This is a genomic window from Photorhabdus sp. HUG-39 (assembly GCF_963878365.1).
In the GTDB taxonomy this organism is placed as follows: domain Bacteria; phylum Pseudomonadota; class Gammaproteobacteria; order Enterobacterales; family Enterobacteriaceae; genus Photorhabdus; species Photorhabdus kayaii.
Genome location: NZ_CAWNWY010000018.1, coordinates 1 through 57,671, shown reverse-complemented (window position 1 = coordinate 57,671; position 57,671 = coordinate 1). Strand labels below are relative to the sequence as shown.

50 protein-coding genes and 2 pseudogenes (1 of these 52 running past the window's edge) are annotated in these 57,671 nt (G+C 40.7%); 17 read left to right on the top strand and 35 right to left on the bottom strand.

Translation table 11 applies throughout. The annotated features are described in order from the left end of the window. The 7 genes from AAC155_RS13165 to tnaC all read right to left on the bottom strand — a co-directional run. Positions 1-1,271: the 5' end (the start) of a Tc toxin subunit A-related protein gene (locus tag AAC155_RS13165; protein ID WP_113042667.1), read on the bottom strand. It extends 3,145 nt beyond the left edge of the window; only the first 1,271 of its 4,416 coding nucleotides appear in the window; it begins with the start codon at positions 1,269-1,271; its stop codon lies off the left edge, out of view. 172 nt (positions 1,272-1,443) lie between these two features. Then, positions 1,444-4,332: a Tc toxin subunit A gene (locus AAC155_RS13160; protein WP_113042660.1), complete on the bottom strand. Its 2,889-nt coding sequence runs from the start codon at positions 4,330-4,332 to the stop codon at positions 1,444-1,446. Positions 4,333-4,464: 132 nt separating this feature from the next. Next, positions 4,465-6,780, bottom strand: a complete 2,316-nt coding sequence (locus AAC155_RS13155) for a hypothetical protein (RefSeq protein ID WP_113042658.1) — start codon at positions 6,778-6,780, stop codon at positions 4,465-4,467. A gap of 460 nt (positions 6,781-7,240) precedes the next feature. After that, positions 7,241-7,867, bottom strand: coding sequence for a TetR/AcrR family transcriptional regulator (locus AAC155_RS13150; RefSeq protein WP_113042657.1), 627 nt, complete (start codon positions 7,865-7,867; stop codon positions 7,241-7,243). A gap of 702 nt (positions 7,868-8,569) precedes the next feature. Continuing rightward, positions 8,570-9,814, bottom strand: coding sequence for a tryptophan permease (mtr, locus tag AAC155_RS13145; protein WP_113042655.1), 1,245 nt, complete (start codon positions 9,812-9,814; stop codon positions 8,570-8,572). A 202-nt stretch (positions 9,815-10,016) separates the two neighbouring features. Next, complete coding sequence (gene tnaA, locus AAC155_RS13140; protein ID WP_113042653.1) at positions 10,017-11,417, bottom strand: tryptophanase; 1,401 nt, start codon at positions 11,415-11,417, stop codon at positions 10,017-10,019. 122 nt (positions 11,418-11,539) lie between these two features. After that, positions 11,540-11,638, bottom strand: a complete 99-nt coding sequence (gene tnaC, locus AAC155_RS24505) for a tryptophanase leader peptide (protein WP_113042652.1) — start codon at positions 11,636-11,638, stop codon at positions 11,540-11,542. Positions 11,639-11,865: 227 nt separating this feature from the next. Here tnaC and AAC155_RS13135 point away from each other — a divergent pair, with 227 nt between their 5' ends. The 8 genes from AAC155_RS13135 to AAC155_RS13100 all read left to right on the top strand — a co-directional run bounded on the left by AAC155_RS13135 (position 11,866) and on the right by AAC155_RS13100 (position 20,839). Further along, positions 11,866-12,018: a hypothetical protein gene (locus tag AAC155_RS13135; protein ID WP_158536567.1), complete on the top strand. Its 153-nt coding sequence runs from the start codon at positions 11,866-11,868 to the stop codon at positions 12,016-12,018. A gap of 271 nt (positions 12,019-12,289) precedes the next feature. Next, positions 12,290-12,721 (top strand): bleomycin resistance protein, encoded by a 432-nt coding sequence (locus AAC155_RS13130; protein ID WP_229015825.1) that lies wholly within the window; start codon positions 12,290-12,292, stop codon positions 12,719-12,721. A gap of 1,432 nt (positions 12,722-14,153) precedes the next feature. Further along, entirely contained in the window at positions 14,154-15,494 is a 1,341-nt protein-coding gene (locus tag AAC155_RS13125; RefSeq protein WP_113042648.1) for an MATE family efflux transporter, read from the top strand. 785 nt (positions 15,495-16,279) lie between these two features. Beyond that, positions 16,280-17,065 (top strand): HisA/HisF-related TIM barrel protein, encoded by a 786-nt coding sequence (locus AAC155_RS13120; protein WP_316250773.1) that lies wholly within the window; start codon positions 16,280-16,282, stop codon positions 17,063-17,065. 2 nt (positions 17,066-17,067) lie between these two features. Further along, positions 17,068-18,252, top strand: coding sequence for a phosphoribosyltransferase (locus AAC155_RS13115; RefSeq protein ID WP_113042643.1), 1,185 nt, complete (start codon positions 17,068-17,070; stop codon positions 18,250-18,252). Positions 18,253-18,273: 21 nt separating this feature from the next. After that, positions 18,274-18,936, top strand: a complete 663-nt coding sequence (locus tag AAC155_RS13110; protein WP_113042641.1) for an HAD family hydrolase — start codon at positions 18,274-18,276, stop codon at positions 18,934-18,936. A gap of 198 nt (positions 18,937-19,134) precedes the next feature. Further along, a complete protein-coding gene (locus AAC155_RS13105) occupies positions 19,135-20,394 on the top strand; it encodes an adenylosuccinate synthase (RefSeq protein WP_113042640.1) in 1,260 nt (419 codons plus the stop codon). A gap of 16 nt (positions 20,395-20,410) precedes the next feature. Then, positions 20,411-20,839, top strand: a complete 429-nt coding sequence (locus AAC155_RS13100) for an NUDIX domain-containing protein (RefSeq protein ID WP_113042638.1) — start codon at positions 20,411-20,413, stop codon at positions 20,837-20,839. Here AAC155_RS13100 and AAC155_RS13095 read toward each other — a convergent pair. The 17 genes and pseudogenes from AAC155_RS13095 to AAC155_RS13020 form a co-directional block, all read right to left on the bottom strand. Further along, entirely contained in the window at positions 20,795-20,998 is a 204-nt protein-coding gene (locus tag AAC155_RS13095; protein ID WP_146748098.1) for a hypothetical protein, read from the bottom strand. The two genes, AAC155_RS13100 and AAC155_RS13095, sit on opposite strands and share 45 nt — an antisense overlap. 155 nt (positions 20,999-21,153) lie before the next feature. Further along, a complete protein-coding gene (locus AAC155_RS13090) occupies positions 21,154-21,459 on the bottom strand; it encodes a helix-turn-helix domain-containing protein (protein ID WP_113042620.1) in 306 nt (101 codons plus the stop codon). 29 nt (positions 21,460-21,488) lie between these two features. Beyond that, a complete protein-coding gene (locus AAC155_RS13085) occupies positions 21,489-22,304 on the bottom strand; it encodes an MrpH family fimbial adhesin (RefSeq protein ID WP_113042618.1) in 816 nt (271 codons plus the stop codon). A 26-nt stretch (positions 22,305-22,330) separates the two neighbouring features. After that, positions 22,331-22,876, bottom strand: coding sequence for a fimbrial protein (locus AAC155_RS24500; RefSeq protein WP_113042720.1), 546 nt, complete (start codon positions 22,874-22,876; stop codon positions 22,331-22,333). A gap of 60 nt (positions 22,877-22,936) precedes the next feature. Then, positions 22,937-23,269, bottom strand: a pseudogene (locus AAC155_RS24495) (fimbrial biogenesis chaperone); the annotation flags it as partial. A 402-nt stretch (positions 23,270-23,671) separates the two neighbouring features. Further along, entirely contained in the window at positions 23,672-24,460 is a 789-nt protein-coding gene (locus AAC155_RS13075; RefSeq protein ID WP_113042637.1) for an aspartyl/asparaginyl beta-hydroxylase domain-containing protein, read from the bottom strand. 12 nt (positions 24,461-24,472) lie between these two features. Then, positions 24,473-25,030, bottom strand: a complete 558-nt coding sequence (locus AAC155_RS13070) for a GNAT family N-acetyltransferase (RefSeq protein WP_113042635.1) — start codon at positions 25,028-25,030, stop codon at positions 24,473-24,475. Positions 25,031-25,053: 23 nt separating this feature from the next. Next, on the bottom strand, positions 25,054-26,388 hold the full coding sequence (locus AAC155_RS13065; RefSeq protein WP_113042634.1) for an MFS transporter: 1,335 nt from the start codon (positions 26,386-26,388) through the stop codon (positions 25,054-25,056). Between the two features lie 6 nt (positions 26,389-26,394). After that, positions 26,395-27,060 (bottom strand): TfuA-like protein, encoded by a 666-nt coding sequence (locus tag AAC155_RS13060; RefSeq protein WP_113042633.1) that lies wholly within the window; start codon positions 27,058-27,060, stop codon positions 26,395-26,397. A gap of 3 nt (positions 27,061-27,063) precedes the next feature. Next, on the bottom strand, positions 27,064-28,218 hold the full coding sequence (locus AAC155_RS13055; RefSeq protein WP_113042631.1) for a YcaO-like family protein: 1,155 nt from the start codon (positions 28,216-28,218) through the stop codon (positions 27,064-27,066). Further along, entirely contained in the window at positions 28,199-31,225 is a 3,027-nt protein-coding gene (locus AAC155_RS13050; protein WP_113042630.1) for a carbamoyltransferase C-terminal domain-containing protein, read from the bottom strand. Before AAC155_RS13050 ends, AAC155_RS13055 begins: the two co-directional genes overlap by 20 nt. A 51-nt stretch (positions 31,226-31,276) precedes the next feature. Further along, positions 31,277-32,110: a multinuclear nonheme iron-dependent oxidase gene (locus AAC155_RS13045; RefSeq protein WP_113042628.1), complete on the bottom strand. Its 834-nt coding sequence runs from the start codon at positions 32,108-32,110 to the stop codon at positions 31,277-31,279. Continuing rightward, on the bottom strand, positions 32,107-32,691 hold the full coding sequence (locus AAC155_RS13040; RefSeq protein WP_113042626.1) for a hypothetical protein: 585 nt from the start codon (positions 32,689-32,691) through the stop codon (positions 32,107-32,109). The genes AAC155_RS13045 and AAC155_RS13040 overlap by 4 nt, the downstream gene beginning before the upstream one ends. Before the next feature lies 1 nt (position 32,692). Then, complete coding sequence (locus AAC155_RS13035; protein ID WP_113042624.1) at positions 32,693-32,953, bottom strand: MoaD/ThiS family protein; 261 nt, start codon at positions 32,951-32,953, stop codon at positions 32,693-32,695. A gap of 18 nt (positions 32,954-32,971) precedes the next feature. Next, positions 32,972-34,054 carry a molybdopterin-synthase adenylyltransferase MoeB gene (gene moeB, locus AAC155_RS13030; RefSeq protein ID WP_158536566.1) on the bottom strand — a complete coding sequence of 361 codons (1,083 nt, stop codon included), beginning with the start codon at positions 34,052-34,054 and terminating at the stop codon, positions 32,972-32,974. A gap of 101 nt (positions 34,055-34,155) precedes the next feature. Beyond that, positions 34,156-34,278: a hypothetical protein gene (locus tag AAC155_RS13025; protein WP_262405148.1), complete on the bottom strand. Its 123-nt coding sequence runs from the start codon at positions 34,276-34,278 to the stop codon at positions 34,156-34,158. Between the two features lie 399 nt (positions 34,279-34,677). After that, positions 34,678-34,947, bottom strand: a pseudogene (locus AAC155_RS13020) (group II intron reverse transcriptase/maturase); the annotation flags it as partial. Between the two features lie 186 nt (positions 34,948-35,133). On the opposite strand from AAC155_RS13020, the gene AAC155_RS13015 reads away from it, so the two are divergent. Continuing rightward, positions 35,134-35,415, top strand: coding sequence for an IS1096 element passenger TnpR family protein (locus AAC155_RS13015; protein WP_316250774.1), 282 nt, complete (start codon positions 35,134-35,136; stop codon positions 35,413-35,415). Positions 35,416-35,445: 30 nt separating this feature from the next. On the opposite strand, the gene AAC155_RS13010 is transcribed toward AAC155_RS13015, so the two are convergent. The 10 genes from AAC155_RS13010 to AAC155_RS12965 all read right to left on the bottom strand — a co-directional run bounded on the left by AAC155_RS13010 (position 35,446) and on the right by AAC155_RS12965 (position 43,558). Further along, positions 35,446-35,619 carry a hypothetical protein gene (locus AAC155_RS13010; protein WP_229015646.1) on the bottom strand — a complete coding sequence of 58 codons (174 nt, stop codon included), beginning with the start codon at positions 35,617-35,619 and terminating at the stop codon, positions 35,446-35,448. Between the two features lie 530 nt (positions 35,620-36,149). Beyond that, a complete protein-coding gene (locus tag AAC155_RS13005; protein WP_113042620.1) occupies positions 36,150-36,455 on the bottom strand; it encodes a helix-turn-helix domain-containing protein in 306 nt (101 codons plus the stop codon). A gap of 29 nt (positions 36,456-36,484) precedes the next feature. Further along, the gene (locus AAC155_RS13000; RefSeq protein ID WP_113042618.1) at positions 36,485-37,300 is read right to left on the bottom strand and encodes an MrpH family fimbial adhesin; all 816 of its coding nucleotides are present in this window, start codon (positions 37,298-37,300) and stop codon (positions 36,485-36,487) included. A gap of 26 nt (positions 37,301-37,326) precedes the next feature. Then, complete coding sequence (locus AAC155_RS12995) at positions 37,327-37,872, bottom strand: fimbrial protein (protein WP_113042616.1); 546 nt, start codon at positions 37,870-37,872, stop codon at positions 37,327-37,329. Positions 37,873-37,883: 11 nt separating this feature from the next. Next, positions 37,884-38,375, bottom strand: a complete 492-nt coding sequence (locus AAC155_RS12990) for a fimbrial protein (RefSeq protein WP_113042614.1) — start codon at positions 38,373-38,375, stop codon at positions 37,884-37,886. Between the two features lie 14 nt (positions 38,376-38,389). Beyond that, positions 38,390-38,980 (bottom strand): fimbrial protein, encoded by a 591-nt coding sequence (locus tag AAC155_RS12985; RefSeq protein ID WP_113042612.1) that lies wholly within the window; start codon positions 38,978-38,980, stop codon positions 38,390-38,392. Beyond that, entirely contained in the window at positions 38,973-39,716 is a 744-nt protein-coding gene (locus AAC155_RS12980; RefSeq protein ID WP_113042610.1) for a fimbria/pilus periplasmic chaperone, read from the bottom strand. The genes AAC155_RS12985 and AAC155_RS12980 overlap by 8 nt, the downstream gene beginning before the upstream one ends. A 95-nt stretch (positions 39,717-39,811) precedes the next feature. Then, entirely contained in the window at positions 39,812-42,367 is a 2,556-nt protein-coding gene (locus tag AAC155_RS12975; protein ID WP_113042608.1) for an outer membrane usher protein, read from the bottom strand. A gap of 19 nt (positions 42,368-42,386) precedes the next feature. Next, entirely contained in the window at positions 42,387-42,935 is a 549-nt protein-coding gene (locus tag AAC155_RS12970; protein ID WP_113042606.1) for a fimbrial protein, read from the bottom strand. Between the two features lie 83 nt (positions 42,936-43,018). Continuing rightward, positions 43,019-43,558: a fimbrial protein gene (locus AAC155_RS12965; protein ID WP_113042604.1), complete on the bottom strand. Its 540-nt coding sequence runs from the start codon at positions 43,556-43,558 to the stop codon at positions 43,019-43,021. 682 nt (positions 43,559-44,240) lie between these two features. Between AAC155_RS12965 and AAC155_RS12960 the strand changes: the two genes are divergently transcribed. After that, positions 44,241-44,813, top strand: a complete 573-nt coding sequence (locus AAC155_RS12960; RefSeq protein WP_113042602.1) for a tyrosine-type DNA invertase — start codon at positions 44,241-44,243, stop codon at positions 44,811-44,813. Between the two features lie 565 nt (positions 44,814-45,378). Here the strand turns inward: AAC155_RS12960 and AAC155_RS12955 are convergent. Then, positions 45,379-46,956, bottom strand: coding sequence for a phosphoethanolamine transferase (locus AAC155_RS12955; RefSeq protein WP_113042600.1), 1,578 nt, complete (start codon positions 46,954-46,956; stop codon positions 45,379-45,381). A gap of 970 nt (positions 46,957-47,926) precedes the next feature. Here AAC155_RS12955 and AAC155_RS12950 point away from each other — a divergent pair. The 7 genes from AAC155_RS12950 to AAC155_RS12920 all read left to right on the top strand — a co-directional run bounded on the left by AAC155_RS12950 (position 47,927) and on the right by AAC155_RS12920 (position 57,522). Continuing rightward, complete coding sequence (locus tag AAC155_RS12950) at positions 47,927-48,541, top strand: plasmid pRiA4b ORF-3 family protein (RefSeq protein WP_113042598.1); 615 nt, start codon at positions 47,927-47,929, stop codon at positions 48,539-48,541. 829 nt (positions 48,542-49,370) lie between these two features. Next, positions 49,371-51,128, top strand: a complete 1,758-nt coding sequence (tssF, locus tag AAC155_RS12945) for a type VI secretion system baseplate subunit TssF (RefSeq protein WP_223121436.1) — start codon at positions 49,371-49,373, stop codon at positions 51,126-51,128. 25 nt (positions 51,129-51,153) lie between these two features. Next, entirely contained in the window at positions 51,154-53,043 is a 1,890-nt protein-coding gene (locus AAC155_RS12940) for a lipase family protein (RefSeq protein WP_113042596.1), read from the top strand. Next, on the top strand, positions 53,040-53,771 hold the full coding sequence (locus tag AAC155_RS12935) for a hypothetical protein (RefSeq protein ID WP_113042594.1): 732 nt from the start codon (positions 53,040-53,042) through the stop codon (positions 53,769-53,771). Before AAC155_RS12940 ends, AAC155_RS12935 begins: the two co-directional genes overlap by 4 nt. Positions 53,772-53,937: 166 nt before the next feature. After that, on the top strand, positions 53,938-55,917 hold the full coding sequence (locus AAC155_RS12930) for a type VI secretion system Vgr family protein (RefSeq protein WP_113042593.1): 1,980 nt from the start codon (positions 53,938-53,940) through the stop codon (positions 55,915-55,917). Beyond that, positions 55,914-56,705, top strand: a complete 792-nt coding sequence (locus AAC155_RS12925) for a DUF4123 domain-containing protein (RefSeq protein ID WP_113042591.1) — start codon at positions 55,914-55,916, stop codon at positions 56,703-56,705. The genes AAC155_RS12930 and AAC155_RS12925 overlap by 4 nt, the downstream gene beginning before the upstream one ends. Positions 56,706-57,012: 307 nt before the next feature. Next, a complete protein-coding gene (locus AAC155_RS12920) occupies positions 57,013-57,522 on the top strand; it encodes a hypothetical protein (protein WP_192880522.1) in 510 nt (169 codons plus the stop codon). The last annotated feature ends 149 nt before the right edge of the window (positions 57,523-57,671 follow it).

Sequence of the window (57,671 nt, the reverse complement as noted above, 5' to 3'; positions counted from 1 at the left end):
TTCCCAATCGACAAACTATTATTACCATGGAGACGTAGTTTTCTACTACCCATTTCAGCAAATAGTGTCATTTTCCCTGTCGCAAGCCCAGGATAACTTTTTGACTCCAGATAAATAGGCTTGTCAACTAATTTATATGCATCCCCAAAATAGGCTGACAACATATTTGATTGTGTAAGATCTTTCGTAGAATTAGATTTAATTTGTTGATAAATATAGAGATCTAATGACTTATCACCAACCAGGGGCACAGGAACTTCGTTAAATAGTAAATTACAGGAGTACGGATAATTCTTTTCTCCTGATGTATTATTTTCTGTTTTTACTGGCTTACAAATAGCAGAAATAACTAATACCGGTTCAGCTCGCAAATCCATTAATGCAATGAGTTCAAAGTCATCATTAACTTTATTCTTATCACCAGTAAAAGTACGTAATTTATTTGGAAGACTCCATTCACCATTAAATTTTCGATATATTAAATTAATACTATAATAATTTTCTTCTTTATTATTATCAGCTTCATGTGCCAACCAAACGATATGAAGACGACCATTAATAACGACTGGGCGGATCTTAATCACTTCCCCAGTAGCAGGAATACCAATTTTTTCCCATTCTTGCCAAGCTGTAGGGTTAATGACATCTTGCATATTTCGATTAGCCATATTTAGCGATCGCCAGTAATATTGACCTGGCGTAATACTCATCTTACCAATGAAATAATATTCAGCCTGAGCGGGTGCTAATTCTTTAGTCGTATTGATATAGCCACTCATTAACTCTAAGTTACTTATTTCTTCAAATTTATTTAAATAATTCAATATAACTTCTTGAACAACTTCATCACTCAATTTCCCTTTATTTAAATTATCCTCCAACTCTTTAAAATCACTTGTTTTACCATGACGTAATATAGGGCTAATATAATTCTCTGGATAATTCCATAACTGTTGAAAACCAGCCCAAATATTATATTGGCTTAAAATATCATTCCATTTTTCTACTTTATCTTCATATTGATAATCATACCCTGGTTCCATGTTAAGCATAATGCCATTAATATATTGCTGAACACTGGAAATCGCTTGTGCAACAACACTAGTATTAACCTGATTCGATACCTGATTATCAATAAGTAAATATTGATACAAATCATCCGGCGTTTTTAAATCGGGTACATTAGCTGTTTTTGAAATATTCCCCAAGTAATAACTAACCAATCCATCACGAACATTCTCAGCTAATTTTTTAGAAACAATATTTTTCATATTCTGAACCTCTATTAAAATTTTTTATTCCACCATGAAAATTATACCCTATGGATTTCAAGATGCATCGCGACGGCAAGGGAGTGAATCCCCGGGAGCATAGCAAACTATGTGACCGGGGTGAGCGAGTGCAGCCAACAAAGAGGCAACTTGAAAGATGACGGGTATATATTTACAGAGTTGCTACCATCGCTATACCAACCTGTTTATAATCCTCATAAGAGGAATGAGCATTGATATTTATCGTCGCTAATAATGAACGCATGGAAAGTGCCATTTCCTCGGACCAAACTTTAAGTCTCATCATGATATCTATTTCAGCTAATGTTTTTGCCGTATTATCTTCCTTGCCGATAATATATGAATTAGCTAATAGTACTTCATCACGCTGCCATGACAATAGTTCAGTTAATATTTTCACCCTATTAATTTTATCGTTATTTTGATTATTCGTATTGACTAGCTCCAAATAACGCAATATTTTGTCTTCCGCGTTATCTAAAGAAGCAACTAATTGCATCCAATCTCGGTAGCGACTGAAATAATAAATACCCGATAAAGAAAGTTGCGTGTTCTGGCAGCCAAACCGTTCAGGATGTTCAGAAAAATGGTTCAACATCACAGTACTCAGTCGGAAAGTTTTAATCACTGAAATATATCGCGACAAATCATACATCAGTATCAAATAATCCTGACTGATCATCTCTGGCTGTAAATTTTTATTATCAAACAGTTCAAATGACTTCAATAAAAAATCATAACTACTTGAGCCGATCCAGTTTAAAATAAATAAAGGAAATGGTTGTGATAGCTGAAATGCATTTACTAACATACTGGCCGATATTGCATTTTGTGCAGATTGAGCTTGAGTAATAATTGCAGCCCATTGTTCAGTAATAGATACTTTGACTTTATCATCAAGTAATATACTTTTTATCGCTTTATTAATTTCATCAGTAATATTAACATCAGGCTTAACTAAACCATATTTTTGATGAGATACTGCATTTAAAACAGTATGACATAGAGTTAACCAATCAATCAAATTACCATTATCATCTAATACTGGTAAGATATTTGATGATAAACTTTCCAGGGTTAAACTCTCTGAATTACGATGCAATCCAACTTGATTAATAAAGGCCACCTGCGCCGCATTGCCGGTCATAACAACTTCATTAGCTGGTAATAAGAATAGTTGAAGAGTACCAACAGATAATTTATTTATTCTTAACCATTCTGTGGTTTGCTCCATTGCAATCATAATATCCAGAATATCTGTTTGCCTATTATTTCCTGGTTGCGATAAATAAGGCATACCCGTGACCTGTTTTAATACTTTATTTCCACCTATCAACGTTAAAAGAACCACACCTTCCTGTGGTGTTAACCCCAAAATTCTCGACAGTTGCACAATACGATAAAACGCAGAAACAACAGGAAGTGAACATGTTAAACTTTTTTTACCCATCGATTCAGCAACTAATGGTGCTAATAAAGAAAAATCCTTCGCTTCAATTTTCAATCCAGCACATAACTTACTAATGATATTATTATCCTGTTTTTTTTCTGAATAAAACTCACGATCATCAATCACCAATGGTGCATCAAATAACGAAGATGAATTGAAAATCTGATCGAAGAAAGGAATAGCTGTACCCGTCGAGAAAGGAGTAATTTGATATATCAACGCGGCAAAATCATCAGGTGAAATATGATATTTTTTGCTCCAATGATGGAAAATACCTAACATACGTAAAGTATTTTCATTCATCTGTAATTGCTTATTTGCATCCCCTTCTGCCCGCATCGTGGCAGTCACCAATAAATCAATTTTATCTACCGGCAAATTAACCCATCTCCACAACCGTATCATGCGATTTAATCTATCAAAGCGTTCATGATTCACACCGGATAGCTTATTTATCTCTTGTGGCAAATGATCACTTGAGGCAAATTCACGATACAAATGTAAAAAATCACTCTCTTTTGCATTTGGCCCATTAATAAAAACAGCGCCATAACGATAAGGAGCCGCAGGTATACCTAAATTAAGCACATTCTGAGATAATCTCACGTTATTTTGTTCTAATGCCTTCCCTTTATTTGTAGATATTCCTTTTATACATAATAATTGCTCAACTTCTGCGACAGAAAGAGTTGTTTGTGTAGTGAAAGTTGATAACAATTCAAGTAAGTCTGCACTATTAACGCCATAATTATCCTGATAGAATTGGCTATTAGATGGGTTTAATGGCTCATTAATTATTTTTTGTTGGCAAATACCTAATTGATTTGCTAAAGGCGCGATAAATTCTCCATTAGCAGTATTCAGGTTGGATTTAAGAAAATAAGGATAACTCTTATCTGTCTGTTGCGTCATTTCCAAACAAAAAAGTTTTTTATTATCAAATGTTAGATTAATTTGGTTTTGCGCATGATCATAAGGGAGTTGGAATGGATAACGTACATTGGCTAAAAGATCATAACTAGATAAATTTGTCTTTCCTTGTTGTCTTAGCATAGCTTCCAAACGTTGATTTAGCATAGCATTAACCAATGACAATGTTGAAATCTCTTGATTGATACTCACTTCATCCAGCATTAAATGCGCTAAATCAGAGCGGCGCGTATCTATTTTAATGGCCTCAGCACCCGCATTGGATTCAATATCCATCGCTAATTTATAAATCTCTGCTAAATAAGCAACCGGTGAATTATTTGCTTCCGGTGCGCCATTTGGACAGTATTTCTGCCAATTATCCTGAAATAAGGATTGATATTGGGGACCTTCTTTCAATGAAACAGAAGAATAACTCCTGGCATATGTATTATGAGTGTAATGCTGCCGGCGAAATTTACGCGCTATTTGTATAGCATAGCTGTTTGCTGTATCATAAATATCTTCTGCCTGATGATTTAAATTATATTTATCTAAAAATAGATTACGGGGTATTCTTATAATATCAAAAATAGATTTATAATCTGATTCAATTATCTTATCGGTAAAGTTATATTTATTACCTAATTTCTTTAGCAACGGGCTGATATCATTATTCATAGGATCGCCTTTATTCACCGGAAATATACAGGATGGATGTTTTTTTCTAAAAAAATAGATTAGAGAACAGAGATGCAATAAATAATAAGAAATTTATTACATCATCTGGTAGTTATTAAAAGTCGTTAACTATTAACTGATTTTCGGCTCAAGTGTAATCAGAGCATATCCTGCACGATTGGGTTTATTCTTATGTGTCACTCTGAGTAAAACAATTTCTGAACAAGTAATATCACTTGGTGCAGTATAAGTCGCAGTATACTTTTTAATATCATTACCAAACTCATCTTTTATCACTTCTGGCTCACCTACCTTAATATTTCCTCTTGCCGGCATAAGGCTCCATTCACTTGGAGAAGTCAAATCATTACCGACAGAAGAGAATTCCATTACGGCATCGGGTGTTAATAACTCTTGATTATAGCTAGGATCAATCTTGAATTCAGCTATAGTACTTTTACTGATAAGCAGAATATTGACTTTATCTAAATCACCATTATCAGCAACAGCCGTCACCGTAACCATATTATATCCAGCCGGGAAAGAGGCTGGAGGCGTATATTTGCCATTTGCATCAACAACACCATAGCCAGTACCCGTTTCCACACGCCAATTCACTTTCTTATTGTTATAAACAGTAAAATTGACATTCTTATTAACATCATTTTCATTGATAACAACAAAAGAAGGACTAACCGATACTGAGGAAGGCAACAGAGTGACAACCGCTGAAGCTTTAGCGTTTGTGTTTGAATCTGTCGCAGTAATTGTCACAATTTGGCTATTTCCTTTTATCTTAGCCGGTGCCGTATAATAGCCGGTATTCGCATTAATACTCCCCAATTCCGCTGGAGTAATGGACCACTTTACTGTTGCATTGGTGTTGGTTGTAAATTTATGCTTAGTTTTCACTGGTATAGTTAATTGAAGATCTTTGATTTTAAAAGCAGTTGATGTTGGAGAAATATCACCAAATAGCACCATATCCCCAGGCACATACACTTTATCAAATTCAAGATAATTGCTTTCAGGGAAAAGAAGGTGATTAACGGCAAATAGACTAATGCTATCTAATTTAATATTTGCAACATTGGTTAATTTATTTTCAACAACACCTTTAACAATTTCTGCTGTTTTATTAATAAACTTTTCTTTAGGGAAAAAGTGTATTCCCCAACTAGGTTCATCTTGTTTGTCATATCTGGTTATCATTCTATTATTTAATTTTAATTCAATCTCATCATTAGATTTTACATGAGGCGTAATATCTATCGAGCCATCAATATAAAAATGAATTTTAGACTTGTACCAACCACCGCTTATTGGAGAATCATTAAGAATACCAACTGATTGGGTAAAATAATAAGAGTGGTCATTATTATTCGTCCCAGAAAAGACAATTTTTTCCTTGCCTGGTTTAATATGCATTCCTAAATAGGGGATCTTGGCATTCTCTAACCACATATTACTGTTATCATGATATTTCACCGTTCCCGTCCATACTTTATACCCTCCTCCTTCATATTGTACAGGTTCATTGCTCTCAGCATACCCACTTGTTATATTCAAATAGCTAGCTGAGTCATCTTTCTGGCTATCAATCTTGACCAATTCTAAATTTACACTCGTAGAACTCGGTAATAAATGTTCATATTGCGGCTTAAGAATATTCTCAAAAAGTGTCTTATTACTGATAATTAATACCGCAGAACGATTATTCGGTATCAAATAAGGGAAATTACTTGAGTTAATTGGTAATTCCCTACCGTTAGGATTATAGTTTGTTGCAATAAATAACAACACCGCCCCATGACCATAATTATCAGAACCATATAAATTAGCACCGGGTGCCGGTTGAGTTCTGATTTTAAACATTGTTGGAACCAGTCCAGCCGTATTATCCAGCTTCAAAATACCTAACTCATAAGTTACATCATTATCTTTAAGCCAATTACGGAAAAACTCCTTGACTTCTGCTGGCGCATCGTCAATAACATTGACTACTCCCAAATCTCCTTTTTTAAATTCAACAACAACTTTTCCATCATTACCAACAGAGCCTGTTGACGCACTCAAATTTACGGTTATCGTCATATAGTAATCATTATTCGGCGTAATTCTTTGATAATTCTTTACTCTACCATCATCATAAAGTTCTATTATCGTGCCAGAAATAAAATTTAATTTTACCGTTGCATGAGAATCTTCAATTGATGAATTTTCAAAGGAAATTAACGGCACTCCCAATATCAAGTTGTCAAATTTTATCTTTTTATTTCTGCTTTCCCAGAAAATAGGTGAAAAATGTGTACCTTCACTTACTTTTCTTACATATTGCTGTTCAAACAGCATATTTATTTTAGTTCTATCATAGGCAGCAACAATATCCCACCCTAGAGTCTTCGTTTTACCGTTAAAATCATCAATAATGCTATTTTCTGTGGTCATATAATCACCTATTTTAGACGTTATAAAAGATTTGTTATTAGAGGAAGCGTATTAAACAATAGCTGCCGCCATCATATTAATTTAATAATATGAAAGTCATCACGAGAATAATTTATATTTTTGCTCTATTGCCAACTTAGACATAAGTTGAATGAAAAATATATATTATTCAATTTACCCTGATAGATTAATAATCAATTAGGATATATATGATAAGCATAACATATATTAATGAAAATATAATACAGGTAAATATTAACAAAAAACATGTAATGCATAATATATAATATTAGCCATATAATTAATATTTAAATACAAAAAGCAATATACCCTATGGATTTCAAGATGCATCGCGACGGCAAGGGAACGAATCCCCGGGAACATAGATAACGATGTGACCGGGGTGAGTGAGTGCAGCCAACAAAGAGGCAGCTTGAAAGATGACGGATATAAACAATACCTATAATTCAGAATCTCTGTACGCTTGATTAATTATCGCTTTTGCCACCCATTTAGTGATCTCAATAATTTCCTCATTATCCATCTGCCAGATATCTTTCATCACCAGAAAGACCTCGGAGCCATAAATTAGGGAAAAAGATCGAATGACATTTTCCAAAGTATCCGGCGGAAAATGCCCTTTTAATGGTTCAACAACCATTGCAAGGATATCTTTACGATGCCCACGTACCAGTTTCTTTTCCTGCTTACCCTCAGATAAACATCCCTGAGCCCATTGTTGCAAAGAAACTAGCAGAGCAGCTCGCAATGCACCTTCGTATTGAAACATTCGGGGATAAGCAAAATCCAACAACTCAGTAATCCGCTCCTCGATCTTTTCACTAGCAGGCTTCCAGGTGAGGATCGGCCCAAGGCTGGCACCAACAATCGCATCAATTAAATCACTTTGTGTCGGAAAATAGCGGTATGCTGTTGCCCTGGAAACACCAGCATGCATTGCCAATTCAGAAACCGAAGGTATCGCTCTCTGTTCACAAAGCTCCAATGCCGCATTGATTAGCAATGTATAAGTTTTTTTCCGAGTACCAGTAAAATGAGTTTTCGTCTTCGAATCTATCATTGCCATAACTCTTCACCATAAAAATCGCAACATTAACACTTATGGTTAAAATATTTTTTCGCTATCATCACTCTACTCAACCATCTACAAAACGACCAAATTAATTCATTTTATTTATGTATTAAATGGGATAACAATCTCAATTTGGTAATACAACAGTGATACTTAAGTCTCATCTTGACTATAATCTGTCCATGAATGAGTCGTCAGCACCAGGGAAGTATTCGCAATTATAATGAAAAAAAGTCAATGTCAGTTGCTTTCAATCACTTTTTATCAAAACAACCTAAAGCCCTCATCATGTGAATTCACCTGATTTTTGCCAACAAGTGATTAACGAATACCGGTAAATGATGGCTTAGCCCCGGCGATAATACCGTTGCAAAAACAACACTGACACTGAAAGATTATATACAACTAATTAATGACTAGGCAAAAAGTTGCCAAAAGAGGGCATTCTAATGCTATTGTTCTATCAGGGATGAATTTATGACATGTCTGTCAGGACGTTGTACTAAAGAAATTAAAGCGGTTAACTATTTGTGTACAAAGGGAAGCCATAAGAACTTCCTGTTAATAACCTTGCTGTAAGATGTTAGGAGTTAACAAACTAAATTAACACATAAAAATACCGGCTTTGTTCTCTCCCTTTCGGAGCTTATTTCCGTCAACACCAGGCTCCTGCGGCCCCCCACCGCAGGAGTTTTTTTATGAATAAACGGGCAACAGGTTAAGATTTGATAAGATATGGGCAGCAGCATTTAGTGCGCCAAATAGCAAAATCAAGCCGATCATCACATTACCTCCCCAAACTCGATACATAGGGCTGCCAAATCGTTTACGGGATGCTCTGGCAAGTAATGCAGGAACGATAGCTGCCCAAACTGTTGCAGCAAGGCCAGCAAAACCTATCGCATGAATAAAACCATTCGGATAAATCATGCCACCGACCATTGGCGGAAGAAACGTCACTAATGCCGTTTTAAAGCGCCCCAGTTTGGTATCATCAAATTTAAGGAGATCAGCCAGGTAATCGAACAACCCAAGCGTGACACCAAGGAATGAGCTGGCAACCGCAAAGTTAGAAAAGAGAGTCAATAATAAGCCCAGAGCAGAACTGTTCAATCCTCCACTTAATGATTGAACCAAAACATCAATATTGCCCCCCTTTGCTACGATTTCGACAAAATCAGGCCGGGAAATATTTCCCATTGTTCCAACCAACCAGATCAAATAAAGCACCAAAGCCATTGATGTCCCAATAAACAGACATCTCTTTATTTTTTCTGGTTCTTTTCCATAATATTTCATCAGGCTAGGAACATTACCATGATATCCAAAGGAGGCCAGACAGAAAGGTAAAGTCATTAATATATAAGGCCAGTAAGTTGGATTAACTTCAGTTGTATTAAACAATACCGCCGGTTTAATATTATAAACCAAACCGCCGAACGTCATAAAGAAAGTTAATACCTTAGCACCAAGAATAATCGACGTCATCCTGCTAACAGTTTTAGTACTTAACCAGACAATAAATGTAACAACAAGAGCAAATAAAAAACCAGCAAGCCCAGGTGAAAAATCTATCGATACTTCTCTCATAGCATGTTGAATAATCGATCCACTCGCGGAAATATAAGCGTAAGTCAGTATATATAAAACAAAAGCAAGGGTAATACCATTAATGATATTCCAACCATTGCCTAATAGATCTTTTGTTATAGTACTGAAACTTGAGCCAATTCGATAATTAAGATTGGCTTCCAATATCATTAATCCTGAGTGCAACATGCAAAACCAGGTAAAAATCAAAGTGGCAATTGACCAGTAAAACCATGCTCCTGACATGACAACCGGTAAAGAAAACATGCCCGCACCAATAATCGTTCCACCAATGATCATGGCGCCGCCAAATAAAGATGGAGACGATTTTTTTATCGGCAAAGTAGCCATATATGTTACCCTAGCGTGGCGTTATACCCGTCATCTTTCAAGTTGCCTCTTTGTTGGCTGCACTCGCTCACCCCGGTCACATAATTACCTATGCTCCCGGGGATTCACTCCCTTGCCGTCGCGAAGCATCTTGAAATCCATAGGGTATATAATAAGAAGTATAATTGGGGATGCCCTTAAACAAGGATCATCCCGATTTTTATTATTTAATTGGTTTTAATCTTGCAACGAAATGCCGTAATACGGATGGCTCATAAGTAAACGTTAATCCTTTAATCTGAGGAATTCGCTCCTTCAAGGAAATAAAGGCTTCTACAACATAATCCATATGATCATTAGTATAGACGCGACGAGGAATCGTTAATCGCAAAAGTTCCATTGGTGATGGTTTCTGTTTTCCGGTTGTTGGATCACGACCTAATAACAAAGAACCAATCTCCACACTTCTTATTCCCGCCTCCAGATATAATTCATTATTCAGTGCATGAGCTGGGAATTGTTCCCCTGGAATATGCGGTAATAATAATTTAGCATCAACAAATACAGCATGACCACCGGTTGGATATTGAATAGGAATACCTGCATCTCTTAATCTATTACCTAAATAAGCCACCTGATTAATACGATATGTCAGATAACTCTCATTCATCCCTTCTTCAAGACCAATTGCCAATGCTTCCATATCGCGTCCGGCGAGACCGCCATAAGTCACAAATCCTTCCATTGGCACACAGCGGGTACGCACTTCATTAAAGAGATCTTCATCATCACGGAAACAACAAAGACCACCAATATTGACCAAGGGATCTTTTTTAGCTGACATTGTTAACATATCACCATATTGATACATCTCCTTGACGATCTGTTTAACGGATTTATTTTCATAGCCCTTTTCTCTTTGCTTAATAAACCAAGCATTTTCACAGAAACGGGCTGAATCAATCACCACCGGAATATCATGTTGCTTTGCTATCTCATACACAGCGCTCATATTAGCCATAGAGATAGGCTGACCACCGGAGCTATTACAGGTAACGGTTGTAATAATCGCAACAACATTATCAGCGCCATGTTCTGCTATCGTTTTTTTCAATTCATCAATATCAAAATCGCCTTTCCAATCATAATAGGTGGTTGTATCAAAGGCTTTTGACGTGACAACATTAATCGCTTTCGCGCCATTTAATTCAACATGAGCCGCTGTCGTATCAAAATGGAAATTAGAAATAAAAACCGGATGCGTTGCGCCACCTTGTGCTTTTTTCCGAGCAATTAATGTCGGGAATAAAATCTGTTCTGCTCCACGCCCTTGATGGGTTGGAATAGTATATTGGTAGCCAATTAATTCATTAACTTTATCACATAGATGATAATAGTTACGGGAACCTGCATAAGCTTCATCCCCCATCATCATTCCTGCCCACTGGCGATCACTCATTGCTCCAGTGCCAGAATCCGTCAGCAAATCAATATAAACCGCGTCACTAGGTAATAGGAACGGATTATATCCGGCTTCTTCTAATGCTTTTTCACGTTCGGCACGAGTAGTCATGCGAATATTTTCTACCATTTTAATACGGAAAGGTTCTGGAATACGTTTCATATATATTTTTATCCAATAATTGGCTATACTGCATAATTCAGACAAATTTCCAAAAACAGACAGAAATATGCCAAAATAAATATAGTGATTAAAAAATTTAATTTTAAATATAACCAGAACAGTTAATCAGGGAAAAAATGAGAAATACGGTGATCGACATTAAACCATGCTTTCATATTACAAGAACAGATAAAATAATAACGTAAAAATATAGAAATCATAAAATGAATTTATTCCCTGATTAAAATCAGCCATTAAGATATAGATAATATTTAAATTATCCGTGACCAATTCCACAAAAATAGAAAACAGCAGAAATATAATTTTATATATAGATTCAATTTAATGAATCAGATAAATCAACAAGAAAAACAGATAATATACCCTATGGATTTCAAGTTGCATCGCGACGGCAAGGGAACGAATCCCTGGGAGCATAGATAACTATGTGACCGGGGTGAGTGAGTGCAGCCAACAAAGAGGCAGCTTGAAAGATGACGGGTATAAATTGATTTTAATAAATATAACAATACAATTAACTATACCCTATGGATTTCAAGTTGCATCGCGACGGCAAGGGAACGAATCCCTGGGAGCATAGATAACTATGTGACCGGGGTGAGTGAGTGCAGCCAACAAAGAGGCAGCTTGAAAGATGACGGGTATATATCAATTAAATAAATTACTAACACAGAAAACCACCCCATAAGGGCTTAAAAGAACAAGTTAAATAACATAAAAATTAATAGAATTATTTACCCTATTTTTACAGGAATAAAAAATAGCTTTATTAGACTATAACACCTTTACTCTGGATAAAATTAATCCATTCTCATATAATAAAATAGGCATCGTAGAATATAGGATAAAATATGGAACAACATAAACCCTATTGGAATCGTATGGTTCCAGAACTTACTGTTACTGACTTTTCTCTATCTCTGGATTTTTATCAAAGAATTCTCGGCTTCCAGTTGCTTATTCGACGAGATAATCCAGATTTTGCATACTTAGCACTTGGTGAAGCACAACTGATGCTTGAAGTATTACATGATGATGGTTGGAACACAGCCTCATTAAATTATCCTTTTGGGAGAGGGGTGAATTTTCAGATTGAAGTTGATGATTTAGCCCCTTTACTGCACAGCTTAAAAGTTAATAACATCAAACTATACCGAGAGGTTAAAGATAATCACTACCGTATTGATGAAGTCATTGCATGCCAACGAGAATTTCTTGTGCAAGATCCTGACGGCTATCTGCTACGTTTCAGCCAATTCATAGAAAATATAATGGCGTATTAATTTAAATAGCCTTAGTTAATTAACATGAAAAATATAAACCTTGATAGCTAAAATAGACTTTCCAATTTACTCTATTTTTAAATCATATATCCTATAGCCATATACCCGATGGATTTCAAGATGCATCGCGACGGCAAGGGAGTACAGCCAACAAAGAGGCAACTTGAAAGATAACGGGTATAAATCACTTTATAAAAACCCGCCCTTTATTAAAGGGCGGAAAATAGAAAAAAAAGAGGTAGAATTCCGCATAACACAATAATATCACGCAATAATATTACACAATAATTATGCTAACTGAATATTAATAGAATTCCATTTTCTATTAGCTATTCTTTTCAGATCCAATAGACATTGGATAATTATAAGCTGAATGATTAGGCGCTTGAGAACCGATAATACATGTTGCAGTATGAGATGAAAAAATAACGCATTTTGCCGCACATATAGGAAAGTGCGGGTACAATATACAAGCATGGGTAGATGTAGAAAAAGCAGAAAAGAAAGTCAACGTTAAAAGGGCCAAAAGTAACTGGTGTTGTAGTCTATTTATCATCATATCACCTCGCTGAATGGTATATTTTCATTTCCTTATATTCGACTCCTTTAAATTAATTATAGAGCAAAATTTAACCACAAAAATTTTTTTATCACTCCGTTGATAAATCGTTTAAGTTATCATAAAAAACTGAATGATCAGATTTGGAAAATCCCATAATCCAACAAAATTATTCAGCGATATAAAATCATAAATAAAATTTAAATAAAATCACCTAATGATTTATTAAACACATAAGGCATCCATTGACTGGTAAAGTTGGTATATCATAAATACTAATAATATATTAAAATAATTATTTTAAATATTTGGCATTTAAATTTTTTATCAATTAAGATAATCATTTAAATATCTTAATTATTTACCATGAAATTTATTTACTTGTTGATCTAAATTTCCTCGCAACAAATGTACTGTGTACTGATAATACTGTCGTCACAGTATACGCATCCACCACATGTAACATGCTAAGCAAAAATTTATCAATTCCGCTAACACATTCGACAAATAGCAATGCTAATATTTGCTGCCAATCATTTCCCTTATGATGCTAATTGATCGTTATTTGCTTCGTACCACAAGGGGTTGTTCAAGCAGAAAAAACCAATCACAGAATTCAATTTTTATCTTTCCATACCCTATAGATTTCAAGATGCATCGCGACGGCAAGGGAGCGAATCCCCGGGAGCATAGATAACTATGTGACCGGGGTGAGTGAGTACAGCCAACAAAGAGGCAACTTGAAAGATAACGGGTATATATCTCATCTCTGTTAACGGATAAATAAACCATGTACAATGCCTGAATATTTTCTGAGTACGCAGCATCTCAAGAAATAATTCATTTACCTTTTTCAATAAGCAGGTTTTTCAAATGCATCAAACTGATGTTACTGAGCGCTCGCTCTTTTCGTTAAGCTGGCCGATTTTTATTGATATTCTTCTCCATCTGGCTACTTTATTAATTAATACTTATATGGTGAGCCATGTTTCTACTTCTTATCTGGCTGCTATGGCTGTAGGTAATCAGGTATTTGATCTGTTTATCACTATCTTCAACTTTATCAGTGTTGGTTGCAGTGTCGTTATTGCTCAATATATTGGTGCAGGCAAACGGGATAAAGCCAGCCAAGCGATCCATATTTCTATTGCATTCAACTTTTTACTTGGGTTTAGCTGTGCGCTGATGACTATCTTCTTCGGCTATAAGATCTTGTCTATCATGAATATGCCGGAACATCTGATGGAAGATGGTTTTAACTATCTGCACATTCTGGGTATCTGTCTTATCCCTGAAGCTATTTCGATTATTCTGGCGGCGTGTTTGCGGGTTTATGGGAAATCCAAACCGGCAATGTATGTTACTTTGATTGCTAACTTGCTGACAGTGCTAGGTAATATGATCGTCCTGTATGGTTTCTTCGGATTACCTAAATATGGTCTGGAAGGAGTCGCCTGGTCTACAGTCTTTGGCCGGATTGTTGCCGTGATCCTATTATTCTGTCTGCTCAGTTATGGCCTGCGGATCAAATTTACGCTGGCAGGTTTCCTACGCTGGTCACAGGGTATGTTGGGCAAAATCTTATATATCGGTTTACCCGCTGCGGGTGAAAACGTAGTGTGGATACTGCAATATATGGCGGCCATAGCATTCATTGGACTGATGGGTGAAATTTCACTGGCAGCACAAACACTCTATTTCCAGCTATCACTGTTTGTGATGTTATTTGGCATTGCCACCAGCATTGGTAACGAAATTATGGTTGGTCATCTGGTCGGTGCAAAGCGGTTTGAAGATGCTTATATTCGTGGCATTAATAGTCTGAAAATCGGCTGTATCGTCACTATTGGCGTGGTCACTGCTTTCTGGCTGCTCAAAATGCCGATTCTGCATTTTCTGACGCAAGATGAAGCCATTATCAAACTGTTGTTACCCCTATTCTTGCTATCCGTTTTTCTGGAGCCAATCCGTACCGCAAATATTGTTATGGTGAACGCATTGCGTGCTTCCGGTGATGCTCGTTTCCCACTTTATGCAGCCATATTCTTTATGTGGTGTATTGCTATTCCAGTGGGGTACTATTTAGGGATCAAAATGGAAATGGGCATTTTAGGTATCTGGATCGGTTTCTTCTGTGACGAATGGTTGCGTGGACTCACTAATATCTGGCGTTGGAAATCTAAAAAATGGCAAACTAAGCGACTCGATATTTGAATGATTAAAATAACTGTTCAACCAGTCGCCTTAACGTAGTTCCTTCCCGTTAAACTCCCATAACAAGAGGTACCCAATAGGTGCCTCTTGTTCATTTAAAGTCATAAATAAGCACTATCGCCAACGTCCAAAATAGTCAGTCATTAAAGAAAACCAATTCTCAGAGGTTTCTCAGAAGCTGACTGGTACTATTATTGAATAATAACCTCAGGTTAATAAGCGAAATTCTATATTCTAAGTGTTGCGATCAATATCATTGTAAATATATACCCGTCATCTTTCAAGTTGCCTCTTTGTTGGCTGCACTCACTCACCCCGGTCACATCCTTATCTATGCTCCCGGGGATTCGCTCCCTTGCCGCCGCGATCCATCTTGAAATCCATAGGGTATATTTTATATAAATCAGAATATACTATAATAATTGCTTGAAAAACAGATTTATATTATTTGTAATAATTAAAATATTAGATAAATAACACTGAATTTTCCCTATCAACATTAGTAGAATTCATTTCCGACATATTTAAATTGAATCTCTATTCACCTTCCCCTAAATTAACTCTTCTTAAGTAAACATAAGATTAATTGGCTGAACAAAGTTATCCAAATTGTTATATTTAGCTAATAACCTTATTGAGAAATTTTTTCTTTTCACTATTATGAATTAATGAATGGTTATTAAGCTCATTAAATTAACCCCTCTGTTTTTGGGCATATTTATTGCGTTGCAACTTGTAATTTCATTAATCACAAAACGTTATTAATTTTTAAATAATTAATTAGGATGCATTTAATGATAAGTAAGGAAATATTCGAGATATTTCCCTCTGTGGATATTGTTGACGGAATAGCAATGACATCGAATTCCGCAATTCGATTAACCCGAGGTGAAAGCCCAACATTACGGAGACCTTTAGGTACCCCGGCAGAAGTAGCACTAGCCTGGCAAAATGCCGGGGCAAAATGGATTCATGTTGTTGATCTTGATGCTGCGTCAGGACGTGGCTCAAACAGCCATCTTATTGCCGATGTCCTGGCTGCGGTCGATATTAACGTACAGGTCTGTGGCGGAATCAGAGATGAAACCATCTTGCGCAAAGTATTAGCAACGGGATGCCAGCGAGTTAATTTGGGGACCGCAGCATTAGAACATCCAGATTGGTGTGCCCGAGCCATTGCAGAATATGGCGATAAGATCGCCATTGCTCTTGATGTAAAAAACACATCGGAAGGTTATCAACTGGCAACGCATGGATGGAATGTCAGCAAAGGTAATCTCTGGGATCTCCTTGAGCGCCTCGACAAACAGGGTTGCCAACGCTACGTCGTAACCGATGTTGAGCGGGGAGGCATGATGAGTTCGCCAAATTTCACGCTATTACAGGAAGTCTGCGCGAAAACGTCATCACCCGTCATTGCCGGCGGCGGAGTATCGAGCCTGGATGATCTCCGCGCATTAGCCGATTTGTCCACTATCGGTGTTGAAGGTGCCATTCTTGGTCAAGCTCTACATATTGGTAAGGTTCCTCTCGAAGATGCCCTTGCTGCAACACAATCACCGAGACGCTAAATATGTCTGAATCTTTATCTCCTGCTTTGGATCTTCGTTCTATTGGTTTACTAGGCGAATTGCGTGGCGTACCTGAAACACGCTATTTAACGAAAGAAGTGATGGCGCTACCTGGCTTACTCACAGAGAAGCCAGCATTCGTCGGTTCCCGCGGTACCGCCTATTACGAACAAAAACCGTGTCACGAGCTACTGATGACGGCGAAATATTACACAGAATACATCTCTCAACTTGAGTGTAGCGATAAGCTGTGTACTGCCCCATCAAAATATATATTGGCCGATCATAGTTTGGCAAAATTGCTGAGAATTGTTGATAGCTTATTAAGTTCTCCACAGACGGTTAACGAAGATATTGTGCCATTCATCGATGGGATCAAAGAGTGCGCTAAAGTCGTCAGTTCAACGCTGATGGGCACACCATTTACTTTTTCACTCTCGCCAATCCATGACCTGAAATTGCCATTGTCTACGGAACACAAAGTGCCCAGACCATTTATTGAAGGAGATAATCATCTGTTAACTTTGGCCGCAGCCCAAATTGACATATGCTCCAACTCCTCAGTTGTTGGCATCATGTTAGGAGGATCAGCGGCAGCCGCAGTCACAGCCGCAGCATGGAATAGTGAGCTCAATTTAGTGAAAGTTTCACGTTACGATGATACGTCTTGCAAGAGCAATCATCTCTGGGGGCGCAAAATTCCATCAGGACAAACCGTGACAATTATTGATGATAATTGCGGAACAGGAGACACCTTACGTCAGGCAATCGATCTGGTCATGGCCCAAACCGGACAACGCCCAAAGGCCCGAGCCGTCGAACTACATTGGGAAAAATTATTACGTACTCGCGTTTATGGGCATGCTGATCGTGTATTCAACCCTGAAACTTTAGATGTCTTGACGCCTTGGTGTTTCAGACATCATAAGGTCCTGAATCGCTTAATTGATCAGCCTTTCGCTGATGATAAATATGCTCATACAACCACGGCGGATTGGGTTGCCTATTCATATAGTTTATTGTCTGTCCTTCATGACACCCTGACAGATTCAACATGGGCAGCCAACTTATTGCATTTTTTATTAAATCTAAAAGCACAAACACCACTGAATAATTATGAACAGCCAATTGATGCATTTAAGGCCCTGGCATATCAATGTTCTGAATGTTCGGTTCGCAAAAGTTAATTTGGAAAAGGGGAGTTAAATATGACAACAGCACATATTATTTGGGATTGGAATGGTACATTACTTAATGATGTCAATGTTTCATTGAGTGCAACCAATTTCGCATTGGCAGAAATTGGTATTGACCCTCTAACGCTGGAACAATATCGGGAATATTATTGTGTTCCAGTACAAACTTTCTATAAACAAGTGATTGGCCGTGAACCTTCATCTTCTGAATGGTCAGTGATCGGAAAAACGTTTAATTTTCACTATCGGCCAGGTATTCAGAAAGCCAGTTTAACGGAAGGTGTGAGCCAACTCCTCGCTTCCCGCTATAAAACAGGTGCAACCCAATCATTATGTTCACTGATGGAGCATAATGAATTAATCCCTATGCTTGATAATCATGGTATTGGCAAATTCTTTACCCAAATAGATGGTAGAAATACGCCATTATTGACAACCGGCAAATCAGAGCAGTTAGCTAACCATCTCAAAAAACTCAATGTTGCTCCCGAGCAAAGTGTGGTTATTGGAGACGCTACTGATGACGCAATTGCCGCATTAGCGGCAGGAACTCATGCCATTCTTTATACCGGAGGAACCCACAGTCGTATCAGTCTTGAAACCGCGGGTGTTCCCATTGTTGATACATTAAGTGAAGCCCTATTAATAGCAGATTCTTTGGTCCATAAACAGTAATAAAGAAGCTGTTCAAAATAATCCAATAAGAAAGGGATCATTTATAACGATGTACAAATAGATATTGATCACATTAGTTTTAAAAGAACAGCTTAGTATTTAAAAGCAGATTATTCATTTAAAAAATCATCAAAGATGATGATTTAACTATTATTTTGAATAAGCCAATAGATAATTAAGGAATTAAGGAATAGATTTATGTTAACTGCTGTAGTTGGACTCCAATTTGGAGATGAAGGTAAAGGAAAATTTGTTGACTATTTATCTGGCAACATCAATAACATTGCTCGATTTAATGGCGGCGCTAATGCAGGTCATTGTGTGCAACATGGTAATCTAAGAGGCTCATTTTCCCAATTACCAGCCTCACTCAACAAAAAGAATTTATATATCTGCCAAGGCGCTTTAGTCAGTCTTCCCATTCTGGTTAGAGAGATCGACTTTATACAAAAAGAAAAAATTGATTCTAATATATTTATCGACCCACGATGCCATATCGTCTTACCATTACACTCTGAGTTAAATAGAGCATCAGAAAAATACAAAGGTAAGCAGAAGATAGGTTCAGTTGGTGTCGGTGTGGGTGCCTGTGTTGAAGACAAAGCCAACCGTCATGGCATTCGGCTTATTGATACCCTTGATAAAGAAAAATTAAGAAGTAAATTAGAATTTCTTTGGAGTATCAGGGAAAAGCAGATTAAACATGTTTTTAATGCACAAACCACATTAGATTTTGAAGAGATGTTAGAAACAACACATCAATATGGCAAGAGGATAGAACCCTATTTCACGTTCACTAATGAAATTATCGGTGATTTACTTAATTCGGGAGAAGATGTTTTACTTGAGACATCACAAGCCACTTTCTTGGATAATAGTTTTGGTACTTATCCTTATACCGTGGCATATCAGACATTAGTGCAAACCTGCTTTGCCATGATAGGTATACCAGCACAAAAAATACATATTGTCGGTGTGATGAAATCCTATATGATCCGTGTAGGCAACGGGCCATTCCCCACTGAATTATCGACAGAACAGGCTGATTATATTCGAGAGCGTGGGAACGAATATGGTACCGTTTCAAAAAGGCCAAGGCGTTGTGGCTGGCTGGATTTATCCCTGATTAAACATGCGGTGAAACTCAATGGTGTAACAGAACTCGCCATAACGAATGTTGATGTTCTTGCTGGCTTACATGAAATAAAAGTCGCTATTGCCTATGAAATTGATGATAAACTCGTCTGTTGTGATGATGCATTATTGGAGCTCAATAAAGCCAAACCCATCTATAAGACATTTAAATCCTGGAGCGCACTTAACTCATCATATACAGATTTAACGGAGCTACCTATTGAGCTGATTGATTTCTTATCTTTTATTCAAGACTATGCTGGTGTCCCAATTAAGTATATTTCATATGGGCCAGACAGGAATCAGACATTAGTAGCGAAATAAAAGCGTGGAGAAAATAATGATTAACTATGTAACAGGGTTTATGTTTTCTAAAGATAAAAAACATGTCTCCCTAATTTCAAAATTACAACCCAGTTGGCAAAAAGGGAAGCTCAATGGGATTGGTGGAAAAATAGAAGCGGGAGAAAGCCCCCAACAGGCAATGGCAAGGGAGTTTACAGAAGAAGCTGGCATTGAAACACGTCCTGAAGAGTGGCGACTATTTACTGTCTTAACTCGTCCTGACGTTTATCAGGTAAATTTTCTCTATATGTATGATGATCGTGTCTATTCTGTCAATTCTATTGAAAAAGAGATCGTTAATATCTATGAAGCAAATTCATTACCCGATAATGTGATCTATAATTTACGTTGGTTGATCCCTATGGCAGCCGATGAGCATTTACGCTTCGATAAAGAAATAGAAATAACAGAAATGCGGGGTTAAATACGGTATATACCCGTCATCTTTCAAGTTGCCTCTTTGTTGGCCGTACTCACTCACCCCGGTCACATAGTTCTCTATGCTCCCGGGGATTCGCTCCCTTGCCGTCGCGATGCATCTTGAAATCCATAGGGTATATCTGAACTTTAATAACTTCTTCAAAAGGGGAGATGGATAAGAATGGACTCTTTAATTTGTGGTAATAACATTGTGGTAATAACATGGCTGACAGAGAAATCATAAAAGTGACCGTTCCGTCGGTCACAAAACTCAGTCATCAACGGGTTTATAGATCCCCCGATTGGAGTCGAGATCAGTTAACATCCAAATTTACCCAATGTAGCCTCAGCAATAGGGATATATTGGTCTGTTAATTTATTGATGCTGTTATTGGTAGCAGGATAACTACAATCAAGGAAAAACCAGTTTATCGGCGTCTCCAATATTGAAGCGATCCGCACCAGATGGGATAAATTAATTCGGTTTATCCCTCTCTCATAACGTGAGAGTTGTTGCTGACTAATACCTATTTTTTCCGCCAATTTGGCGGCAGTCATACCCAACTCTTTCCTTCTTTTTTGAATACGCTTCCCTACTAATAGATGATCTTGTTTCATTTTCATCCCAGCCTTTAAATTAAAAAAACACCTTTTTATGGCATCGCCAAAATTATTGCCCCTGATCCTGAGAAAGGTCCTGCCTCTACTCTGCCATTTTTCTGTAAAATTGATTTCACTGTAACGGCTACATTTCCTCCCGCCGGTACAAACACAGCAACGCCGTCTTCACCATTTTTCTCATTTAATAGCAACTTAGCTTTCAAGCTACCATCACTTCTTAAAGGTACTAATCCCCTATCAGGTCCCGTCGCTGTCACGATAATCTCTATGTCTACATTGCAGGTCACATTGATATTTTCCGCTCTGGTTGCGCCTTCCAATTTTGCCTCATCAATACTACCGTAATTAAGTTCAACGGAGCCTTCTCTGACCTGACAAAATCCTATCGGTGGTGGTGCAACGCCACATAAAGATCCGGGTAATAATCTTCCATGAAAACCATTTTGATCGGTTTCATAAAATAGCCCGACACACTCCTGATGCGATCGAATCGCAGGGCCGAAATGTTTTGCAACGCCGGTAATCGGAAAACTGGTATATTTCAATATCTCCGCCTGCACTTGTTTCATTGTCTTGAATCTTTCTACGCGAGTATTGAATAGCCTATAGGGCTGCCCTGAATATCCATCAGCAAAATGGCGATGGTTAACCGATATCCAACACGCAGAATAACCATAACAAGGATTTGGCGTAAAATCGTTTTCTGGGTCCCAACGTTCAATGACAAAAGTATAATAGGCATTTGTGGGAATGCCCTCGGATTTAGTGATATATGAAAATATCGATGCAGCCGCACTTGATGAAAACAGCAATAAAAGTACCAGGCAAACAGAAAATAACTTTTTCATTTAAGTACCTAATAAAACCGTGCAAGTTAGTCATAATTCAGATTAAATGTCGCAATCGCATGAAATGCGCCTCGCTTAATCGTCTGGTTAGCTAGCGCAGTGGGTTCTGCCTGCACATATGCTTGCAGTGCAATCAAGTTTTCACCCTCTTTTAACGGATAGGCATCTCCCTCTTTATTCAACGACAACCGTTTGCCTTCTGCCATTTCTATACCAATGGCAATCCCAGCGGCTTGGCTCCCAGCACTTAACGCTAATAAGCCCGGCAATTGCGTATTTTCCATGCCACTGAATGTCAGTTTAATCGATTTGCCCACACTCATATCGCAACCAGATAATCTGAGCAGAAAAGGTTCGCTATGGGTCCTACCATGCAGATACAAATATTTTTCAGACATTGTTGCAAAATCGAGCTGGATATCTTCATCACCCGGATTAATCGTGCAAGGTTCTTTAACCAATGCACCGTGAAAACGCATATTATCCTCAGCCTGTACCCCTTGATGACCATAAACCGTGGCAGCAATAACCATAAAACCAACACGCAACACGAATAATTTTAAATATTTCATTAAGTTTCCTTTCACTGGTATTCCGCCGGAGACATTCCGCTGGGAGCGATTATCGGATTCAGAGCTTAACGGAATGACCTTCGCCGTAAACCAGAACAGCGATTCCCGGTCGATAGGCAGCGACGGACCAGTTTTGACGATGCGCACCTGATTCTGGCTGTCTGGTTCCATACGAAACAGGGGAGGCGTCACCAGAAATGGGGCGGTTTTGTCTCCCGCAGAAGTAGAGCTGATTGTCGCCTGTATTAAATAGACCACCTCTTTACTAGTATTGCTCACTGAGGCGGTTGTCGCGCGGCTATCCGCTGGATAGATAATGCGGGTAGTATTGATCCCCACCCCTTCCGCCTGCGCGGAAGTAACCGGGCAACCTAACAGACCGGTCACTATCATTGCTGTCATCAATCTTTTCACTGACTCACCTGAAAATGTCTGGTTTGGTATTGCGTAAGTGCCTATCTCAATAGGCGTAATTGTTGCAGGCCATTCTTATCAATGAACAGTGAGCACTGCCCAGGTTCAAAATGGCAAATAAAATAGCCTTATTAGGATAGGTAGTAAGTAAGAATTGGCCCTCCCTGTCCAATTCCACCTTTAGCGTGATAGCGTTATCACCTGCTACTCTGGGACTATATTGGGGATCTTTTAGGTTAATTGCAGTGCCTCGTGGCACAGGCTTATCATTTATCGTTAGGCCAACCGCATGGTCGACAATTGCAGCATTACCAGTGTTGTTAACAAGCTGAAAGTAAGCGCCGCCTTTGGTTCCTCAGCAAATGCTAAAACCATAAAAGATTATTTTTGTCTTTCTGATACATTAGCCAGAACAATACCCAGTTCTGTGACAGCATAAACTTCAGCTGGAGTAAGTTCAGGGTGTAATAAATTAATCAGCAAAATATCCCTGTCACGTTCCGAGTGGTTATAAGCACTATGCAAAAAACTGTGATCGAAAAAGATAGCCTTACCTTCTTCCCAATGACGTTCCTCACCCGCAACCACCAAACTACAGTATTCAGGGATATTGATACCGAGATGGCAGGTGATCTGTACATTGGTCCAGTCATAATGTTCCGGTAAATAGCTACCGGCTTTCAGCCTCATGAAAGAAATCTCACCACGCCAAGGAAAGAGTTTGCCTTCAAGCTGAGTAATCACCTCTTGCAGTTGAGGAAAGTGAATGGCTTTATCACTAAATTTTCCCCTGCTCCACAATGAAATAGATGACCAGTCATTATCACCAAGGTTTTTGAAAAGAGTGCGCGAAGTATAACTTGTTAAGAGCTCTGCTGCTGCCATGAACTCCGACTTGATTGTATGATAATGTTCTTCAAGCAGTGTCGCGACTTGCGATGTCACATCTGTGCTATCTGCTTCAATCCATGGCCCATTGTTCATATCTGGAAAAAACATCAAGCGCGGTTTCTGTTGAGAATGTTTCGGTTTATTCTGCTGCTCGCCAGTCAACCCAGAAAAAAATTTTTCAAGTCGTGTTGTTGTACCCGACCCATAAAGCTCACGCGTTTGAACAACCAATTCTGACAGCGCTTGCTTTAAATAATGTTGTGTTGTATGAAGGCTCACTGATCTACCTCCTTAGTTTTCAAACACGTACGAATTAAGGACATGATCTTGCCATTTACCATTAATTTTTAGATAAGAACGGGCAAAACCCTCCTGCATGAACCCCAGCCTAGAGAGTGTTTTTTTACTGCGCTCATTGTCCGGCAGATGGTTTGCCATAATACGATGAAGTCCATAGTGCTGGCGTATCCAAGGTAATGCTGCTGCTATTACTTCTGACATCAGTCCCTGACCTTCATGGTGTAGATCAAGAGAAAAACCCAAATAACCGGCCTGAAAAACCCCATATACGAAATTAGTGAAATTGACACTTCCTACCACCTCATCTTTGCCTGTGAGGGTAAACACCAGCAGCAAACATTTTTTAGCCTGATAATCTGGCCATACATCAGCAATACGCTGTGTAATATTTTTGCGTGTGTAGAACTCTGGAGAACGCAAAGGTTCATACGGTGCAAAGTTGTCTTTGTTTTTGAGTAAAAAAAACTCCAGTGCTGGAGCAAAGTCTTCGGTCAGAACATAAACGTCAGTTCTGGCTGTGGAGAAAAGTCTTATTTTGCCTGCTTGCATGACACATCATTCCTTACAGTGGTTTAATTAAGAGGTTGCAACTCAGAATGTTTGGTATCTGTTTGTGGAGCAATTTTCAGGTAAAACGCAAAAATTCCCCCTATCAATGCAATAGCAGCTATTTCCAGCAAGACATATTGCGCTGGTTCGGCACCAGTACCAGTAAAGGTTAAATAAACAGAATATGCCCCATATAACACAATCACAGTACTCATCACAAGGCTCAGAGAAAGTGCTCGAATCTCCTCTGGTAAACGAGCAAGAAAATTACTGATCGCTACGTCCTGACCAATAGTGACGGTAGCCCTAAAAAACAGGACGTATAGGATCAATGCGAAAATACCATTAACATAGAGGTAAAGAAGGTAGCAAAACACCGAGAGTAGCATCAGGCTGACGAAAGAAATTATAATCATCGAATTATCTGAGAATTTTGCTGCTACACGTGGGACTATCATACCCTTAACATAGTGAGCCACATCAAACGATGCAATAAACAAAAACAGAGGGACTAGGTAAATCATTTTAACTTCCATGATATTGTATTCCCTGAATTCAGAAACCATGAGATAAGTGTGAACATGAACCATGGAAAAATTCAGGAAAATGATTACCACAGAAAGTTTCAGTAAAGTCAGCCATTGGGAATGAGATAACCCACGCAGATGCGTAATAAAATGACGCAACATGCTTTTACGCGCGATATGTATGCCCTGTTTTGCGTGATGATCATGCATACCATTCATTTGAGGAAAACGCCATAGCCATATTCCAAGGCAAATAAACATCGCAGCCGGAATAAATAACATGGTTTCAGCATGTCCGATCATTCGGTAAAGCACTAACAAAACCAGTAAAAAAAGAACCGGAACGATAGAAACTATTTCTTTGCCGTACCGTTGAGAAAGCAGGATTGCCTTGGTGCGTAAAGTATGTTCTTCACCATGTTTAACGATTTGGTAATCAATCAGATCCTGTAACATCGCCTGATAAGCACCAGAAATCAAAGCCATCCCTATGGCGCTTAAAAAAGAGCTGAATATAAGCAGTGCAATTTGCGCATCGATATTATCTGTAGTTGCAAGCGAGCAATACAGTGCGAGCAGAGCAATAGTAGTAAACCAACTTCCTAAGGCAACACTTTTAAAATGACCTAACCGATCAGCCAGCAATCCGGAAGGAATCTCCAAGAAGAGAGATGAGTAAAATGCGATGGAAACACGTAATGAGACTGCAGCACCAAACATGCCTCCCAAAGCCCCAACCAATAAATGACTCATTTGGTTTGATGTTGATTGCATTGCACGAAATGTACTATCCAGGTAGCCAATATTTTTTAACCAATTCTGATTTTTCATTACTTATTACTCACATCTTGCCAAATAAAATTTCACTAAATAATCGATTGCTAACTTGGAATCTTGTTTTTTAGGGTGCATAGCATCGTCTTTAAATAAAGAACGTAACTTCGCTACGTCTAAATACGGAGCAACCTTAAGCATGGCGTTAATAACCAGATCAATGTAACGTTCATACCAAATGATTCGCCGTATCAGAGCCATCATCTGGCGTTTTTGTAGTGCGCTTATCTGCCCCCCTATCATTAGATAGCAAGCAATATGTTCTATATGCACGTAAGAAAGGGTGATCTCCTGATAACTCCCCATATGATATCGCAAGGCCACATCTGCATCAGAGTGGTAATATCCGAACAGATATCCCTGAAATACTTGTCCTATCCCTACCATTCCTTGACTATAGCAATCTGCGGCACGCAATGCCCCCATACTGGAACTGCCAAGTAGTATTCCCCCTGCTTTGATAAAATCTAGGCACTCCACTACGGTAATCGACATATTGCTACCAAAAAGGCCATCCGTGATCAGAACAGGCCTACCACTCCCCAACAGAGCCAGTAAGTCACCCGCTTGGACTGGCGGGCGAAACTCAATTATTGAGTCATAACGTGGGTCACGGAGCAAGGAGGGACCACCAAACACAACTGGCTTTTGTTTACGAGCAAATAACACGATTTATTGTCTCCTTCTCGGATTGACGTGCCAGTCAAATAACCCTGGAATAACAGCTTTCACCGTATGAAAAGGCACCTCAGGCAGAGATAAGTCTATGATATAAACGTGTTCATTCCCTTTTTCCGCCAGTTTTCTGGTTAAAAGTCTGGTAGCAGAGGCAAGTGTTGCTGGGGCATCCTGCGCCAGCGGCATACTTACCGTTTCATAATGTTTGTGGAATAATTCACGCAACATGTAAAAACGTGAATGATTAAAAAAGCTTTTATCGTTGTACTTCTTCTGATGACGACTCAAATCTTCTCGTGACGCCTGCAAACTGACCACTAGCCCCTGAACAGCCTCCATTAAAGCGGCATCCAGCGCTTGCGTTTCAGTGAATCCAGAGGCGAAACCTGCAATCATAAATTTCGGCCCCATACTGGTAGGATCGTATAAAGCCACATAATAGGTCGGTATCGCCCCGTGAATACGTAAGGCGAAACTTTCATATCCTTTATCAAACAGATTCAGCCATAAGGTTTTTGTCGGCGGATGGTTGATGCTTTCCGGATCGATAATATCTGCACAAATACTCGACAAACAGTTCTGGTAAAATTGGGAGATAATATTACGTTCAAAGGATTCCAGAATAGCGAAACAGATAGCTTCCTCTAAGATACCGCCACACGCTAGTCCTGAAGTATGTGCGCGTATATTCACCCGCTGTGCATCCGATCCGTGATAAGGAAACTGTACTTCTACAGCCGGTAACAAGACCTTTTTCCCGGTTTGTAACTCATATCCCGGTACCCAGTCTTCGATGTCACATTCCGGATCAAACCCTAGCAGCCTTAGTATGAGCCGGTCATCATGTTGAGCATCGTGACGGATGATAAGGTCATCACACCAGCAAGCACAGTGACGCTCATAGGCCTCCATTAATGCACTACAGGTAGCGACACATAGGCTACGCCCTTTCCCTTGGGTGGTTGATATTTGCCCTTTTTTTAATGTGGTTCGAACAGCATTTACTACACTGACTCCGGCAATATCTACAAATTCGCCAACAGAAGCCAGGCGCGAGATCCCCAGTTTTTTACGCATTGGTAAGGCTAATTTCAGCGCCTCTTGGGTCGAGTAGCGGCGCAATCCTGCTTCAGTGAAAGAGTTTTGCATGCTCAGATTTCTCAGTAAAATCACAGGCAATATTCAGAAACTTCAGTCGAACGTAGTTCATTATGTTTTTTCTGAGCAGGGGGCTTAACTCATCATATATGGCTTGGGTATCCGCTAGAGACGATTGCCTAACCAAGCGTAGAAGAGCTTGATATAACGAAGCAGTAATGACCTGATTGCTACCTTGATATTCATGGCTCAGCATGTGACGCAGCTCGTTTTTCTCAAGAATACCACTTAACCGACAACCTGGGCTCAGGCGCAACAGTCCAGGAAGCGTTTCCGTGTTAAACTCCGGGGTGGATAGCTCAACGATATAATCACCGAATACTACCGCATCAATATGAGTGGAAAGCAACATTTCGATCGCTTGTTGAGGCTGTTCTACGATAGGTTGTCCACGCACATTAAACGATGTATTCAGCAAGATGGGAAACCCCGACCGCTCGCCAAATGCAGTCAGCAAAGCATAGATTTCTTCATTGTCGCTGGCAGATACCGTTTGTACTCGTGCTGAGCCGTCTACATGAGTAATAGCGGCAAGCTGCTCACGATATTCAGGGCGAACAGGCAACACTTCAAGCATATATTTATAGTCTCCTTCACCTTCGAAATAACGGCTCAGGTGTTCGGCAGTAACCATAGGGGCAAAAGGACGAAAATCTTCACGGAACTTCACCCAACGGTTGATAAATTTCCATTTTTCCATCGAACAAGGGCTGGCAAGCAATGAACGGGCACCCAAAGCACGCGGGCCAAATTCAGCCCCTTTAGTGCAAGAGTAATAGCCAATGACTTGCCCGGCATACAACCGTTCGGCCAGCATGACGGTATCAATGGGCTTCACGACCACCCGGTCAGCGAATAAATTAAGGGCACTGGCAATATCTTCATAACCGTAAATTTTCCCCAGATAATCGTGACTAAAAGCGTCGCTAAGAATTCGAGCATGCCTTTTATAATAAGCAGCATTAGCAGCACCGATGGAAATGCCTGCATCATGCTGAGCGGGGAATAAATAGAAATCGCGCAAGTGAAAGTTCTGACGCACTTTGTAGTTCACCACAGAATTCAGAGCGACCCCTCCTGTCATAACTAAAGGCTCACTATTCGTGATACAGTAATGTTCCAAGCGGGATAAGATCCCTTTTTCCAGAACCAGTTGTACCGAGGCAGCCAGATCCGCGTAATCCATCACGTTACGTGCTTTTTCGCTAAATTTCTGCTTCCAAGTATAGCCAAAAGAGATACCCTGCGGGCTTTCAATGGCGATTTCTTCAGCAAATTTCGGTATACCATAAGGCGCAAGCCCCATTAATTTGCCGGAAGCATGCCAAGAGTTAAAGACCAGCTGGCTCACAGAGGCATAAGCCTCACCCAGTGAGTAACTGCCTGCTCGAATATTAAACGACGGACTATATTCACGGTTTAGCAGTGTATACCCATCCTCACGAAAGGCATAATGTGAAACTACGTGCAATTCCGGTTTCTGTCCCTTAAGCCCGGCATTTAAGTACTCTGAAAACTCTTGCCCGGAAATCAATAGATCATTCTGACCCACCACGCTGCCACCTGAACCATCCACTACCACAATATTTCCTCTGGAAAATCTCGACCCTGACCAGGCAGCAAATGCATGACACAAGTGGTGGCTAACAACCACAACCTCCGGAGAGAAGGGATCAAACAGCGAGAAATCTGCGCTACAAACTGGCTGGTTCAGCCCGATATACTCCGGCGTTGCTGATTGAATGTTATAGGCAAAACAGTTCACATCTTCCCGCGTCAATCCAGCAGCATCCAAGCAATAATCTACAGCTAGGGTAGTATCTAAGTATTGGTGCCCGTCACGTTTAACTCGGGTTAAGCGCTCAAGCTGAATGCCATAGCGAATTTTTCCGTTAATCATCACACAGGCAGAGGCATCGTGGCTTGCAGATATGCCAACAATGACCTCATCGTCGGGAGCAACAACCGGTTGCGAGCCTACGCATTCCACTGCCAGCATGTTCTGACATGCCACCGTCATGCGATCAAGTTGCCCTGTAGCGTATACCGTGATACTGAGGGACTGATTACCAGACAACTGCGCCGATATTAATAATGTACCTCTTTGCCCTACAATTTCTTGTCCGTTAACCATAGCCGTCAGGCGTGTCTGGCGGGCAATGGATCCCTGATAAGAAGCCACCAGAGCAATTTGACCATTGTCGCCTGATGCCCCCGTCGTAAGCAGTATTTCCGCCTGCCTAGAACGTTCCAAAGGAACAACCCATGTCTGAGGCATATGCTCTTGCTCTGGGAAATAATCAAAAAGATAGCTCCCCTGAAATGGCTGGCTCAGGTAGATCATTGCTGCATGTAATGCATGGCGGTCATGAGTCATTTGCTCTTTTTTTAGCCATAGATGCAGCTTTCCAGCTAACCTAGCAAGATAGACTACCGCAGCAGAGGTACCTTTTGTTGTGGTCAGCATACCTTGCTCATCGTAGGTAGAATAATCACATTCTTTAACCAGAAACTCGATATTGCCCCATCCCAAAGGTGTCATACCTGGAATACCACCATTATGACGTAATAATGCTACACCTATAGTTTCACGGCATGACCCAGGAAAACGCTGACGATCAGAATCATGGCCCACGGAGGCCAAAATATAAGGGGCCAGAGTTTTATCGTGGAAGGTTGACAATGACGTATGAAGATCAGCCATATACTCATTTTCGGCCAGAGAATAAGCATGGGCTTCTATCGGGCAAATACCAAAGCGTTCCTGTATATGAGCACGCAACCCCAAATATCCTTGTTCAAACGCATCCAAATAGCTAGCTGAAATCAAATCCAAAGAGGTTTGCATCGTCCATGGAAAAGGAACTTGCGATAAAACATTCGCAATTTTGGCGGTATGGCTATGTAAATCATTCTGTTGAGTAACATCATTAAGCCTGATCAACTGATTTCTTTTAGCACTATCAATAAGAAGAATAGATGTCCTGTCGTTTTTCATACATTGCCTTATTTGCAAAAGCTTGATTATCAGCCCAGTTTGTCTGTCTACTCAGAACGAAGGGGTAAACGCCATTTGCTGGCAAACATATTCAATATTCCGCAGGTCTGTACGAATCACATCCGGGGTAATACCCACTCCTAACTCATATGTCACAGCTTTTAGATTCGGGCACTGAGCCAGTGCTTGTTCCAGTAGTGGGAAAACATCGTCAACAATTGGTTCTGAATGTGTATCACGATATCGCCATGAATGAGTTGGATGTACACTCCCTCCGGCAATGTGAATTTCATTCACAGCGGACAAAGGCAGGCTAGTCAGTACAGCCTCTGGCTGTTGGTCAAAATAAATGGAGTATGAAAATACATGGCTGATATCTAAAACAACGTTACACCCTGTCGCATCAACCAACCGATGAAAAAATTTACCTAAAGCCATATCCCCGGCAGCAATACTGAAAGAAGGTATTTCCGCAGAAAAAGGAATACTGGAAACAGATTGAATCTTCTTCACACCCTCAATCGTCATTGCCAGCACAGGCTCACAAAGCACAGGCGCAGCGAAATAAGGTAAGTTATAAGGCCCGATATTCCAGATACCGATATCTTCCAAGCACCAGACCGCCTTAAGAATCTTACTAATGGCATTTTGCTTTACAAGCACATCAGGGCGTAACCCATCAATGCCAGCAGGCTCCATTCCAGAAAAATGATGAATCATGGGATACTGGGAAAATGCATTACGGAATGTATATGCAACGTCTTCATTAGGGATGGCCACGACAGACAAATGACTGATACCGTTTGGTGCTAATTGCAATAATTCAGTTAATTTATGACCGTAACTATGTGTATAATCAATTCCTAACCCTACTCGTGCACTCATACAGCCTCCCGACAGGATAATGCCACTTTGCCATTTTCATTATGAAAGCGCAGTCTGGCTGATTTATTTTTAAAATTCATTTCTTTGAGAGAGTTGGCTGTATTTAATTGAGCCAGCATAAAGTAGAGATTACAATCAATCTCTTCTGTAAGAGTATTTTCATGAGTTCTGGAAATCGTAGAACTCCATGGTGAATCTTCCATCCCGGTAGAAATACCAGAATAAATACCATCGATAAGAAAAAGGATTTTCTCTTCTTCTCTTAGTCCTGCGTGCTTACAAACAAAATAGCAAAAACTCTCAATCAGAGTTCTGCTATTCCAGTTCCAGAAGCTGTCCGATTCACAGTATTGATTGACAAGCTCAAGGAAAAAATCCTTACTAAAAAAATGTGGAGCAAAATGCATATCTGCATAAAGCACGGTACGTAAATTCCTGCGACGTGCAGCTCGTTCAATTACTATCCTGTCACCGTTCATTGTGGAATGAATGTAACCATACTCTTTTTCAGCATCTGCAATACGATAATGATCGCTATATAATAGCGACACGTAGGCCTTTTGTAATAGCTTCGCGTCCATTTCACCCTCCTGAAATAGCGATGTCAAAGGACAGCCTATCACCATCCTTTAATACAGGATTACTCTCTACCGACATAACATTATTTATAAACAACGTAACAAAAGGTTTAACCTTAAAATTATTTCCTTTATACGTCGCAATCAAATAAAAAATATCGGGGTATTGCTCCTGCATTTCTTTTAATATTTCATGAAGATTATTGGCTGCGATATTAATCTGTTTACCACTACTGACAGATTCAGGAAACGATATCTCAATCATATTCATTCCTTCAATTATTTATTGATTATAACACAGGCAATCGGGACGTCTTTTCGTTTCTAATAATTGATATTTATTATTCAACAAATCAAGTTTCAGCAACTTTCCATCCAGTATATCGCCTATACTCAGAATGACTTTTAACGCTTCATTCGCTTGATATAGCCCCAAAATACCAGGAATAACCCCGACTACACCATTCTCTGAACAAGAGGGTGCCAACGCTGCTGGCGGCGCTTCGGGATAGATACAACGGTAGCAAGGAGCATGCGGATGAGTACGCGCCATCACATGACCGGAAAACCGTTGTACAGCGGCAGAAATCAATGGCTTATTAGCCTTTACTGCGGCATCGTTGATCGTATAACGAGCATTAAAGTTATCAGTGCAATCTATGACAATATCATAACTTTTCAGCAGAATCTTGATGTTTTCAGGGTTAATAGCAGTATCTATGACTTTTATTTTGATACTAGAGTTTAACGCTTGTAGCGCATGTAAGGCTGATTCAACTTTTTTCTTTTGCAACATAGTTTCATTGTGGATGACTTGCCGTTGCAGGTTACCCAAATCGACAATATCGTGATCCACGACAGCAATCTCCCCTACCCCTGCGGCTGCCAGATAAAGCAAGCAAGACGATCCTAGTCCTCCAGCTCCAATAACCAGCACTTTAGATTTCATGATTTTCAGCTGTCCGCGAGTTCCTACATCTTTTAAGGAGAGATGACGCGCATATCGGTTTTTTTCGGTTTCGCTTAACATTGTGAGTTGTTCAACAGGATTACCTTGCGCTTTCCATGCTTCGAAACCACCGTCAAGAGAATATACATTAACGAAATTGAGTGCAGTCAGGCCCAATACAGCATATTTCGAACGAAGCCCACTAGAACAAAAAAGAACAATCGGCTGTTCAGGTTCAATCTGACGTTTTTTTAGCTCAATCTCTAGAAAACTACGTCCCAGTGTTAACGCTCCAGGGATCGTGCCATTAGCAAACTCATGACTTTCCCTCACATCTATCAATAAGCTGTCACGTTCTTTTAATTCATCAACTGATATAGCTTTAACGCTTTGAATACCACCTGTTAAATCGCGCATCTGAGACCCTGCTACCAGACAAAAAAGAAAACTCATCCATACTTTTTTAATTGTTGTTGACAATTATAATTTAAAGGTGGCCGCATTGCGGCCACACGGTATTATTCTTGCCACTCTTTATTAGAGACCCCACTAGCAACATCCAGCAGTAGTTCATTTTCAACATCGGCGTTTTCTGCGTTCAGTTCAGCTACAGCCAGTTCCAGCTCTTGAGCTTTATCCATCTTATTTTCCTTACTGTTGTATGTTTGCAAAAAATGTTCAAAAAAACACATCATTGTTCACTGTACACACATGTCGCGTACAGAATATACGTTAGGGACAAATAAAAAACTTGTCAATAGTGTTAACATATATAAAACCGATAAAGAACAAAAGAATAACTAATTCAATGCAAATCAATCAAAACAGAATAAATCAACATAACTTATTGTTTTTTAAATAAAAAACAAAATCAACTATTCATTAATATTAAGGATGACTATGTGATTTTTCGGCAAAAAAAATCTTATTGGGGTTTGGTTGAGTAGAGCTGTCTAGTCACCTAGACAGCCCCCTCCTCAGAATCGGACGTGCGGAACTACCGCATCCGGCTCCCGACAGACCAGTGCCCCCACACATATTCAGCGAGAATTGAACATTGAATGTGTTCTCCATTGAGACGGATAACCCAGCATTTTCAGGAGTAGCTTTAGCTTTTCCCACGTCAGCCGACGACACCCACCTTTCCGGTTGAACCATCGATAGATTATTCGCGTACTTTGGTAGATAAATTGCTCGACTCTTCTCTGGTTGTCAGAAATACCGTGATAGTTGATCCAGCCTCTGACTACTCTGATGATGGTATTCAGGATAAGCCTTATATCGGTCGTATTCAGGTTCTTCCAGAGGAAGTGAGACCATAAAATTCTGTGGGGCACTTTGTTAAATAGGCGATAGAATGAGCAATTAAGCACGCTTTTATCCGGCACCTCACCATGAAAAGCTATATCGTGAAAATTGCCCTTGGAGGTATCAGTCCTATGGTCTAGCACCGATTCAGGCTATCAGGCGAGACATCTTTAGCGGCTTTTCATTACATCATTCAGATCGCGCAGGGATGGCAGGATAATCACCTGCATCAATGCCGTATTTATGGCAAAAATTACGGCATTTCCTACTCCGGCGGACTCGGGTTTCCTGATGACCCCTACAAAATTACGCTTGATGACTTTGAATTTGATGCCGGTAACCGTTTTACCTACGAGTACAACTTTTTCGAGCACTGGTTTCATGATATCCGTATTGAAACTGTTCTCGAAAATTCTAATCTAACGTCCCTTTTTGTTTGGCCGGAAACAGAATGCCCGGCGCGACGTTAGCCGATGAAACTACTAAAACACTGGCATTGCTCATGCTGATGAAACGACAACGGTCAGAAAGATTCGTCCATTGATAGATGATCTTGATGCCGTCAGATTCAACCGTCTAAAGGTAAACCGCCAATTAAATAGACTTAACCTTGATTCACCAGAACTTGAACCCATCGTGATATGGCTGTAACAGATAGGGTGATCGGTATCCATAAAGGTATACCTTTTCATTCTTATGAAAAACAGGGCAATAACCCTCTATAAACCTCGAAAAAGCCAATTTTATAGAGTATTCTACAAATCTTTATCATGTTTAAAGACTATTGAGGGTAGTATGCACTATGCCTATATCCGGGTAAGTTCGGTTGACTAGCATGTTGAGCGCCAGAAAACGGCCCTGTCTTCATCCTGTCTCTTGATCTATGAAATATGATCAAGAGACAGTTGCTAAATGGGGTTTTACGGTGCATCGGATAAATTTTTCAGCATTGTCGGAGCATATTGGGCTTTGAAAAGGATTCCTGCTTCAATGGATGACCGGGCTATTACATGATTAAATTACTATCTGAACTTTAATAACTTCGTCAAAAGGGGAGATAAATAAGAATGGACTTTTTAATTTGTGGTAATAACATTGTGGTAATAACATGGCTGACAGAGAAATCATAAAAGTGACCGTTCCGTCGGTCACAAAACTCAGTCATCAACGGGTTTATAGATCCCCCGATTGGAGTCGAGATCAGTTAACATCCAAATTTACCCAATGTAGCCTCCGCAATAGGGATATATTGGTCTGTTAATTTATTGATGCTGTTATTGGTAGCAGGATAACTACAATCAAGGAAAAACCAGTTTATCGGCGTCTCCAATATTGAAGCGATCCGCACCAGATGGGATAAATTAATTCGGTTTATCCCTCTCTCATAACGTGAGAGTTGTTGCTGACTAATACCTATTTTTTCCGCCAATTTGGCGGCAGTCATACCCAACTCTTTCCTTCTTTTTTGAATACGCTTCCCTACTAATAGATGATCTTGTTTCATTTTCATCCCAGCCTTTAAATTAAAAAAACACCTTTTTATGGCATCGCCAAAATTATTGCCCCTGATCCTGAGAAAGGTCCTGCCTCTACTCTGCCATTTTTCTGTAAAATTGATTTCACTGTAACGGCTACATTTCCTCCCGCCGGTACAAACACGGCAACGCCGTCTTCACCATTTTTCTCATTTAATAGCAACTTAGCTTTCAAGCTACCATCACTTCTTAAAGGTACTAATCCCCTATCAGGTCCCGTCGCTGTCACGATAATCTCTATGTCTACATTGCAGGTCACATTGATATTTTCCGCTCTGGTTGCGCCTTCCAATTTTGCCTCATCAATACTACCGTAATTAAGTTCAACGGAGCCTTCTCTGACCTGACAAAATCCTATCGGTGGTGGTGCAACGCCACATAAAGATCCGGGTAATAATCTTCCATGAAAACCATTTTGATCGGTTTCATAAAATAGCCCGACACACTCCTGATGCGATCGAATCGCAGGGCCGAAATGTTTTGCAACGCCGGTAATCGGAAAACTGGTATATTTCAATATCTCCGCCTGCACTTGTTTCATTGTCTTGAATCTTTCTACGCGAGTATTGAATAGCCTATAGGGCTGCCCTGAATATCCATCAGCAAAATGGCGATGGTTAACCGATATCCAACACGCAGAATAACCATAACAAGGATTTGGCGTAAAATCGTTTTCTGGGTCCCAACGTTCAATGACAAAAGTATAATAGGCATTTGTGGGAATGCCCTCGGATTTAGTGATATATGAAAATATCGATGCAGCCGCACTTGATGAAAACAGCAATAAAAGTACCAGGCAAACAGAAAATAACTTTTTCATTTAAGTACCTAATAAAACCGTGCAAGTTAGTCATAATTCAGATTAAATGTCGCAATCGCATGAAATGCGCCTCGCTTAATCGTCTGGTTAGCTAGCGCAGTGGGTTCTGCCTGCACATATGCTTGCAGTGCAATCAAGTTTTCACCCTCTTTTAACGGATAGGCATCTCCCTCTTTATTCAACGACAACCGTTTGCCTTCTGCCGTTTCTATACCAATGGCAATCCCAGCGGCTTGGCTCCCAGCACTTAACGCTAATAAGCCCGGCAATTGCGTATTTTCCATGCCACTGAATGTCAGTTTAATCGATTTGCCCACACTCATATCGCAACCAGATAATCTGAGCAGAAAAGGTTCGCTATGGGTCCTACCATGCAGATACAAATATTTTTCAGACATTGTTGCAAAATCGAGCTGGATATCTTCATCACCCGGATTAATCGTGCAAGGTTCTTTAACCAATGCACCGTGAAAACGCATATTATCCGCAGCCTGTACCCCTTGATGACCATAAACCGTGGCAGCAATAACCATAAAACCAACACGCAACACGAATAATTTTAAATACTTCATTAAGTTTCCTTTCACTGGTATTCCGCCAGCAATGTCGCCGTCACTTCAAATGCCCCTTCCGGCAACGTACTTCCTGGTTTTTTCACCGGCACCGCTTGTATCACCGGCTGTTTCTGTGATGTCACCGGAATACGCTCATTAAGGGTGAATGCTTTACCATCCAACGTCAGACGAATGCCTAAATCAGTAATATTGGTTTGCAACGCGGCGGCATCAAATGAGGTTGGTGAGCCAATCACCGTCAATCCTAAACTCCAACCTGAGATATTAGGCGCACATACCAACTGATAATTCACGGGCTTAGTATAATTCACCCCGTTCACCTGATAGATGCCAACATTGTGACCAAAATAGACATCAATCATATTATCGTCATTAATCACGCAAGAGGGCGCTTCAAGCAGCGTGCCGTGAAACCACATATTATCGGCTGCCCGTCCCGGCAGCACACTGATTAATCCCAAGCACGCACCCCAGAAAACACGATAGATCAAATAGTTCATTGCATGTCTCCCGTTCACTGGTATTCAACCATCATGGTCGCACCCGCGCCAAAGTCGCCGCCTTGCAATACCGTAGCCATATCTTTTACCGGCACCGCATGTAACTCAGGAAAATCAGGATAGTTGAATTTCATCCAGTCATTGACGGGCAATTTTCGTCCGTTATGAATGACAGCAATACCAAGCCCAGTGTGATTGGTTTGCAACACCGCTGGATCAAAACTGGCAGTGTTACCCGATATCATCATTTTCATTGCATTAGCCGGCATTTTTTCACATTTCACGGTGTATTTGACGGGTTGCATATAATTAATCCCATCAATCCGGGTAATCATCACGTCGCCAAAATCTACATCAATAGTATTACCATTATTAATCACACAAGGTGGAGGTGCGATAACCACGCCGTAAATATTGACCGGTGTTTTACCCGCAAAATTACTGACAGGTCCTGCTGCTATATTTCCCCTTTTTGTCAGCAAATCAGCCTGAGCATTTACACTCAGCAAACAGCCAAACAGTAATACGCTCCATTTTTTCTGCCTGCGATACTGTCTTTTTATTCGCAGAGAACACAGAGAAAGAAAACACAGAGAATTAGTCATAATTCACCTGACAATGGTTGCCGGCACAACTAAAGGTCAATTGCGGCCGGCCGCCATAATCATTGATATACGTCAGTACTGGCGCACTCCCTAATGCCCCTGCACTACCACTCAGCACCGCATTACTTTTGGGCGCTATCATAAATGGCTTAAAGTCCGCCACCGTTTTACCTTTAAGCTGGCTTGCTGCATCCACCACGGTGATGTAATAGGGTGTCGGGTTGTTCACCTGATATCGGTCCCCACGACGCGTCAAAGTCATCTTCTCTTGCCACGGATTATCCAAATCGGTACGGCTGGCAACAATGGCTTTCGGACGATAGAACAGCTTGATCCGGGTTTGTAGCGCAATCTGCAAGGTATTCGGTTTCTTGCTGCGTGGCGGAATTTCACGCAGATTAAAATAGAACACGCTTTCCCGATCCTGTGGTAACTGCGCGATTGTTGGCAGTGACTGTATTTTCACCTGGCTCTTAGCGCCCGGCTCCACCCTCTGCACCGGTGGCGTCACCACTAACGGACCATTGATTTTGTTACCCTGTTCATCTTCTATCCAGCCCTGAGCCAGATACGGCAACTCTTTGTTCTGGTTGCTGATATCCATACTGGTGGATTTGTCCTCACCGTTAAACACGATCCGGGTACGATCCAGCGCAATCGCCGCCATTACCTCACTGATCACCGACAGACTTAGGATAGCGATCGTGACTACATTGATTGTCTTCTTCAATTTCATGCTCTCAATTACTCATTCTTAGAATAATCATTACAGGTCACCGCGATACACTTCGGTGACAGCAACAAGGTTTTTACTCTGCCAGTCAATGAAAGTTATGGCTGTTTATTGCCGTCGGCTAACTGGCAGAGCAGTAATAACGAAGCCATCTCTTCTACTTTTGGTAATTGATGTGGCAGCTCAATCACACATTGCCATTCCCCATCCCAACGCACATCCAGTTTCTCTCCCGGATTTATCCCACTCAAGTAGGTGTTCCCACCATCACTGACAATACCGATCTCCCGTTGATCCTTATTCAGTACCGTCGCCCCAAACGGCGGCGTGCTACCATCCGGCAAGCGGATCATACCCATCGCTTTTTCACCGGATATCACTTGGAATTTACGATAACCAATCGCCCCTTCCGTCAGTGTCGCTTGTTGTACCGACCGGATTGCCTCCACATTGTCCGGCAGTTTGTTCAAATCAATACTCGCACTGTTGCGGTAATAGTTGTTCACATCAGAGATCACCGCCTTACCGAACATATTGGTATGAGTAATCGCGCCGAAGCCTTTCACCGGTACGCCACCGACACCATCGGTATCTACCATCAAACGGGTGGTACCCGGCATATTAATGCGATGCAGTGCCGCGCCTTTCGGCGTCATGGTCATCCCTCCCTGAATAGAAAGCGCCGCCGTGGTATAACGCCCATCCTGATAACTTGCACTGGTCGTCAGTTGAGTACGATCGCCGTAATGGGTTAAATAACCGTTAGCCGCAGCCTTGCCATCAATACTGGTGCCAACCGCTAAACGATAGTTACTGTTTTCATTAATCCGGTCGTAATAACCTACCGTGTGGGAGTTACCTTCCCGGTTGACCATGGCGTTATAACTGACAGTTCCTGAATTACCCCACGGCAGGGATAACGTCATATACATCCCGTCGTCATTTTTACCTTCATATTTATTACGGTAAGCAGACAGATTCAGGTTAATATTCTTATAACTTCCAATATCAAAATAACGTGATATCGATAAGTTATAGCGATCGTTATTCGAACGGTTCCAATAAGTCTGGTGGCTATAATTTAAGTAGATACTGGTACCAATATGCGTAAACTGCTTATTGAGCATAATGGTGTAAAGTTCTTTATTACTCTCCGCATCACCATCGTGATAACGGCGATCCAGATACTGACTCATGCTCATAAAGTCACGTTCCGAGAAACGGTAACCGGCAAAAGTCACCTGACTGTCATACTCCTCAAAACGCTTGGAATAACTGAGACGATAAGAGCCACCAATCAACGTTTGGTCCTCAGCCGGTAAATCGGCGCGGGATTCAGTGACATCAAAGGAAAGAGCGCCAAAGACCATCAGATCACGCCCAACCCCCAATGACAACGCGTTATAATTCCCGGCCCCCAATATCCCACCGTACAGCGACCAACCATTGTTTATTCCCCAGGAAAACTCACCAATACCAAAGCCCGATCCCTCACTGTGATGTTTCCAGTTAGTCGGCTTACCCGCCGCCAGTTTGTACTGAACCCGGCCCGGACGAGTTAAATAGGGAATATTCGCAGTATCGATCTGAAATTCCTGTAAACCGCCATCCTGCTCCTCTACCCGCACATCCAGTTTGCCGCTCACTGCATCATTGATGTCCTGAATACGAAATGGACCTGGCGCAACTTGGGTTTCATACAACACCCGCCCCTGCTGACGAATAGTCACTCTGGCATTGGTTTTCGCTACCCCCGTCACCTCTGGCGCATAGCCTCGCAGGTTCGGAGGCAACATATTGTCATCCGTCACCAGACTCAAACCGGTAAAACGGAAGCTGTCAAAGATATCTGAATTAAGGTAATCCTCACCCAACGTTAGCTTAGCCTGCCAATGTGGGATTGCCCGGTACAAGTAATAACGGCTCCAATCCCAGTTTTTCTCTGTGCTCCCTGCCCGCCCCGTGACATGGTTATACTGTGATTGCCAGTCTGCCCGCAGGCGCCACGCCCCCAAATTTATCCCAGTCGTACCATTAGCACTGACATTCTGATTTTCACTTCCCTTCGCCGGCTTAGAGATCTGAGCATTGACGTTATAATCAAACATCATTCCGAAAATCCCCTCATCCCAACGTGACGGCGGGTCCCAGTCTGGTGAGTTATATTCAAGATAGGCTTGAGGCACACTCAGGTATAACGTGTCACTGCTCAAATCACCGCGCACTGTCATGCCAGGCAGCGTTTTAGTCTCCAGACACTGGTTATTGTTCCACCAGGTAATCTTTGATTCCCATTCCGCCCGCAGCCCCAACTGCTTCACCAGCTCAGGCGGCAAACACGCCACACTCCCCTTCGGATCATCCGGTGGTACCATAAAAGTCACCGGCATCTCCGGCAGTTCGCTTTTATTCAGACGCACCGCCATCTGATAATTCCCCGGCATGATATAACCCGCACGGGAAAACTCTTTTAAATTAATCCGAGAACGATCCTGAACATCCAATACATCCGTATTAAATTCAATTTCCTCTTCCGCATACACCGCATGAGTCCCCATTAACGCAAGCAGTACCGAAACAATAAGAGGTTTCAGGACACACCGAACCGAGACCACCCTGTCATATTCAGTGGTCAAACCCAAAAACAAAGCCATAACATTCCCAGATCGATGATTAGTGATAATCCAGCCTGAACCGAACCGTGGTTCGATACTGCCCCGCTTGCAATAACTGGCGATTACCCACCAATCGCATCACGTAATTAAGCTTCATCTGCTCTGCCTGTAAGTCCCCCACCGGTAGTGGAGTTCCCGGATACGCCTGATTGCCGTATATGTCTGTAATTTGTAATGCCACTCCTTGAGCCACACCAGATAACCGGAAATTGTTCCCATCCCGCACGCCATCAAACATCACCTGAAAGTGGCGCCAATCGGGTTTACCCAAGGCGGCAGAAGTCAGTACACAGTTAATCAAACGGATGGAAAAGGGGCGCACGGCTCCCCGTTCATCATGTATCATCCGGCTTACCGGGATCGTGGCTAACTCAATCGTCTGGTCACGGCTACCTGCATCAATCGCACAGGCCGTATCAATGATGGTGCCTTGCATGCTAACGCGACCATATCCTTGCGTTCCTTGTGGAGCAGCCGTTTCAGCTTCAATAACACAGGAAAACATTAACAGGCAGGGCACTACAACAACGGCAGAATATCGGCTCATGACTTCTCTCCAGCTAAACTTATTCAAAACTTTTGATTAGGAAACGCCCGCCTCCTTATAAGCGTTTCCGTGCATGAAAAGACTTATTGGTAAGTCAGCTGGAAGTTGGCAATGCCGGTGAAATTACCCGGAACAACGGCATCAGGTGAAGTATCACCCTGAAGATAGGCAGCAAAATGCAGATCATTATTACCATCATGCAGAGCTACAGCCGGTGAGGGGGTACCTAGTTTGATTTTGTTACCGCCCGCATCAGTGAGCGCAATACCCGCGCCTTTAGCAACTCCTTCGATACCTAGCAAACCATCACCGCCGACGATGCTAGATTTGGCGCCAACAAACGTCGTGGTGACTGTACTTATCGTTTCAGTCGTACAGTTATCTAAAGAAATTTTGAATGGCGTGGAAGAAGAACGGCCACCGTTTTTCAAAGATGCGCTAGAAATAGAGCCCAACGGCACTACCTGATCAACCGTTTCCGGGGTGATAGAACAAGGTGCATCAGTAATAGACCCGGTAAAAGTCACCGTTCCGTGACCTTGGCTAGGATTCGCTGCATTTACCGAACCCGCAGCCAAAGCCACACCTAACCCCAGGGCCATAACCAATTTATTCAATCTCATGTGAACTAATTCCTTGAATTTAAGGATAAAATACCCATAACCATAAAAAATAACCGTGCAGGACTCCAGCGCCATGCACCTGATATTCAGCGCAAAATAGTTTAAAAATCTCGGATTAATATTTTCTAAACCAAACAAAATGCACCAAACTGTTTTTTTCAGTCAAAAAAACCAATAATGCACAATATTTCGGAGTTAATACTCTAAAAAAGACATTAATTTGAACTTATAATCTAATTGATGAATTAATATTTGATTGAATTCAGATGAACCCACTAATTTTTTACAATAATTTGATGGTAAAGTATGAAAAATAGTAAAAAATAATGAAAAAAATCCATATATTATAAATAGTTAAAGATTAGCAATTTGGAATTACACAAAATTTGACTTAATCAGTCGTTTTATAGGAACATATTTACAGTTTGGTGCATTCTGTTTAGTTTCTTTTTATTGTTAAATAATTTTCAAATATATAATTGCAAAGCTTACAAGCTGATATTTTCTATTAAAAAATGGCTATTTATAACTATCTAAAAACGGTATTTATAGATTTTTGCCAAAATAAATAGCGTTATCAGCTAATAATTTTATAAAAGTTCTATTAATTGATATATTCCGGTAGATTAATATTATTTCTCTACCTATAACTATCCGCCCCAATTCCACAGGAATTATTTTCATGAAGAAACGTAAGTTTTTAACCAGATATGAAATTAATGCGATTTTAGAAAAAGCACGTCAAGGATATCATGCCGAGCGAGATTATTGCATGCTACTAATGTGCTTCATTCATGGATTTAGAGTGAGCGAGTTATGCAATCTAACGTTATCCGATCTTGATCTTAACTCAGAAATTATTCATGTCAGACGATTAAAAGGGGGATTATCAACAACACACCCACTAATACCAGAAGAAATTAAAGCTTTAAATCAATGGTTTAATATTAGAAAGAGTTGGAGAGAATCAGATACAGAGTGGGTCTTTTTATCACAAAAATCAGGTGCTATTTCACGCCAACAAGTTTATGGTTTATTAAAGCGTTATGGCAAACAAGCATTAGTCAATATTTCACCTCATCCACATATGTTAAGACATTCCTGTGGTTATGCTCTCGCTGATTTAGGAAGAGATACACGCCTTATTCAAGATTATCTCGGCCATCGCAATATATCCCATACCGTTATTTACACCGCAAGCAATGTAAAGCGATTTTTCAAAATATGGGAGACTCCTGCAAAAGGACTCGATTAATTTCAATATCTCTTTTCTATGTAAGACATGTAGTATGAGAAACTATTTCTCTCGGGAACAAAAAAATCATCCAATCATTCGATTATAAAAATCCTTATCCATATACTGATGAGGGTTTTTATCCGATAACATGGTTATTCACATGATAAGATCTACCCATTATTTCTTATAATTACTTTTAAAATAATTTTTCCGGAAATTAACAGATAAAACAATTAAATAAAAACGTGTATTTAATGAGAGTTTTAATAATAAATTCCATTATTACATGAATGGATAATTTCTCAGGAATGAAGAAAATAAAATCACTGGAAATTATACCCTGTTTTCCAGTGATAGCCTGCTGACTTTTAATATTTCATGGTTTATACCCGTCATCTTTCAAGTTGCCTCTTTGTTGGCTGTACTCGCTCACCCCGGTCACATAGTTACCTATGCTCCCGGGGATTCACTCCCTTACCGTCGCGATCCATCTTGAAATCCGTAGGGTATAAAAGGGATCTCTTCTTTAGAAGAAATCCCTTGTGTCATTTAATTTTACTCAATGATTAATTAACATAAATTATCAATTGATATTCTTCGACAAAAATTGTGTATCGGGAAGATCTTCATTTAATTCATCATAATCTTTAACTTCATTTTTAAAGGTAACAATCTTATTTTGCCCACCACATTGACTATTAGACATCATATTACAATCATCGGGAATACTCTTTTCTCTTATTCCAAGCCACTCAGAAAATAGAGTCAGAAAATGCAGTCCACTTCTTTGTGCCGTTATCTCTTCACGATAAGAGTAATCACTGCCGGTAATAAAAAACGGCACCTGAAAACTCTGTTTATTTTCATCATCATGTGTCAGGTTTTCTTGATCGGTTCCTTTATCAACATAAGAAAGACCATGATCCGAAAAATAAAGCATCGTCCATCTTAAATGATGATGATTAGCCTCAGATGCAATTTCAGAAAGCAATTTATCTGTATTAGATATGCTCTTGACATAACAAGAAATTTCTTCTGATTGTAAGAACAGATCATATTTTCCATTCGTTCTGACGCACGCCTGGGGGTGATATCCCATCAGGTGAATAACAATCAGTTTCTTCTTCTTTTCTGGTATCAATGCTTCTTTAATATAAGGCATCAATTTATCATCAGGCAAATAACGCCGGTCATCAGAACTGCCACTTTTCAGGAAATGGACGCTATCTGCCTGTTGTCCAATCAACGCGACTGGAGAATCAAAAGCACTCTTCATCCCCTGATTAGATATCCAATAAGTATAAAACCCGGCTTTTTTCGCCAAGGTTATGACACTATCATTCAAATTGATCGCATTCTCACCTTTCAGAGCCAGTGAGTTAGTCAAAGATAATTGAGTCGATGCCGCTGATGAGATGTAATTTGTAAATATCTTGCCATTCGCTTTGTCCAGCCACGGCGTATTGTTATAAGGAAAACCATACGCATTCATAAAGTCTTTTCGAACACTTTCACCAATGACCATGATATAGGTTTCATATTTATCCTCTTTTACCACCGGATGCCAAGAGTCTTTCTGTTTTATTATTTCAGCAAACCTAATTCTTTCTGAATTAACTTCTTCATAGCTCTCAACGACATCACTAAAAAATCTAACTTCGGGTAATCCTGATGCCAATAGATTAAAATCAGGATTGAAACCGGAATTTATATATCCTTTTACCGGTGACCAGAAAGCTGATAATACAAAAAACAGTGATAAAAATATTGTACTCTTTCTCTTTAGCGTCACTTTTACCTTAAAAGATAAAATCATTAATATAATAATAGCTGACACCACTAAATAGGTAAAAATAGGCAGCCCACTGATAAATTCAAACGCTTCATTTTTATTCGTATAAATTAAAGATCCCACTGAATTGATATCGGGATAACCATAATTTAATCCTACAGGAGAATAGATCACGCCTACCAATCCAATCATGAATACAAAAATATAATATATATATTTGTTAAAATTAAACAATAATATCAGAATTGAAAAAGCACTAAATACATATATAAACTTTAGCTGATATCCAAGGCTTAAATGGGCCAATGAAATAAAACCAAATAAGCATATCAAAGTGAAATTTTCTTGGATTTTTTTACTCAACAGCATACTTACTCGTTTCCTTCAATCTATACCCGTTATCTTTCAAGTTGCCTCTTTGTTGGCTGCACTCACTCACCCCGGCCACATAGTTATCTATGCTCCCGGGGATTCGCTCCTTTGCCGTCGCGATGCATCTTGAAATCCATAGGGTATATACCCGTCATCTTTCAAGTTGCCTCTTTGTTGGCCGCGCTCGCTCACCCCGGTCACATCGTTATCTATGCTCCCAGGGATTCACTCCCTTGCCGTCGCGATTCATCTTGAAATTCATAGGGTATATGCAATAAAACACCAAAAATTGATAATGTTTTCTTATTAATAGGAGTGGTTTTACAATAAGAAAATCCGTAATTAATCAACGACTATCCATGATACAACGTCAAGCAGCACCATTCAGATTGCTACACTGAGCTATTAAACTAACGCATAAAAAAACACCTTACTCATTTATCTGTAATTTAGTTAAGGATTTCCTGAGCCAGGACAGTTATTAATCTTCTATATTTGATTAACGGTATGTAAATAATATGCGTTTTTTTTGTTAATAGCAAAACTTCTGAATATATCGATCCTGCTCGTGATTTTAAACTATACTTAATAAGTCACTTATGCACGAAGGCATATACCCGTTATCTTTCAAGTTGCCTCTTTGTTGGCTGCACTCACTCACCCCGGTCACATAGTTATCTATGCTCCCGGGGATTCGCTCCCTTGCCGTCGCGATGCATCTTGAAATCCATTGGGTATATATCCGAAGAAACCAATAACTAACTGAAAAATAGTCAAAATATCCACCTTAAGCACTGTATATCTTAAAGAAACATTAGCCGCTGAAATTGATGACATGATCCAAATTTTTCATACAAAGCTAAGCATGCTGGCATTCCAGTAAATCCAGCCAGGAAAATTCAATAAAATATTGACAATAGATGGCACACATGGAAAGAATCATCTCAAAACCATTAGGAGATTAGTGATGAATGAAAAATTCTATCAATTAAAAATAACACTTACAGACTCAAAACCCGCTATTTGGCGGCAATTTGTCGTTCCCGCCTCTATTTCATTTGACCGGCTGCATGATGTGATACAGATCGTTATGGGATGGCAGGATAGTCATCTACATGAATTTCGTATTGGTAAATTGCGACTGACAGAAATGCCAGAAAACCCATCTGATGGCAAGGAAGAAGATTTATACCGTCTGGCTGATCTGATTAAACAAAAAGGGCGATCTTTTACCTATCTCTATGATTTTGGCGATGAATGGGAACACGAAATTACTTTAGAAAACAGTGATTATCCGGCAAATGATCTTCCGCTTCCTTTTTATTGTCTGGATGGCGCTCGCGCCTGTCCCTTTGAAGATACCGGCGGGATTGATGGTTATGAAGATTTAATCACAATACTGAATTATCCTGACCATGAGGAATATGCAGAAACGCGGCTATGGATAAGCGAATTACTTGATTTGGATGAAGATGAACATTTCGACTTCGAGCAATTTCCCATTAACAATATTAATGCTTTCCTGGCGCTCTATTATCGCTGGTCACGAGATCGCTACCATCTCTTGTGGGATTGGGAGTGAATTTAACAAAGGGACAAATCTATCATCATTGGGAAAAGTTTCAGATGAGTCACTATGACAAACACCGTGACTTAATTTGAATTAATTTTTCCCATGGAATTAAATGATACTTAACTCAGTATCAAGTGCAGTTTCTGCGGTATTTTCAGATTAGCCCTATCAAGCTGCACTGGTATTTAATACCATCATCATCACTCATCTGATATTAAATACAGCAACTATCACATCAGGTATTACTATTGCCGACCATTCTTATCAATCAATAGGAAATACAAACCGCATGCAAAGACGAAGCATGCATATAAGATTCTCTTCTTTCACCACTCCTTTCCGGTGGCATTAACAAAGTTATTAAAACAACGACTAAATAGATAATGCCATTAATCATCATAACAGATTGTAATAAAAATATTTTTTAATTAGCAAATTCGAGATGGCTTGATATCTCTTTGACTCCATATCGAGTTTATAACACTTTCTTACAAATTTATATTTTTGTAAATTTGAAAAAAATTCTTGCTATATGATGAATGTTTAATTATTAATTAACCTCCATCAAATGGACTATATTTAAAAAAATTACCCCCTGTTCCCCTTATTCCTGGGGATTAACTGATCAGGATTGATTTCTGTCTTCCTATCATTCAACTCGCCATTATTCATGCGATAAGCGCTGTTTTTATCGGTGATGATGGGATTTTTACTATGTTATTTCTTTGGCAAAAGAATTGATTATTTCAACTCTGGGCAAAATATGAAACCCCTGTGGGGCCACACTAATCGCCTCACAAACGTCTTTCCAGATAAAAACCTTATAGGACAGTGTATTATGAATAAAAAAGAGTCTCTATTCCTACAAGAATTGCAATATATACGGCAATTGGCGCAGGAAGCCGCAAAAGAAAATCCGCACCTGGCAGATTTTTTATCTGAAGGTGCCGGTGATCCGGATATTGAGCGAGTGATGCAGGGCTTTGCGCTGTCAGCCTCCCGTATTCGCGAAAAAATTGAGGATGAGTTTCCCGAACTCACATCAGGGATGCTGGCTCATATTTGGCCATATGCCATGTGCCCGGTCCCGCCCACGAGCATAGTTCAATTTTCACCCACAGGGAAACATCACCTGAGCGCGATGACGCTACCCGAAGGAGCGCCGGTTTTTGCCGGTGAAGGAGAAGAGGAAGTCAGTTTTGAAACCTGCTGCCCTCTGCATATCGAACCACTGGCGGTGATTGACCGGCAACTGAACGCAACCCCAGAGTACAGTGAGATAACGCTAACACTGCAATGTTCGGAGAATACCTCAGAGTGGCGCAGCCAACCGCTAGATTTCTTTCTGGGCAGCGATCGTCTGCAAGCCGCTGAATTAGCCTTATGGCTTGACTTTAATCTGTGTGATGTCTTTTTGCGAACACAGGACAAAACCATCAGGCTTGATGACAGTTACCCAGTCCCGGCATTGTGGGGAACCGCACGGCAGGTTGCCATCCTGCCGGCGATGAAAACCACGCCATACTCTATCTTGCAACTGATGACTGAGTACTATTACCTGCCCCATGTACATGATTTTGTGACAATTGATATCAAGAAAGATCGTCGATTGGTGGAGTTGAACGCAGACCGGACATTCGAGCTGATTTTTCGGTTTGATGGTCATCTGATGCTAAACGATATTTCCCAAACCTTTCTGTTGGACTGCGTGCCGGTAAGACATCTGGAGCCGATGAGTGAGAAGATCTCGGTAAACAGTGAAGCCAACCATTATCAAATCCCATTGGATTCGACTAAACAACTGTTCAAGCTGAACCACGTTTGCACCTCTACTGAACCAAAGCAGGAGCGCGGGCAACCATACCGCTATCTGCCGATTGAGCAATTCTCCCAAACCGCTCGTTTTCTGCCGGATGCTGAGTTTCTTTATTATTATCAGCTTAGGACCGAACGCGATATGTCGCAGCGTACCCTGCAACATCTGCACTTCTTTGACTGTCATGGTAAACCCGCGGATAACCTGCCGCCACAATCCATTTTTTGTCAATTTACCGGTTATCAAACACGGGCCTCCAACCTAGGTATCGGGGAGATTAATCTACCGGGAGAATATGCCTCAGTGCTGAAAGTAAGCAATATCACCCCAGTTTCTTCTGCTTGCCACTCAACAATGGCGGAGGATCAAATAAGTAGATCGGCCTGGTCAATCATCTCTTTCCTTTCCGTATCACCCTGGATGGCTTTTCAAACCCACTCGTTAAAAGACCTTATCAAGCTATTCGATTTCTCCTCCGATCAGTCATTAAGCAAACGTATCCAGGAACATATCGACGGTATCGTTCGGCTGGATAACATCCCAATAGATCGCCTCGACAAAGGGGTTCCAGTGCGGGGCCATCAACTCGTTCTGACATTGAACCCGGATTGTTATGCCAATCAGGGGGAGATGCATCAGTTCAGTCTGGTGGTGTCACGCCTGATGACGCTTTTCATCAGCATGAGGACTTTTGTGATGATGAAAGTTATGGATGGTCAGACGGGAGAAATCCTGTGGAATTTTCAACACATGATGTTCGGGCTGCGAGCCTATCTGTAACGTTAATTGTAAGGAAATAGTATCAATGAGCAAATTAAGCCCACTCGATTGTCTTGACTGTAAAAACATGCTGAAAAACTGGATAGAATTTCAGTTGGTGGATGAACAGGGAAAACCCTTGGTCAATATGCCTTATCGTTTGAAAATCCGTGGAAATCCTCTGCTGGGACGTAAAGGGGTTACCGATGGCAATGGATTGCTAAGGGAAGAAGATATGCCTTCCCATCCGGTAACTCTGTATATCGGCGCCCAACCGCTGGCCGATGAGATGGAACAGCGCCCGTTGCGGGAAAAACGCGGTGAAGAGGCTTCGGTGGTGAAACCAAAAGCAGAAGCCGAAGGCTATCAATATCGCTATGTGACTATCGGGCAGATTAGTGATGGGTTGCCGGTGCTAGATGATTGGAATGATCCCAAAAAAATTCCACCTCCCTATCATTTCCCGGACCCGGAGCCAAAAGGCTATCAGGTTCATCCGGTGAATCGACGATATGTTCTGGAAGTGTGTCCATTTCGAGCTTGGGTTTTACTGTTACATCATCAGAAAGAGTATTCCATTGTGAATGCTTATAACCAGTGTTTGATGAGTGTGCTGGCCTATGCCGATGGGGATGTCAATGTAGTAGGCTCTGTGAAACATTTCTTTAACCGGCAAATGGTGGACGTTTCAAAATTGCCCTATAAATTGGAGACCTTATCGGCAACACCTGTAGTTTACGATGTGCCGTTTAGTGAACGTTATACCCGGATAGAATTTGTTAATTCTAAAACAGGAGATAATAGGCAAGGTAATACCCAGTTGTTCTATGCAGCCAGTAAAAATGATGTGATTGTCAGTTGGCGGGGTACAGCCAGCACAGAGGATGTCCTTACAGATGCTACGTACCAGCCTTTGGGATTAAGTTGCGATGAAAAAGCATTGTGCAACGGGTTTATTCACAGCGGCAAAGTACATAAAGGGTTCTGGGAGGCGTTCAGTCTGGTTGCAAAGCTGAGAGTTCCCAGTGATACAACTCAAGAAGTATTCACCGATATCAGTGAATTGGCTAACAGCAAAAGGTTATTTGTTTGCGGTCATAGCTTAGGAGGAGCACTGGCATTACTACATTGCGCGCAACTAAAAGAACATGATCCGTGTTTTTACAGCTACGGAATGCCACGGGTGTTAACAATCAGTGCAGTACGAGAACTGGCAGATATCACCCATTACCGCCATGTGAATGAAGATGATCCGATCCCTTCCTTACCACCGGAAAAAAATCTGGATAACTGGCTATATGATTGTTGGGGACCACTCGGCTATCTATTCAGCCCTATTGAGTTGCTAGATGTTACCAAAAGCGGTGAAATTTTCTTACACCACGGAAAAATAGTGCACTTTTGTAAAATCAATCTGGTTATTGAATGGTTAGAAGAGCGTAATCCAAGCAACCATATACGACTCAGAACTACCTTACCCACCCAAACAAAATTATATTTAATTCCGTCATTAAGCCATGAAACAGCACATAATCTAAAGAATGCAGGTGAGATTCAAAAAGGATTTTTTAAACAGATAAGCGATGCAAATAAAGCCAAATGGTTTCCGTTGAATGAGAATCCGACCGAAAAGGATGCCTTGGGTTTCCCTGATCACAGTTCATTGAAATACGCCCGTTACATTGGTGCACGACTGGCAGAGCTAATTGCGCCGGGTAAATACCATTTTTTCCAGGATCAGGAACAATTATTTGAAAAAACGTCAAATGAAAGGACCGATATTGTTGCTGATATTCGGCAACGCGATGCATTATTTTTACAGATGGACCATCACTTAAAGCAAGCATTGATTTGCACTCAACAGGATCAAAAAGGACCTTTAGCCTTAACACGCTATATAGATAACGCTGTAGGAATTGAGGAACAGTTACCATGATAAATATTAAAAAATACTTATCGATCTTATCAGTAATTTTAATATCGAGCTGTGCTAACCCTAATGAGCCGCTTTCTCCGCCCAAAGAGAATCAGTGGATCACAGTAGAAGGGGTAGTACCAAAATATACCGAACCATATGTGTCCGCTGTGTATATATCAAAAGACTGCCTTGAATATCAGCTACATGCTGACATGTCACCTTATAAGGTGCCAACCTATAATGGGCTTCGTCTGAAAGTAAAGGCCGATCCACAAACCGGTTATTTTCAGACGAAATTACCTTTTAATGGCGGCGGCCGGTGTAAATGGAAGATTGATCGAGCTTTTGTGTCTGTGCGCTATACTGACGTCAGCCATCTGATGAAAGATGTTGTTAATAAGGGAGGCAATGGAACAGGTTTAACCGCTTTTATCAACGATGCAACCCAAACAAATCTCAGCGAAACTGCGGTATTGAATACCCTAGATTTTAGACCAGTTATTTACCCTATTCTGAAAATAGTTGAAGGGTTTCCGAAACGCTTATTTTTACGAGGTGAAGTAGGTACGCGTTTCTTCCAATTAAAATTAACTCCGGGAGCTGAATGGAAAATTATCTTTAAGCCTAAACTAGATGAAACCAAAATACCCAAGATCACGGTGACTAAAAAAAAGGAATGGGTTGAATATCCTGACGGGAGTATTAAAACCGATACTCAACAAGTCAACTTCCGATACATAAAATAAGCAAATTACAATTTCAAAAGCAATCTAGCCCTAACACGCTATATAGATAACGCTGTAGGAATTGAGGAAAGCTTACCATGAAAAATATTAAACAATACTTATCGATCTTATCAGTGATTTTAATCACCCATTTCTTAAACACCAACATCAGAAATAAGGAGTCCATATGAACGATGGATTACACTTTCTTTGTCATATTATCGATTTGCCGGAGAAAACGTTTGCGGTAGCTGAATTTTCTCTAGAAGAGGAGTTATCCGAGTTATTTACCCTATCTTTAACGCTGGTCAGTAAGCGGGCCGATATTGATCTGGAATCACTGTTATTACAGTCTGTGAAATTCCGGGTGGTTTTCAACGATATTGAGCAACGTCAGGTTAGCGGCATTATCACACAGGCGGTATTAGGTGACTCTCATGCTCACCGCACCATTTATTACCTCACCGTCCAGCCCGCTCTCTGGCGGATGAACTTGAATCAGGACAGCCGGATTTATCATCGGCAAAGCGTGCCGGAAATTCTCACGAATTTGCTGAAAAAACATTGCATCCTGTTCGATTGCCAATTGGATGAGTTTCATTACACACGGGAGTATGTGACGCAAAAACGGGAGTCCGATTATGCCTTTTTTGCCCGGTTAGTCTCCGAAGAGGGGCTGAATTTCTGGTTTGAAGACGACAAGCTGTTTTTCAGTGACAGCCATTTAGGGATGACAGCCAACTTACCGCTGGTCTACAACCCGCAGATAGAGACGGCCACCGAAATGAATGTGATGAATCAGGTGTGTCTGGGCGTCTCCATGACCCCGATGCGGGTCATTTATAAGGACTATAATCCCCAGAATCCCGCTTACCGCCTGACACACCGGGCCAATATCGATCCCAGTGTTGAGGGGCAGAAAACCCTGTTTGAGCTTTTTGAAAGCTATGGCCGTTTTCAGAAAGACGCGGAGGCGAAACCGTTTGTTCAGCGCCGTCAACAGGCCGTTGAGAATCAACGTCAGGCCGGTAGCGGGCAAAGCAACTGTTTTAAACTGATGCCCGGTAAAATCTTTGACCTCAGCGAACACCCGGTTGATGCCATGAATACTCGTTGGCAAATCGTGGCGATCCGTCATCACGGCAAGTGTCCGCAGGCACGGCAAGAAGGTAGCGGAGAGTCAGGATCTTATCTGCATAACGAATTCAGTTTTATTTCGGGTTATAACGACTGGCGAGCGCTATATCGCTACAAACCGCTGGCGGACGGTGATGAAGTGGCAACCGTGGTCGGCCCGGAAGGGGAAGAGATTTATGTCAATGAAGAGGGGTGTATCCGCATCCATTTTCACTGGGATCGTTATGATAAAGCCAATGAAAACGCCTCCTGTTGGGTACGGTTCGCCCAAGGTTGGAATGGCAGCGGTTACGGTTTTATGGCGGTTCCCCGTATCGGTCAGGAGGTGATTGTCTCCTATCTGAACGGCGATATTGATCGTCCGATTGTCACCGGTTGCACCTACAACGGTTTAAACCGGCCCCCGTTAAATTTACCCGCTGAAAAGACCCGCACGACATTTAAAACCCAGACCCATAAAGGGGAAGGTTTTAATGAATTGCGCTTTGAAGATGAGAAAGACCGGGAAGAGATTTACCTGCACGGGCAGAAAGATCTGACCGCCCATATTCAACACGACGCTTATTGGCATATTAAACATGACCATAAACAGCGGATCGATAATAACCGCTATAGCGAAATTTCAGTGGATGATCATCAACATATCAGGGGATCGGGGAAATACAGCACCGATGGAGATGTTTCACACCGTATCTCAGGCAGTCAACATTTACAGACCGGCGATGCGTTGGTGGCTGAAAGCGGTCAGGAAACACACCTGAAAAGCGGCGGTAAAATGGTGTTGGAAGCGGCGTCAGAAATTACTTTAAAAGTCGGTGGTCATTTTATACGGATAACCCCCGGCGGTATTCTAACCTCCCCGAATTTATCAGTCGGGCAAGGTTCTGCCGGTACTGGCCGTGGGTTGTCTCTGCAACTGCCGGAAGGGGTTGCGCCTCTGCCGGGGGTTAAATTCCCTACCAAACCGTTTTGTGCTGTGCTGGCTCAACAGGAAACAAATTGGGTTATTGATAATCCGGAGGATAAATGAACAAGTCAATAAATTGGCAACAGTGGCTGAGTATCCCTAACAAACCATCGGTTTTCTTTATGCTCAATTCACTCGCGGAACCTAACCCGGCTGCGCTCTTTTATCGCAACGACTGGGTAGAGCAGGCTTTCCCGCTATACAGCAATACACCGTTGGATCACATGCTGGCGCAAAGTCCCTGGCTGGTTCAGCCCAAGTCAGGCTGTCTGTCAACGATAGCTCATTGGCTTGATAGCCAAACTCTGAGCGATAACAGTTGGGGTTGGGCTTACCGCAGTGATCAGTCATGGATACAGCAGCTTAATCATTGGCGTTCACGCCAGCAGGTGATTTTGCAAGAAAAACCGGTGATTTTTCGCAGTATGGACCCGCGTATCCTCAGTCTGTTATTACCGGCAATGATAGTCAGCGATTGGTCAGCATTTTTGACACCGGTGAGTGAGCTGATGATCGATATGCCAGAACCGCAGATTTATTATCGGCCTGAAAATTGCGGCCAAGGTGGCAGTGAATTACCCTTTATTCTGGGTAGTCATTTATTGCATGCCTGGCACCATTCCGATTACGCCCTGCAAGGGATAGCATTTGCGATCAGTGATAATTGCTGGGAAAACCACGGTAAATTGGCTGAGAAACTGGATAATCCAGAGGGACAATTAGTGGAACAAATTATCAATTGGTTAAAATACCGTTTAGCAAACGGGGATAATATCAGCAAACTTACCTGTGTAGATTACTTACAAACACTGACTGACGACACCCCTTCCCAAAGGTTTATTGAAAGCTGAGAGTTAATATCCTCCCCTGTATGAACGCATCTCAGTTTACAAGGCTTTTGTTGTTCTGATATCGACGAGTAGTTGCAGCTCTGTATCCGGACATGGGCTCCCACGTATGGGCAAAAGAAATGTCTCTGGTTGAGGTCATGACTGCGCCCGTACATTCGGCTTCTTTTTTGCAGATTTTTCCCTGCATAGCCATGACGGATATTTGCGCACCTGCTCCTTAGTAAATCGTGGACTATTAAAAAAAACACAAGCAAAGAAAAGATTTCTCGATTGTTTCCAAGTTTGGTCTGACCATTTTCAGAAAATGGTGTTAACTCGTGCTGCAACATTACATAACGATGCTTTCGAAGAACTTACAATGTCCCATCTAGAAGAAGAACTCGGACATAATCGTGATATCAAAAATAACCGTATAGATTTTGAACCTGTATTTGATCCAGTTCTTGAAGCAGCAAGCTCATGGTTCGCTTATAAAATGACAACAGCAACTGAATTAGAAAAAGTTGTTTTAGTTCATTTGGTGGTTGAAGCCTCAGCTACTTTCTTCTACAAACATATTAAACCTGTAATGGATGATACTACTCCTAAAGCTCACTTTGACGTTCATAGTATTCTAGATGATGAACATGTACGTATGGGCTATGAATTCATATCTAACTACAATATTGAAGATGGAAAGCCTTTATTTGAGATCCAAAATAAAGGCTGGGCTATGTTAATGACAGTCATGTCACGTATCGCTGATTTAACAGTATACGAAAGTAGTGCAACAGGAGACGAATCCCAGGAGTTGGTTAATGAATCTTCAATGGGCTAAAGAAGGCACCCGAAGGGTGCCCCAGATTATTGACAAAGTGCTGGTTTTTTATCCGGCATTTTGTTTTAATTAAGTTCCGTTCACTCAACGGAGCTTGCCACCATGTTAAGATCCCCCCCTCTCCAGACTTTCCCGCCAGAAACGCTCTC

Excerpts from the sequence above, each read along its gene's own strand:
- AAC155_RS13160 (WP_113042660.1), bottom strand. The coding sequence starts at position 4,332 with ATGAATAATGATATCAGCCCGTTGCTAAAGAAATTAGGTAATAAATAT.
- moeB (WP_158536566.1), bottom strand. The coding sequence starts at position 34,054 with ATGCGCGATTTAACAGGTGGTATTCAAAGCGTTAAAGCTATATCAGTT.
- AAC155_RS13050 (WP_113042630.1), bottom strand. The coding sequence starts at position 31,225 with ATGAAAAACGACAGGACATCTATTCTTCTTATTGATAGTGCTAAAAGA.
- AAC155_RS13025 (WP_262405148.1), bottom strand. The coding sequence starts at position 34,278 with ATGGATAAAGCTCAAGAGCTGGAACTGGCTGTAGCTGAACTGAACGCA.
- AAC155_RS13070 (WP_113042635.1), bottom strand. The coding sequence starts at position 25,030 with ATGCAAGCAGGCAAAATAAGACTTTTCTCCACAGCCAGAACTGACGTT.
- AAC155_RS12975 (WP_113042608.1), bottom strand. The coding sequence starts at position 42,367 with ATGGCTTTGTTTTTGGGTTTGACCACTGAATATGACAGGGTGGTCTCG.
- AAC155_RS12960 (WP_113042602.1), top strand. The coding sequence starts at position 44,241 with ATGAAGAAACGTAAGTTTTTAACCAGATATGAAATTAATGCGATTTTA.
- AAC155_RS13150 (WP_113042657.1), bottom strand. The coding sequence starts at position 7,867 with ATGGCAATGATAGATTCGAAGACGAAAACTCATTTTACTGGTACTCGG.
- tnaC (WP_113042652.1), bottom strand. The coding sequence starts at position 11,638 with ATGATTTCTATATTTTTACGTTATTATTTTATCTGTTCTTGTAATATG.
- AAC155_RS13035 (WP_113042624.1), bottom strand. The coding sequence starts at position 32,953 with ATGATTGAGATATCGTTTCCTGAATCTGTCAGTAGTGGTAAACAGATT.
- AAC155_RS13055 (WP_113042631.1), bottom strand. The coding sequence starts at position 28,218 with ATGCAAAACTCTTTCACTGAAGCAGGATTGCGCCGCTACTCGACCCAA.
- AAC155_RS12950 (WP_113042598.1), top strand. The coding sequence starts at position 47,927 with ATGAATGAAAAATTCTATCAATTAAAAATAACACTTACAGACTCAAAA.
- AAC155_RS13100 (WP_113042638.1), top strand. The coding sequence starts at position 20,411 with ATGATTAACTATGTAACAGGGTTTATGTTTTCTAAAGATAAAAAACAT.
- AAC155_RS13065 (WP_113042634.1), bottom strand. The coding sequence starts at position 26,388 with ATGAAAAATCAGAATTGGTTAAAAAATATTGGCTACCTGGATAGTACA.
- AAC155_RS12990 (WP_113042614.1), bottom strand. The coding sequence starts at position 38,375 with ATGAACTATTTGATCTATCGTGTTTTCTGGGGTGCGTGCTTGGGATTA.
- AAC155_RS12980 (WP_113042610.1), bottom strand. The coding sequence starts at position 39,716 with ATGAAATTGAAGAAGACAATCAATGTAGTCACGATCGCTATCCTAAGT.
- AAC155_RS13105 (WP_113042640.1), top strand. The coding sequence starts at position 19,135 with ATGTTAACTGCTGTAGTTGGACTCCAATTTGGAGATGAAGGTAAAGGA.
- AAC155_RS12970 (WP_113042606.1), bottom strand. The coding sequence starts at position 42,935 with ATGAGCCGATATTCTGCCGTTGTTGTAGTGCCCTGCCTGTTAATGTTT.
- AAC155_RS12995 (WP_113042616.1), bottom strand. The coding sequence starts at position 37,872 with ATGAAGTATTTAAAATTATTCGTGTTGCGTGTTGGTTTTATGGTTATT.
- AAC155_RS13120 (WP_316250773.1), top strand. The coding sequence starts at position 16,280 with ATGCATTTAATGATAAGTAAGGAAATATTCGAGATATTTCCCTCTGTG.
- AAC155_RS13110 (WP_113042641.1), top strand. The coding sequence starts at position 18,274 with ATGACAACAGCACATATTATTTGGGATTGGAATGGTACATTACTTAAT.
- AAC155_RS12935 (WP_113042594.1), top strand. The coding sequence starts at position 53,040 with ATGATAAATATTAAAAAATACTTATCGATCTTATCAGTAATTTTAATA.
- AAC155_RS13000 (WP_113042618.1), bottom strand. The coding sequence starts at position 37,300 with ATGAAAAAGTTATTTTCTGTTTGCCTGGTACTTTTATTGCTGTTTTCA.
- AAC155_RS24500 (WP_113042720.1), bottom strand. The coding sequence starts at position 22,876 with ATGAAATATTTAAAATTATTCGTGTTGCGTGTTGGTTTTATGGTTATT.
- AAC155_RS13115 (WP_113042643.1), top strand. The coding sequence starts at position 17,068 with ATGTCTGAATCTTTATCTCCTGCTTTGGATCTTCGTTCTATTGGTTTA.
- AAC155_RS12930 (WP_113042593.1), top strand. The coding sequence starts at position 53,938 with ATGAACGATGGATTACACTTTCTTTGTCATATTATCGATTTGCCGGAG.
- tssF (WP_223121436.1), top strand. The coding sequence starts at position 49,371 with ATGAATAAAAAAGAGTCTCTATTCCTACAAGAATTGCAATATATACGG.
- AAC155_RS12955 (WP_113042600.1), bottom strand. The coding sequence starts at position 46,956 with ATGCTGTTGAGTAAAAAAATCCAAGAAAATTTCACTTTGATATGCTTA.
- AAC155_RS13085 (WP_113042618.1), bottom strand. The coding sequence starts at position 22,304 with ATGAAAAAGTTATTTTCTGTTTGCCTGGTACTTTTATTGCTGTTTTCA.
- AAC155_RS13040 (WP_113042626.1), bottom strand. The coding sequence starts at position 32,691 with ATGGACGCGAAGCTATTACAAAAGGCCTACGTGTCGCTATTATATAGC.
- AAC155_RS13045 (WP_113042628.1), bottom strand. The coding sequence starts at position 32,110 with ATGAGTGCACGAGTAGGGTTAGGAATTGATTATACACATAGTTACGGT.
- AAC155_RS12925 (WP_113042591.1), top strand. The coding sequence starts at position 55,914 with ATGAACAAGTCAATAAATTGGCAACAGTGGCTGAGTATCCCTAACAAA.
- AAC155_RS12965 (WP_113042604.1), bottom strand. The coding sequence starts at position 43,558 with ATGAGATTGAATAAATTGGTTATGGCCCTGGGGTTAGGTGTGGCTTTG.
- AAC155_RS13090 (WP_113042620.1), bottom strand. The coding sequence starts at position 21,459 with ATGAAAATGAAACAAGATCATCTATTAGTAGGGAAGCGTATTCAAAAA.
- AAC155_RS13130 (WP_229015825.1), top strand. The coding sequence starts at position 12,290 with ATGGAACAACATAAACCCTATTGGAATCGTATGGTTCCAGAACTTACT.
- AAC155_RS13010 (WP_229015646.1), bottom strand. The coding sequence starts at position 35,619 with ATGGATACCGATCACCCTATCTGTTACAGCCATATCACGATGGGTTCA.
- AAC155_RS13125 (WP_113042648.1), top strand. The coding sequence starts at position 14,154 with ATGCATCAAACTGATGTTACTGAGCGCTCGCTCTTTTCGTTAAGCTGG.
- AAC155_RS13155 (WP_113042658.1), bottom strand. The coding sequence starts at position 6,780 with ATGACCACAGAAAATAGCATTATTGATGATTTTAACGGTAAAACGAAG.
- AAC155_RS12940 (WP_113042596.1), top strand. The coding sequence starts at position 51,154 with ATGAGCAAATTAAGCCCACTCGATTGTCTTGACTGTAAAAACATGCTG.
- AAC155_RS13005 (WP_113042620.1), bottom strand. The coding sequence starts at position 36,455 with ATGAAAATGAAACAAGATCATCTATTAGTAGGGAAGCGTATTCAAAAA.
- AAC155_RS12985 (WP_113042612.1), bottom strand. The coding sequence starts at position 38,980 with ATGACTAATTCTCTGTGTTTTCTTTCTCTGTGTTCTCTGCGAATAAAA.
- tnaA (WP_113042653.1), bottom strand. The coding sequence starts at position 11,417 with ATGAAACGTATTCCAGAACCTTTCCGTATTAAAATGGTAGAAAATATT.
- mtr (WP_113042655.1), bottom strand. The coding sequence starts at position 9,814 with ATGGCTACTTTGCCGATAAAAAAATCGTCTCCATCTTTATTTGGCGGC.